The sequence below is a fragment of the Streptomyces sp. NPDC008139 genome (assembly GCF_042957025.1).
Lineage (GTDB): Bacteria > Actinomycetota > Actinomycetes > Streptomycetales > Streptomycetaceae > Actinacidiphila.
Genome location: NZ_JBIBHM010000020.1, coordinates 1 through 57,671 on the forward strand (window position 1 = coordinate 1; position 57,671 = coordinate 57,671).

Consider the following 57,671-nt stretch of genomic DNA (forward strand, 5'->3'; position numbering starts at 1 on the left):
GACGGACCTCTTCAACCGCCTCAACCGAGACAGTCACGTCGCTCATCAGGTGCTACTTCCATGATCGGGAGTTGCACCGAAGACCGTACAGACCCGCCGGAACCGGCGTCGTACGCTGCCTCCGTTTGCATCACTTGGTCTGTCCGTTTGGGGGTGCCCGCGTGAGTGGTGAGCCGGGGAAGCCGTTCTTGTATGTCGTGGTGTGTGCAGCCGGGGTGGCTTCCGGTGTCGGGACGCTGATTTCGGCTGCGCAGAGCCGGGGTTGGGACGTGGGGGTGGTGGCCACACCGCTGGGCCTTGGCTTTATCGACCAGGCTGCGGTCGAGGCGCAGACCGGTTATCCGGTCCGGTCGGCGTGGCGGAAGCCCGGTGACATACGACCCTTGCCCCCGGCGGACGCCGTCGCGGTGGCACCGGCCACGTTCAATACGGTCAATAAGTGGGCGGCCGGGATCGCGGACACGCTGGCGCTGGGCATCTTGTGCGAGGCGTACGGTCTGGGCATTCCGACGGCGGTGCTGCCGTATGTGAACAGCGCGATGGCCGCGCATCCGGCATACGAGGAGAGCCTGGCTCGGCTGCGCGGCATGGGTGTCCAGGTCAGCGGCCAGGAGCCGCATCCGCCGAAGTCGGGCGGTGGGGCCACTGCTTTCCGCTGGGAGGAGGCGCTGGAATTGCTCGCGCCGGGAATCGGAGCCCGTAATTGAAGGCCGAGAATGAGATAAGCCCCAGGTATTCAACCTGAGGCTAATCAATGGAGCGGATGACGGGAATCGAACCCGCGCTTTGAGCTTGGGAAACACAGCAGCCGCCGTGAAGCAGGTGCTGGTCAGCGCGGTTTCGGGCTGACCAGCGGGTGTGCCGCAGCCTCCAGCACCGGCCGAGGTTGACCGCCATGTACCGCTGCGAGTGGTGCGGTTGTGGTGCAAACCGTGTAGGGCGGATCCGTCAGACGGCAACGACGGTCAGGGAGCCGTCCAGCCCCTTGAAATCGTCGGCGTTGCGGGTGAAGAGGGGAAGGCCCTGGACGGAGGCGATGGCGGCGATCATGAGATCCCTCCGGGGACGTGGATCGCGGCCTGAGGCAATGGCAAGCGCTACGAGCGTGCCGTAGCGGGCGGCTGCGTCCCCGTTGAACGGGAGGGGTTCGAAATCGGCGACTGCCGCGCCCAGTTTTTCCATGCGGGCGGCTCGGATGGCAGCGTCCTTGGCCATGGCGACACCTTGCTGCAACTCGGCCATCGTGATGGCGGTGAGTTCGGGGACCGCTGGAAGGTCCGCCGGGTCGAGCATGTCCAGATCGATGTACGTGCAGGTGTCGAGCACGCCAGCCGGGTGACGCTCAGCCATTGCTGCGCTGCCAGGGGTCGTCGTCGCCGGCACGGTCTTCGGTTCCGAAGAACTCGTCCGCTTCGTGTCGCATGGCGGCGGCGTCGACGCGCGGCAGTCTGCGGTGCCGTTCCACCAGTTCTTCCGCACTCAGACGACGCCTGCGGTGAAGGGGGCGCAGCTCTGCGACCTCGGTGCCGTTACGGGTGATGTGGTAGGTCTCGCCGGCTTCGACGGCGTCCATGACGGCTGCGGATTTGTTGCGGAACTCGCGCTGGGTGATGGTTTTCATGAGCTGAGTGTAGCGCGTCGTGTCTCATGGTGCTACAAACGGGTAGGGGCGGGGGCGGTGGGCGACGAACGCTGTGATCATCGGGTGGCTGCCCTCATCGAGGTCCGGGGGCTGGGCCCACGACCAGGAGGACGCCGCCCGCTCAACTCCGCAAACGCGCCAAGATCCGCAGCGAACGCCAGCAATGCTGGGGCCCTCACGACCCAAAGCCACTGACCAATTCCGGCGCGCCTGCGCGGCCTGGACGTCCCAGTCGGCGGCGTGGAGACATCTGTGTGGCGAGGCCGCGGCTTTCCGGTGGGAAGAGGCGCTGGAATCGCTCGCACCGGAAATGAGAGCGGGAATTGGGGTTGGGAATAGGTAGAGCCCCAAGTCCATGACTTGGGGCTCATATATGGAGCGGATGACGGGAATCGAACCCGCGCTCTGAGCTTGGGAATCAGAGGGGCTCTTACCGCGTCTGTGCTGGTCAGTGGTGCGTGTGGTGGATGAGCGTCAACCGGGACCGCGCCGCGGGTGACCGTGGCTGTCCTTGCCGTACCGCTCGATCCGGCGCGGATGTGGTGCGGTGGCCCGCTCGGTCGGGGGCGGGCCACCGTGGGTGGGCGTTGGGCCCGGCGAGGGGTCAGCCGATGGCGATCACCGGGTGGTCGGTGGGGTTGATCCACTTCATGACCTGGGTCAGGAAGGCGGCGGGTACGGCGACGCAGCCGCCGGTGGGGCCGGCTTGGGGGCCGAGGTCGTGGAGGAAGATGCCGGCACCGCGGCCCTTGACGGCGGGGCTGGTGTTGAAGTTGACGACCAGGGCGTTGTGGTACTGGGTCGGGTAGTTGATGAGGTGCTCGCTGCCGTCGTCGCCGGCCTCGGTGAGGTGGAAGCCGCCCTTGGTGTCGGTGCGCATCTGGTTGTAGTACGCGGAGGTGGGGTCCTCGACCCACCAGTCGTGGGCGGTGACCTGGTGGTAGGGCATCTTCGTACCGGGGTTGGCACCGATGCCGAAGCCGCGCGTGATGGTGTAGGTGCCGGTGGGTGTGGTGTCGGTGCCCTGCTTGCGAGTCGCGCCATTGGTGATTCCGTGCGAGCCGATCCGGGCGCCTGTGGTGGACGTCTGCTTCTGCCAGCCTTTGCTGGTCTTCTGCCAGAGCGTGACCGTGGCGTGGGAGCCGGATGCCTTGACGGTGATCACCTGCGTGGCGTTGCCGACAGTGACAGGAACGGGGAAGGGGCTGGGCGTGGTGACGTAGGACCCGGCGGGCAGGGTGAGGTGTTGGCCCGGGCGGATGGTGTAGGGAGACGCGATGTGGTTGGCGGACGCGAGTTTGGTCCAGCCGCCGGGCACGTGCTCCTTGAGGGCGATGCCTGACAGGGTGTCACCCGACACGACGGTGTAGGTGGAGACCGGGGTCGTACCCGACGGAGTGGTCGCGGCTTGCGCGCTACTGGAGGCGGCGACCGCCGAGACCGCGGCGGCGGCGCTGAGTGCGGCGGTGACGGTGGCGCGGCGCGCGACGGGAGTCCGCGGCTTGGCGTGCCGTCCCGAGGGGGCGTTCATCGGAGTGGCTTTCCTTTGTCGGTCGGATGGCGGAGGAATGGGGAGACAGGACGAGGCGACGCCGTCACCAGCTCAGCCCGAGCTCGACGCGGGCTCCGTACGCTGTCCGGGTGCCTTTCCCCGGGTAGTCCCACAGGATGCTGCCGGGACCGCGGGTGATGATGTCGGGATTGCCGTCGCCGTTGAAGTCGGCGAGGCCCGCGACGGGGAAGCTGGTCCAGCCGGTGCCGAGCTGGACACGGGCGGTCGCGGTGTCGTGGGCGGCGTCGCCGGGGTATAGCCAGAGGATTCCGGTCGAGTCCATGGCGAGCATGTCCATGTGCCCGTCCTTGTCCCAGTCGGCAAGTCCCTCCAGGGTGTACGTGCTTATGCCGGTGCCGATCTGGACGCGGGTGCCCAGCGTGCTGGTGCCGTTGACGGCGCCGCTGCCGGGGTAGTTCCAGAGGTTTCCGCTGCCGTCCTCGGCGATGACGTCCGGGTGCCCGTCACCGTTCCAGTCCCGGACTCCGGCGAAGACGTAATTGGTCCAGCCGGTACCGAGTTCGACACGGGCGGTCGAGGTGTCGTGGTCCGCGTCACCGGGATACAGCCAGAGAAGGCCCGTGGCGTCCTTCGCCACGATGTCGGCGTAGCCGTCGCCGTTGAAGTCCGCGATGCCGGCCACGGTGTAGCCGGAGAATCCCCAGCCGACAAGGGTGCCGCTGGCGGTGTCGGGGCCGTGCGTGCCGTCGCCGGGGTACATCCACAGGTCGCCCGACGGCGTCTCGGCCACCAGGTCCGAGGTGCCGTCGCCGTTGAAGTCCACGGTGTCGGCGAAGGTGTACGGTCCACCACCCGCGACGCCCTGCTGGTACAGGGCTCCGGCCTGGTTGCCGGTGACGGCGTAGTCGTAGGCCTGGACGCCGCTGACGGAACCGGACAGGAAGTCGCCGGGGCTGCCGTTGTACAGGCCCCGGCCGACGGTGAAGGCATCGGGGGCGTTCCACGCCGTCACACCACTGGCCGAACCGGCGAGAGCGCCGTTGACGTAGAGCTGGGTCGTCTTCGTTGCCGCGTTGTACACGCCGACGAGGTGTGTCCACAGATTCGCCGACGGGCCGGTGGCGTACGCGTAGCTGAAGGCGGGACCGCTCACGTCTGCGCTGGTGGTCGCGAAGGCCCAGGTGGGGGCGCTGGTGTGGGAGTAGTTGTACTGAAGGTAGAAGGCGCTGTTCTGACTTCCCTCCTGGGCGGCGATGGTCATGTTGTGCGTGGGCAGAGAGCTGGGTTTGACCCAGGCCGAGACGCTGAAGCTGCCGCTGGTGTCCAGCACGGGTGAGGCGCTCGAAGCGGTGCCGTCGGTTCCGTCGAGGTTCAGGACGGTGCCGCGCATCGCGTCGTCACCCCAGGCGGCGCCGGTGCCTGACAAGGTGAGCGTGGCGTTGCCGGTATTGGGGTTCAGGACGGTGCCCGGAGTCTGCGCTGTGTCGGTGGCCGCGGTGTCCGTCACCACCGGCATGCCGTTGCCGTCGTCCATCGCCCACGTGTCCTGCGGTGTCAGCAGGGCATTGGCGATGGAGCCGTAGGCCCGCAGGCTCAGGTTGACGTGATCACCGCTGTCCGCGAAGGGCGCCAGCCGCTCCTCGCCGTGGTAAGCACCGGATACCGCGACCGCGGAGTCGAGATCCGCGAAATACGTCGCAGGCGTCGACCACGGGTTGCCCAGGTTCATTCCGCCGAGGAAGGCGTTGACGTCGGTGCGGTTGTCGTCGACCGTCGAGGTGCAGGGGTCGTTGGCGGTGGCTCCGTCCCCGTTGTAGCCCTGGCAGGGCGTCAGGGAGGTCAGGACGACGTTGATCCCCCAGGCCTGCAACTGCTGGATCAGGGCGGTGTACCCATTGGTCTCCAGGTCGGTGCTGGACGACGTGCCTCCCAGGAGGTCTTCCAGACCCTCGTCGACGACGACTGTGTTGATGCCCGGCTGGTCCAGGACGTCGCGGTCGATCCTCGACAGCGCCGACGGTCCGCCGATCGGACTGCCCTGGTACGTCTCGGGGTTGTCGGTCATGAGCTGGTTCGACTCGATGCCTTCGGCCAGCACGCCGAAGGGCGCGGCGGTCGTGGGCTCGGCCGAGGCCAGCGCGTCCGACACCCGGTAGCCGTTGGAGTTCGGCGGCGTGGTGTTGGGCTGGAACGGGTCCACCAGATGGTCACCCAGTACGGCCTCGGTCGGCACACCCGCCGTCTGCACGTCCAGCCCGGTCACCAGTTGGGTGAAGTTGCCGTAGGCCGCCGCGGTCGTGGTGAAGGGAGTGGCGATGGTGCTCGCGGTGAGGTCCCCCGACCCCACGGCGGTGACGTAGGAGTACGAGCCGTTGGCGTACGAATGCGTCACCACGTACGGCACGGAGTTGGTGAGTTGGAAGGAGAGCAGGAGGTTGTGTCCGGCGGTGACGGCGAAGTTGATCGGGTCGCTGTACACCATGCCGCCGACCGGTACGGTCACCGACTGGGCGCCGCCGAAGGTGAGGGACGTCGGAGTGCCCGAGGGCACTGGCGTGAAGGCCGTGGCGCTGGAGCTGAGCGCGAACGTGGCATGGCCGATGCTCAGCTTGCTCGTGCCCTCGCCGTTGTCGAGCTTGACGCGGACGGTGCCACCGGAGATCGAGGGTTGCAGGACCGCGTCCGGCACGCGCTACTACGAGCTCGGCGGCGACACCGTCGCCGAGCGGTCCAGCACCGGCGACGTGCAGTATCTGATCCCGGACCGGCAGGGCACCGACACCCTCGCTGTCGACTACCAGACGCTCGCCCCGACGCGCCGTTCCTATCTGCCCTTCGGCCAGGAGCGCACCGCGCCGTCGGTGTGGCCGGGCGGCGACGACGGATACGTGGGCGGCACACCGGACCCGGCGACGGGACTGGAGAACCTGGGAGCGCGCCAGTACGACCCGTCCAGCGGCCGGTTCATGTCACCGGACCCGGTCTTCGAGGCCAACGATCCGACGCAGCTCGGCGGCTACGACTACGCGGGCAACGACCCGGTCACCGGTTCCGATCCGACCGGCACGATGCTCTACGACGACGTGACCGGGCTCGGCTTCGGAAACGTCCATGTGATGCACGACTGGTACCACGACCAGGGCTACACCGACAGCCACGGCCACGCGACCCAGAAGTACGCCAACCTCGTCTACCGCCAGGCCATCTCCTACCTCATCGGCCAGTACGAGCTGACCCATCCGCAGCCGAAGCCGAAGGCCAAACCGAAGAAGCCGTGGTGGAAGAAGGCCACGGGGATCGCGGAGAACGCCGGAAAGTTCGTCTACCACGCCTCAGGCGCGGCCGATGTCGTCGGATGTGTCTCCGATCCGTCCGTCGGCGGTTGTATCAAGGCCGGTGCCCTGGTCGCGGGCTTCCTCGCCACGGGCGGTGAGGACGAGTTGGAGATCGCCGCCCTGGAGGCCGGGGAGGACCTGGCGGACAAGGAGGCCGGTGACCTGGCCGAGGACGCCGCGTCCTGCCTCGTCCCGCACAGCTTCACCGGCAACACCCCCGTCCTCGAAGCGGGCGGTGCCACGGTCCGGATCGCCAAGGTCCGAGTCGGCGACGTGGTGATGTCCACCGACCCCCAGACCGGCGAGACCTCCGCGCACGTCGTCCAGCGCGTGATCCGCACGACCACGGACCACGACTTCACGGCACTGACGATCGCGCCGTCGAAGCCGGCGTCCGCGGCCGCGGCGAAGTCCGCAGCGGGGGCGCCCCGGAAGATCACGGCGGCCGTCCTCACCACCACCTGGCACCACCCCTTCTGGAACGTCACCACCTCCCAGTGGACCGACGCCTCCCACCTCACCCCGGGGACTCGTCTCCGCGAAGCCGACGGCACCACCGCCGTCGTCACCGCGGTCCGCAACTACCACACGACGGCAGTGACGTACGACCTCACGGTCGCGAACCTGCACTCGTACTATGTGCTGGCGGGGGCCACACCAGTCCTGGTCCACAACTGCGACGGGTCCGTCTTTTACCATGGAACGGACGGCGCTTCGGCCCGAGACATCTGGGAGAACGGACTGAAGGCGAGTGCGGCGGCCTCCAAGCACATGGACGGCGTCGGAGGATTCTTCCTGGCCACGGAGCGTGATGACGCTGTCTACTACGCACTCCGCCGACAGCCCGGCGCCCTGATCAAAGCCACAATCTCCTCCGACGCCATGGCGACGCTCCGGAACGCGGGAGCGGAGTTGCGAGACATTCCCTACGGTGGCCCGGGTACTGTTTCCCACGTCGGTCAAGAATTTCACATTCCCGAGTCGGCGTTCGATGTCTACAATTCACTGAGGGATTCGGGAGGTATTCAGTATGGCCCAGGGTGATGAGTTCAGAAATCCACAGGATTTCATTCGACGGCAGCAGGGCAGGTTTTTCCGCAAGGGGTTGTACGCTCCGCGAGACATGGCGAGCCAGATCGCCGCCGAGGCGGTTCTGGGCGGCGCCGACAGTGTAAGCATCACAATCGATGACGAATGGATCGTCGTCGAGGCCGACGTCGACTGGCTGGCGGGAGTCGAGGGTGATCCATTTACCCACCTGACTGTTTTCCCTGCGGGAGGGCCCACGGATACGACTCGAGAGATTCTTGCGGTAACTTTTTCTTCCGGGGTAGTAACCGCTACCGAAGCAGGAGCCCTCATCATCAAGGGAGACACTGCCGGCCCTGTGCGGGCTGGTTCTGTGCGGGGGCGCCTTGTCGCTTTCAAGGTGGAAGTCGACGCGGACTGATCGCCATTGTTTTCGGCAGCGTCAATATAGATATTCTCAGCTGCGGACAAGTCTCTTTCACGGGCCAGGAGCCGCACGGATCGAAGACCCTGCTTTCGACCACATGGGAATCGCTCCCATGGGCCTCAACGACTGGTTCAAGCTCTTCAACGACGAACGCTTCGTCCACGTCTACGCGGCGGACGACGGCAGCGACCCTAGTGGCGAGTCACAGGCCCAGGGGTGACGGCTATGGCACGCCCCTCCGGGCTCGTTGTCAGAGGGCGTGAAGCCGTCGCCATACGGGATTTCAGCGTTGCAATGTGGGAATATTGCGGAACCAACTGGGGCACTCTTCGTAAAATCACGTGACCCACCTCGCCGAAAAGGCGTCTCGCGATTCGAGAAAGCCTCGGTGTTCACCGGTTAGTCACGGTTAACCCGGGCATTCACGTGCGGAATTCTCAGCCCAGTGGCACGCGTATGGCACGCGACCTTCGAATTGGTCTGGACAACGATAAAGCCCCAAGTTCATGACCTGGGGCTTCACTTTGGAGCGGATGACGGGAATCGAACCCGCGCTCTGAGCTTGGGAATCACAGGGGCCTTGCTGGGGTCCGTGCTGGTCAGGGGGCCGGTGGGTCGGAGAGGGTCCATTGAGTTGCTGTCGGTACTGACCGTGGCAGCCCGTGGCGTACCGCTGGATCTGGTGCGGAAGTGGTGCGGCGGGGGCAAGGGAGCCCTTCAGTGGCGCTGGTAGCTTCGTGCGGGGTTCTGGTAACCGCGAGAGGCTCGGGGGTGGTTGGGGTGGGGCGGCCGACGGATTGGGATGTGCTGGATCTGGACCGGGATCCGGTGCCGGGTGATCCGTTTGAGGTGAAGGAGCTCGCCCGGAAGTTGGGGGACTTCGCCGATGACGTCGCCTCCGCGCTGAGGTCGGTCAAAGGTCTGAACGGCGACTCCGCGGTGCAGGAGTGGGCGGGGTTGTCGGGTGATGCGTACCGCCAGCAGTTCGGGGATCTGCCGGGTGAGCTGGACAAGCTGGAGCGGTCGTATCGGCTGGCGTCCGGGGCTCTGGATGACTACTGGCCGAAGCTGGAGACCGCCCAGGGCGACGCCGACCGCGCCCTGGCCCAAGGCCGCACCGCCCGGCAGGAGTTGGACTCCGCCAAGAACCAGCTCACCAACGCTGATGCGTGGGTGAAGCGGGCGCAGGACAAGTCCAAGTCCTACCAGGACGACCCCAAACCGAATGTGCCGCCGCCGTCAGCCGAAGAGGTCCGGGCGGCGTCCCGTAACGCCACGGACGCCAACTCCGCCCACAGCACCGCCTCCACGGCCGTCCACAACGCCCAGGCGAAGCTCGACGCGGCCAAGCAACTGGCCGACGACGCCGCCCAACTCCGCGACGACGCCGCCTCGACCGCGCAGCACGCCCTCCACGAGGCGAGCGACGCTGGCATCAAGAACAAGCACTGGTGGGAGAAGGCGGTCGACTGGGTCGCCGACCACTGGGACGACATCATCGCGGTCTGCAAGGTCATCGTCGCCGTCCTGGGCATCGTCGTCCTGATCATCGGCGGCCCCCTGGCCTGGCTCGTCCTGGCCGCCGCCGTCCTCGTCCTCGCCGACACCGTCATGAAATACCTCAAAGGCCAAGCCAGCCTCTGGGACGTCCTCTTCGCAGCCCTCGACTGCATCCCCATGTTCAAAGGCCTCACCACCGCCGGCGGCCTCCTCAAAATGGCCCGCGAACTCCCCACCCTCCTCAAATCCGGCAAAGCCCTGGAGAACATCGCCAACAGCGTCCGTAAAGGGGCGAGCGGCATACGGCAGCTCGGCCGTGAGATGAAGAGCCTGTTCACCTGCGGTGACCCGATCGACATGGCCACAGGCGAGATGGTGATGTCCGCGACGGACGTGGATCTCCCTGGTGTACTGCCGCTGCTCGTGGAGCGGCACCACCGCTCGATGAGTCGAACGGGCCGCCTGCTGGGCAAGGAGTGGACATCCACGTTCGACCAGCGGATACGGATCGACGACCAGGGCGTCGGCTACACCGCGGAAGACGGCATGGTGCTGTACTACCCCGTGCCACAACACGGCGTGCCGATCATGCCCGTGGTTGGGCCGCGGTGGCCGCTTTTCTGGGACGGTACTCCCGGAGGCGCTCTGTGTGTGGAGCGTCCGGAGAGCGGTCTGACCTACCGGTTCGCTTCGATGGCGGCTGCCCCGTCCACCACACTCGTGCTGTCCGAGATCACCGACCGTAACGGCAACACCCTGACGTTCGAGTATGAAGACGGCCTTGTGCGGCAAGTCGTCCACAGCGGCGGATACCGTGTTGGCGTCGAGTACGCCGCGGGGCGGATTTCGGCGCTGCGGCTGCTGAGCGACCCGGATCTTCCCGAACTGGTCCGGTACGGCTACGACGAAGCGGGGCGGCTCGCGGAAATCTTCAATTCCTCGGGCAGGCCGCTGCACCTCGACTACGACGAGGCCGGCCGGATTGTCTCCTGGCAGGACAGGCTCGGTTCCCGCTACGCGTACACGTACGACGACGCAGGTCGCTGTGTGCACAGCACCGGTACCGACGGAATCCTTGAATACGGGTACGCCTACGACGCCGACGCCCGTTCCGTCGTGGCGACGAACGCCTTCGGCCACAGCCGGACGTACGAGTTCGACGAGGACCTGAACCTGGTCCGTGAAACGGACTTCCTTGGCCGGCTCACCTTGCGTGCGTGGGACGGCCACAGCCGTCTCCTCTCCCTGACCGACCCCTTGGGTCGCACCACCAGGCACGACTACGACCACGCCGGTCGTCTGACGCGGACGACGGGCCCCGACGGTACGACCGCCGTGTACACCTACGACGAGCACATGGGTCTGCCGGTCAGTGCGCGGGGGCCGGACGGTGCGGAGTGGCGGTACGACTACGACGAGCGCGGAAACGTGCTGGCCGCAACCGATCCGCTCGGCGCGGTAACCGCATATACATATGACGAACGTGGGGCTGTCGCTTCGGTGACCGATCCGCTGGGAACCAGCACATCAATAGCCGCCAACCCGGCCGGGATCCCCGTGGAGGTGGCGACTTCCGCCAGTGTCACCCGCTTCACAGTGGACGCCTTCGGCCGGACAACGGAGGTCAGGGAACCGGGAGCGGGCACCACACGCCTGCGCTGGACCCGTGAGGGGCTGCCGCTTTCTCGCACCGCGCCGGACGGCTCCGTGGAGCGCTGGTCGTATGACGCGGAGGGCAACCCGGTGTCGTACACCGACGTCCGAGAAGCCACGACCCGTTACGAGATTACGCATTTCGATCAGATCGCGGCGCAGATTCTGCCGGACGGTACGCGCGTCACGTTCGAGTACGACGCCGAACTGCGTCCGGTACGTGTGGCGTTCCCCGGTGGGCTCAACTGGACCTACGCGTACGACGCCGAGGGCAACCTCGCCGCGGAGACCGACCTCAACGGACGGGAGCTCGCCTATCGCTACGACGAGGCAGGAGAGTTGGCGGAGCGGGTCAACGGAGCCGGGCAGTGGATCCGTTACGTGCGCGACGCGCTCGGTAGAGTAGTGGAGCAGCGGACCGACGACGGTGTCACCACCTTCGCGTACGACCCGGCCGGTGGGCTGACAAAGGCCGTGAACGCTGATGCCGAGCTGGCGTTCGACCTCGATCCGCTTGGCCGGGTGCTTTCCGAGACGTGCAATGGGCGCACTCTGAGCAGTCGGTACGACCTCGCAGGCCGTCGTGTGCGGCGCCGCACACCGAGCGGCCACACCAGCGTCTGGACATACGACGCCACGCACCATCCGGTGGGTCTGCTGGCAGCCGGGCGCACCGTCACCTTCGGCTATGACAGGTCCGGGCGTGAGACCCAGCAGCAGGTCGGCCCCATGGTCACGATCAGGCAGAGCTGGGATGAGCTCCATCGGCTCACCGGACAGTGGCTGGGCTCCGGATCGGGCAACACCGTCGGCCGGAGCCTGCGTCGGTACGACTACCGTACCGATGGACTCGTGGCGGCCGTCGAGGACGCGGCGCTCGGCAGGAGGATGTACGAGCACGACGCTGCCGGGCGGATCACCGCAGTCCACGACGAGCAGCGCGTTGAACGATACGCGTACGACCCGGTGGGCAACCTCGTGTACGCCGAGACCGGGGACCAGCGGAATCGGGACATGCAGGGCCCACGCGGTTTCCAGGGCACCCTGATCGAGTCTGCGGGGCGGTCACGCTACGAGCACGACGCGCAAGGCCGTGTCGTGCGCCACACCCGCAGACTCTTGTCCGGCGGAGCGCGGGTGTGGACGTACACGTGGAACGCGGAAGACCGGCTGTGCGAGATGGTGACGCCGGACGGAAAGCGGTGGCGCTATCGCTACGACCCGCTGGGCCGGAGGATCGCGAAACAGCTGATCGCGTCTGACGGCATGACGGTTCTCGAGCAGACCGACTTCGTCTGGGACGGCACCAGGCTGGCAGAGCAGAGTGTCACTCGGCCGGGAACGTCTGCCGCACACACGACATGGGACTGGGAGCCCGGAGCCGACCGCCCCGTCACACAGGTGCATCGGACCGTCGTCGACGAAGATCCCGAGTCCGTCGACGAGACGTTCTACGCCATCGTCTCCGACCTCGTCGGCACACCCACAGAACTCGTCGACGACGGGGGGAACGTCGTATGGCGATCCCGCGCCTCCCTGTGGGGAGAGCGGTCAGCGGACACCGTCGACACCGCTGACTGCCCGTTGCGGTTCCCGGGCCAATACCACGATGCCGAATCCGGGCTCCACTACAACTACTTCCGCTATTACGATCCCGCCGCGGCCCGCTACATCAGCCCCGATCCGCTGGGCCTGGAACCAGCGCCCAACCACCACGCCTACGTCAGCAATCCGTTGGAATGGATTGATCCGCTCGGACTCGCTCCGGCCTGCAAGGCGATCATCCGCCACTACACCACCAAGAGCGGCTACAACAAGATCATGGGCGGTGGGGGGAAGGACGCCATCACCCTCAAGGCCGGGCAGACGGCGAAGGGCAATCCCACGGCTGTCTACGTGACCCCTATGAGCCCGGTCGATGTGGCGAAGAAACCGGGAGGATTCAAGTCCTACCTCGGTCTGACCCGTGAGAAGTCCGAGTACATGATCGAGTTCGAGGCCGACAAGGCCAAGTTCGCCGGGCGTCTTCCCGGTGGCCGCAGCCACATATGGTTCAGTCCGAAGGACGTGCGGATTCCCCGCGGGTCGATCAAATACCACGGCCCCACGTCCAACTGGAAGCCCTGAGCCGGCGTAGAGAGACGAGGACCAGCGCGATGGACATCAGCGGACACTCCAGTGACTTCGTCACGGACTCGGCCTTCTACGGCGCCCTGACCCGCTTTGCCGACAGCCGGCTTCGCCGCTGGCCAGGCCTTCACATCGACGGCCGGCCGGTCGAACCGGGATCGCTCCCGCGCTGGGACCCGCCGGCGGCGACGGCTGAGGAGCCGCCGGGCGTCGAGACCGGGCCGGAGATCGTGACGTTCTCCAGAGGCCCGGAGATGGAGGAGTTCTGGGAAGAACAGGGCTACGCCTTGGACGCCGCCGGAGAGGGTCCTTTCTCGGTGCTGTACTCCGCCTCGCCTCATCCCTTGCATGCCCGCAGGATCACCGAGGTCGTGCGGGCGGGCGCGGGAGAAGAAGACCTCCAGACCGTCGAGGGCATCGGGCTCCTCCTCAGCCACTATCTGGCGGTCAGTCTGATCACTCCGGACGACCCGGCAACCGACGCGTTCTCGGCTTCCGTCCGCGACGACTTCCTCGCGGCGTTCGGCGTGTGACGCGCGCCGCCGCAGAACACGACACGGGTCTCGGCTGAGTGGATTTCACACAAGGCTGTTGACCCTGAGGTCCGGCAGGGCGAACCGCCGGAAGCCGATGACGGCCGCACCGGACACATCGTCAGTGGCAACCCGCAGAACGCAAGACCGTCAGGCTATGAGCACAACGTGTCTCGGGTGAGCACGCCATTTGACCGCCAGAGGTGGTGCGGAAGGGCTGCGGGTTCCTCAATCGGTCTGGACAACAACAAAGCCCCAGGCTGCTGACCTGGGGCTCTTCTATGGGGCGGATGACGGGAATCGACCCCGCGCTCTGTTGGTGCGAATGTGGTGCGACCGCGCAGATCCGGGAGCCGTTGCCCGCCTCTGCGGGGCAACGGGCACCGCCCGAAATGCAGAGACGAGGCTGCCCGAGGTTCGAGCGTAGCCTCTACCGTCGGCCGCAACCCGCCTCCTTCTTCTACCGCGCCTCGTTCGCCAAGATCGGCTGTCAGAGCCGGGCGCCAAGGTCGGTCGGATGACGAGCTTCCGATCTGGCCTGACGCTCCATCACACGGTTGAGGAGGCACGCGAACTCACTGAAAACGCGCGAGTGCGGTACTGGGCATCATGAATGGGGAATCCCGCAGGATGCATGGCGAGGGCAAGCCACTGGTGAGAGTCGTGGACGAGATGCCGATCCGGTCGAGGCAATCTCCGCCACACCGGCCGCAGCCGGGGGCCGCCTGAGCCTGCCCGGAGGTGGTGCGGCGAACAGCACCACCAGCCAGCCGCCGGGTGTTCAGCGAGGCCATGTGGCGACGCCGAAAGCAATGGCGGCCCTTCTTGGTGCTGTCCTACGATTGCGTTCGCCGTCGGCCGCTCTCCCGCCCGGGACCGGGCGGCCGGTGGGGTTTTCGGGAGGGGATCTTGAAGATGAGAACGTCCTTTGGCGTGCCCGCGCGCGCCGCATTCCTGATTGCCGGGGCCACGGCCCTGGCAATCGCCGGAGGACCGCCCGCCGTCGCGGCGGGCGGATCGCCCATCACGCCCACGCACCTGTTCAATGACTTGCACGCCTGTTCCGCCCAGGCCGACGCCCCCGCCTTCGTTTCGGCCAGGGGCGGACTGGTACTGGAGGGCGTACCGGGCAATGCCGACAGCGGCAGCGGTCTGAAGCTCACCGCCCAGTACCGCTACTGGCCGGTGGCAGATCCCACGCAGACCAGCACGCTCACGGACACCTACGCCGTCGAGAACTCCGAGTCGCCGGTCAAGGTGCCTGAGAGCGACCTCACTGACGGGCAGACGTACGCTTGGCAGGCGCAGACGGTCATCGGCGACAGTGCGTCCGACTGGTCGGCGCCGTGCTACTTCACCGTCGACGACACCGCGCCCTCGGCGCCGTCGGTCACCTCGCCCAACTATCCACAGGGACAGTGGAACGACGGGGGTGATCCGGTCCGGTTCGTCTTCGACGCGACGAGTGCCGCCGACGTGCAGGGCTTTGAGTTCTCCTGGCAGCCGGATCTGCCCGTGATCGGGGTGGACATCGGTGACTACGGGATACCGCAGCCGAAAGATCCCTTCGACGACACCCGCTACTTCGCGCGCGCCGACACGCTCGGCGGTGCGACGACCGTGGACTTGGTGCCGCCGATGTCCGGGCCGGTGACGCTTTACGTCGCGAGCCTGGACCGAAGCCTCAACCGGTCGGCGATCTCGACGTACAGCTTTCTGCTGAACTCGCCCCCGCCCACTGTCACGCCGGTCAAGCAGCCCAAGTTCGGTCGGCCGGTGACCTTCGACCTGGCACCCGACCCCGGGCTCCAGGCCAAGAGCCCGATCACCGGCTACACCGTGACGACTTCCGGCGGAAGGACCGATCAGACCATACAGGTCAAGGCACACAAGGACGGCACTGCGCGGGTCCGGCTCACCCTCGACGGCATCTACGGCGAGAACCTCACCGTGAAAAGCACCAGTGCCAACGGCTGGGTGAGCAGCTATGCCTGGTATGGCATCAGTTTCGACACGAGTCCGACCGTCAGCTCCGACGTGTACGCCGAGAACGCCTCCTCGGGGGGTGTGGGCGTGCCCGGCACCTTCACCTTCGCACCGAAGGTCAAGGGTGTGGCGAAATACACCTACTCGGTCAATGGTGGCGACTCGGTGACGGTGAAGGCCGGCCGTGACCATGAGGCTCACGTCATGTGGACCCCGAGCGACAGCGGCTACACCAATATCGACGTCACCGCGACCACGAAGGACGGCATAGTTCTCGCGTCCTACGACTACGGGTTCACCGTGAACTGACTCGATCCGACCGCGGACAGCCCCAGGTTCTTGACCTGGGGCTGTCCGCGGAGTTGATGACAGGAATCGAATCGCCTGGAAGGCGTCGAGTCGCGCCGCGATCCGGCGCGGGGCTTGGGCCAGGCACTGATCACGGCGGTGCGGACTCTGCCGTAGATGCGGGCGGTTTCGGTGGAGGACGGCGCTGATCGCTACCTGGGCAGGGGGCACCGCGGGGCGAGGCCCCGCCCCTGGTGGGGGCGGGGCCTCTGGTGGCCTGGCGGGTCCGGTGCTCGGGGACGCGGGCGAAGGCGCTACTTCACGCGGACGTCTGGATGACCTGGCTGAGCTGAAGAACCGCGGCGTGCAGGATGTCCTGATCGCTTGCTGCGACGGGCTCAAGGGCCTGCCGGAGTCGATCACCAGCACCTGGCCGCTGGCGGACATGCAGCTGTGCGTGGTCCACATGGTCCGCGCCAGGCTGAAATACGCCTCGACCAAGCACTGGCAGGCCATCGCCAAGGAACTGCGTCAGGTCTACACCGCCGCCACCGCGGGCGCCGCCGAGGCCCGCTTCGCGGAGTTCGAAGCCGAGTGGGGCGCCAAGTATCCGGCCCTGGTGGCCGTTTGGCGGCGCAGTTGGGAGCACTTCGTGGTCTTCCTGCGGTTCCCGCCCGAGATCCGCAAGGTCGTCTACACCACCAACATGATCGAGTCCCTGAACTCCCGGTTCCGGCAGGCTACCCGGCGGCGAGGACACTTCCCCGACGAGAACGCCGCCCTCAAGGTCCTCTACCTGGTGATCCGCGACTGCCAGCCCAACCGGCCCAACGTCACCGGCCGCACCCGCAACTGGAAGGAAACTATCAACACCCTCGCCGGCCACTACGGCGACCGCATCACCGACCAGTAATCACAACACCGGGCATACACAAAGAAAATGACACACCCGGTTATCACACTGAAACTGGCGAGATGGCGGTTGCTTCATCCGGTCCGGACGTCATGGGCTGCGAAGCCACCTATTGTGCGGAAGGGAATGTAGTCCGCGCACTGGGCGGGGACTGGACGAAGGTGCGCCTCGGCATCGCCTATACAACGAAGGCGGTGACAGGGTCGGATCCAAGAGAATATGAGCCGGCTGCAAAGCTTGTCTGTAAAAAGTGTCAGCTTGATTATCCACCCAGCGCCTTCGGTCCGGGCGTCGAGGGCGAGCCGGGCGGAGTATGGTGATGTGGTCTTGAATAAATGGTGAAGCAGACGGGCAAGCAAGTCGATTACTCCAGTACGGCTTGATCTCATCCTAGTTCGAGGAGTTGAATTAATTGAGTCTTGCGCGAAGGGAACTAGGTCGGCAGGACTTGGATGCGGTGGAGTGCGGTTGCGGAGAGTCGGCGAGACATCTGATCGGGTTGCTGGAATCCGCAATCGACGGGAACCCGGGTGTGCTGCGCGCTTTGGATGGGCATGTGTTCATTCAGTCGATCCTGATGCCTCCTGCGCCTGCGGTGTGCACGGTCGTCATGGCGATGTTCGCCGACGGGCTGCCGCCAGCTCAGGTAGAGGGAGCCACCTGGGCTGTTCTCGGGTTTGCTGCCGGAGAGGAGGATGGTGATTCGATCGAGTCGGGCTACTATTGGCGCTGCTTTGAGATTATTCGCGATGGCCTTTTGTTGCTGTATAAGGAGTATTTGAGGGAGCACAGTTACGAAACCGGTGGGTATCTCGATGACATCCTTGAGATTGTAGAGTGGGACGCCTCGCGTCTTGCGCACTATCGAAGGCGTGCTTGAATATCTACGATCGGTCGTCCTTGGCGACACGTGCCCCGAATCGGCCTTGACAAAAAATAGGCCCCAGGCGGCTTGCCTGGGGCCTATCAATGGAGCGGATGACGGGAATCGAACCCGCGCTCTGAGCTTGGGAAGCTCATGTTCTACCATTAAACTACATCCGCGTGAAGGCCCTGGTGGGGGTGGCTTCGTGGGGGAGTCTACCGCATGTGGGGGGTGGGGTGGGGCGTAGGTTGGGGGCGGAGTGGTGAGTGGGTGCGCGGTGGGTTGATCCCCTAATGTGTGGGTTTGTCGTCCACGCCGGTTGGTTGGGGAAGGGACTTGATGGAGCGCACCGTTGTTCGTTGTGCCGAGGGGCATGTGTTCAGCACAGCTTCGTTCCCGATGCAGCATTTGGGGGCCGAGCGGTTGGGGCCCGGGCGGTTGTTGAGGTGTCCCAAGTGCGCGCGGCTGAGGCACGCGGTGCCGGTGGCCGGGGGCGGGGAGAAGCGGTAGTCGGGGGCCGGTGAGGTGGCGGCTCCGGGCCGGAGGATTGGGTCGGGGCCGCTCCGGACGCGTAACCTTCGGGGCGTGCTTCTCTCTGACAAGGACATTCGAGCCGAAATCGACAACGGACGCGTGCGCGTGGATCCGTTCGAGCCGTCGATGGTGCAGCCGTCGAGTATTGATGTGCGGCTGGACCGGTTCTTCCGGGTGTTCGAGAACCACCGGTATCCGCACATCGACCCGGCGGTGGAACAGCCGGATCTGACGCGGCTGGTGGAGCCGGAGGGTGACGAGCCGTTCATCCTGCATCCGGGAGAATTCGTGCTCGGGTCGACGTACGAGGTCATCTCGTTGCCCGACGACATGGCGTCGCGGCTGGAGGGGAAGTCGAGTCTGGGGCGGCTGGGGCTGCTGACGCACTCGACGGCGGGGTTCATCGACCCCGGTTTCTCCGGGCATGTGACGCTGGAGCTGTCGAATGTCGCGACGCTCCCGATCAAGCTCTGGCCCGGAATGAAGATCGGGCAGCTCTGCCTCTTCCGGTTGACCTCGCCCGCCGAATTCCCTTACGGATCGCAGCAGTACGGCTCCCGTTACCAGGGGCAGCGCGGGCCGACGCCTTCACGGTCCTTCATGAACTTCCACCGCACCAAGGTCTGAGACCCCGGGGCGGGTCAGATCAGCGGCAGCTTGAACAGGCAGAGCAGCGCGATCAGTTGGATCGACGCCGCCCCGAGCGCCTTCGGCCACGGCAGGTCGTGCGATTTGCTGACCATCGAGGTGAGCAGCGCCGCGCAGCCCAGCCAGGTGAGCCAGCCCAGGAGTTGGACGAAGCTGTTGGCGCCGCCGAGGAAGAGCGCGAAGAAGAGACGCGGGGCGTCGGTGAGCGTCGTGATCAGGAGCGAGAGCCCGATCGTCGGCGCCCAGGCGCCGTCGCCGCCGAACTGCCGCGCGAGGGTGTTGGTGACCGCGCCGAGCGTGACCGCGCAGATGACGACGGCGACGGCCGTGGTGAGCACCCACGGGATGCTGGTGGTGAGCGTCGCGTCCAGGACGTCGCTGCGGGCGGCGTCGAAGCCGAAGACGGCGAGCAGCCCGTAGAGGAAGGTCACGGTCAGGGCCGGGCCCCAGACCGTGTGGTCGCGCATCTGCCAGAAGGTACGGCCGGGGCGCAACACGACGCCGCTCAGCAACTGCTTCCAGTGCAGCCGCGGACCGACCGGCGGCGTGGCGGACTGACCCGCGCGGTACGTCGCCACGTTGTCGCCCGAGTACGGGGGCTGGGTGTACGGGGCCTGTGCGTGCGAAGGCTGCGTGTGCGGCTGCTGCCCGGCGTACGGATCGACGTACGGCTCCTGGCCCGCGAACCCGGCGCCCAGCGTGAACGCCTTCGTCTGGCCGGGCGACTCGTCGTACCCGCCGGGCTGCCCCGCCGCGGGCGCGTAGTACTCCGGCTCGCCGGGAGGCGTTCCGTACGAGCCCTGCCCGTAACCCGAGCCCTGCCCGTGACCCGAGCCCTGCCCGTAACCGGCACCCTGCCCGTGATCGGCGCCGCCTCCGTAACCCGCGCCGTGTCCCTGAGCCGCGCCCTGCCCGTGACCCGCGCCGTATCCCGGCCCCTGGCCGGGACGGCCGCCCCGGCCACCGCCCTCACCGTGTCGATTCCTGAATCCAGCCACGTCATCGAACGTACCCGGTAAGCCGCCGCACCGCTCCTGTCGTCCGGTCCGCCGCCGCCCATTGCTGCCAACCTGTGACACGCGGCGGCGAACCCGTCGACGGACCCCGGGGCAAACCCCTAGGGGAACCCGTAAGGGCTGGTGAGGCCCCGGATCAGGCCGTCCCGGCCGGCGCTTCCTCGCTCAGCTCGGCCGCGTCCGCCGGCGCCTTCACCGACTGGAGGAGAAGCTGCGAGACGTCCACGACCTGGAGGGCCTCCTTCGCCTGGCCGTCGTTCTTCTTGCCGTTGACGGAGTCGGAGAGCATGACCAGGCAGAACGGGCACGCGGTGGAGATGATGTCCGGGTTGAGGGAAAGCGCCTCGTCGACGCGCTCGTTGTTGACGCGCTTGCCGATCCGCTCCTCCATCCACATCCGGGCGCCGCCCGCGCCGCAGCAGAAGCCGCGCTCCTTGTGGCGGTGCATCTCCTCGTTCCGCAGACCGGGCACGGACGCGATGATCTCGCGCGGCGGTGTGTAGACCTTGTTGTGCCGCCCGAGGTAGCAGGGGTCGTGGTACGTGATCAGGCCCTCGACCGGCGTGACCGGCACCAGCTTGCCCTCGTCCACGAGGTGCTGGAGGAGCTGGGTGTGGTGGACGACCTCGTACTCGCCGCCGAGCTGCGGATACTCGTTGGCGATGGTGTTGAAGCAGTGCGGGCAGGTGGCGACGATCTTCTTCGAGGCGCGCGGCTTGCGGGTCGAGGGGTCCACCACGCCGTCCTCGTCGAGGGACTCGCCGAAGGCCATGTTGAGCATGGCCACGTTCTCCTGGCCGAGCTGCTGGAAGAGGAATTCGTTGCCCAGGCGGCGGGCGGAGTCACCGGTGCAGTTCTCGTCGCCGCCCATGATCGCGAACTTGACGCCCGCGATGTGCAGGAGCTCGGCGAAAGCCTTGGTGGTCTTCTTCGCGCGGTCCTCCAGGGAGCCCGCGCAGCCGACCCAGTACAGGTACTCGACCTCGGTCAGGTCCTCGATGTCCTCGCCGACGACCGGCACCTCGAAGTCGACTTCCTTGACCCAGGCCAGGCGCTGCTTCTTCGGCAGGCCCCACGGGTTGCCCTTCTTTTCCAGGTTCTTGAGCATCGTGCCCGCCTCGCTCGGGAACGACGACTCGATCATCACCTGGTAGCGGCGCATGTCCACGATGTGGTCGATGTGCTCGATGTCGACCGGGCACTGCTCGACGCAGGCGCCGCAGGTGGTGCAGGACCACAGCACGTCGGGGTCGATGACCCCGTTCTCCTCAGCCGTGCCGATCAGCGGGCGCTCGGCCTCGGCGAGCGCGGCGGCGGGGACGCCCGCGAGCTGCTCGGGCGTACCGGTCTCCTCGCCCTCGGCGTTCTTGCCGCCGCCGGCCAGCAGATACGGCGCCTTGGCGTGCGCGTGGTCGCGCAGCGACATGATCAGCAGCTTGGGGGAGAGCGGCTTGCCGGTGTTCCAGGCGGGGCACTGCGACTGGCAGCGCCCGCACTCGGTGCAGGTGGAGAAGTCGAGGATGCCCTTCCAGGAGAAGTGCTCGATCTGGGAGACGCCGAACTGGTCGTCCTCGCCCGGGTCCTCGAAGTCGATGGGCTTGCCCGCGGAGACCATCGGCTGGAGCGCGCCGAGCGCGACCGGACCGTCCGCGTTCCGCTTGAACCAGATGTTGGGGAAGGCCAGGAAACGGTGCCAGGCCACGCTCATGTTGGTGTGCAGGCCGAGCACGATCGCCCAGATCATCGTGACGCCCAGCTTGACCATGGCGACGGCGTAGACCGTGTTCTGGAGGCTGCCGGTGCTCATCTTCCGGAAGGCGGCGACCAGCGGGTACGAGACGAAGTACGCGGCCTCGTAGTGGTCGACGCCGTGCAGGGCGCCCTCCAGGCCGCGCAGCGTCAGGATCGCCAGGCCGATGATCAGGACGACGTACTCCACGAAGTACGCCTGCCAGGCCGTCGAACCGGTGAAGCGGGACTTGCGGCCGGCGCGCGAGGGCAGATTCAGCAGCCGGATCACGATCAGGGTGAGGATGCCGAGGGTGGTGAGCGCCGCGATGAACTCGGTGTACACCTCGTACGGCAGCCAGGTGCCGATCCACGGCAGGATCCAGTCGGCCTTGAAGAGCTGGCCGTACGCGTTGACGATCGTCAGGCCGAGGGTGAGGAAGCCGACCGCCACGAACCAGTGCGCGACGCCGACGACGCCCCACTTGTTCATCCGGGTGTGGCCGACGAATTCCCTGGCCAGGGTCGTGGACCTGGCCACCCAGTCGTTCGTGCGGGAGCCCGCGGGCACGGGCTGGCCGAGCGTGACGAACCGGAAGATCTGCGCGACGGCGAGGCTGATCAGGGCGACGCCGACCGCGGTGAGGACCAGCGACACGATGATCGCGGCGAGTTGCATGTGGGCTCCTCGGGCCTGCGCGGCGGTTCAGTAGGAGGGGGCCGTGGGTTCAGGGTCGGGCTGGAAAGCTTCGTGCTGGCAAGGTCTCGTGCTGGCAAGGTCTCGTGCTGGCAAGGTCGTACGGCAACGCTTGTGCGGGGTCGTACGGGTCGTACGGGTCGGACGGGTCGTACGAGCAAGGTCGTACTAAGCGGTAACTTAATCCGGTCTCCGCTGAGATTACCCGCGATCCGCGGGCGCATACAGCCGTGCAACTCGTGATCTGTGTCGCGGTACGCCCTGTCGCGCCCTGCCGCGACCGGCTCAGAGCCGCTCCACGCTCTCACCCCGGCACCGGTTCCGCGTGTCGAAGACGTACGTCGCCGCCCGCGCGACCATCGTGTAGTCGAAGACGTCGTGGTCGGTCGCGACGACCACCACGTCCGCCGCCGCGGCCTCCTCCTCGGTCAGTTCCACGCACAGCAGATCGGCGGGCAGCCGGGCCGGGTCCGCGTACGGCTCGACCGCGCGCACCTGGGCGCCGAGCGCCGTCAGCCCGGCCGCGATGGCGAGCGCGGGCGATTCGCGAAGGTCGCCGCTGTCGCGTTTGTAAGCGAGACCCAGCAGAAGGACGCGGCTTCCGTCGACCGGCCGCTGCCTGGCGTCGAGGCCCGCCGCGATCCTGTCCACCACCTGGGTGGGCATCAGCCCGTTGATCTCCTCGGCGAGCGCCGCGAAACGCAGCAGACCGCGGGGGACCGGCAGCCGGTGACCGCCGACGCCGGGGCCGGGGTGGAAGGGCAGGAAGCCGTACGGCTTGGTGGCCGCCGCGTCGATCGCCTCGCGGATGTCGGTGCCCATCGGCCCGGTGACGGTGGCCAGTTCATTGACCAGCGCGATGTTCACCTGGCGGAAGGCGTCCTCGATGAGCTTGGTCAGCTCGGCGGTGCGCGGCGACGAAACCGGCACCGTATTGCGCACGATTCGGGAGTAGAAGCCGTCGACGGCGAGGAGCGATCGTACGTTCACACCGGAGACGACCTTGGGGGTGTTCTCCAGCCCCCACCGGGGGTTGCCGGGGTCGGTGCGCCCGGGGCTGTAGCCCAGGTGGAAGGCGCTGCCCGCGGTCAGGCCGCTGATCTCCTCCAAGACCGGCCGCAGCAGCTCCTCGGTGGTGCCGGGGGCGGTCGTGGACTCCAGGACGACGGTGGCGCGCGGGCGCAGGTGCGGGGCCACGGCCCGGCCCGCGTCCACGATCGCGCCGCGGTCGGGGACGCCGTCGTGGACCGGTACGGGGACGGTGATCACGCAGACGTCGAAGTCGTGTGCGTCGGCGTAGTCCGTACTGGCCCGGTAGCGGCCGGAGGCGAGGGCCTCGGCCAACCGCTCCGCGGGGACGTCGCCGACGCAGGAGTCCCCGGCCGTCAGCCGTTTGACCCGCTGTTCGTCGATGTCGATCCCGGTGACCGTGAAACCGGCCTCCGCCGCCCGCAGTGCCAGCGGCAGCCCGACATGGCCCTGGCCTACGACGACGACGTGCCGGCTCTCTTCGGTGGGTTCCATGACGCTTAAATTAGCCCTAATCGTGACAAGTATGGCAAAGGCGACATTAAGTTCATCGGATGTCGGGCCACCGCGCGAGCGGGCCATGACGAACGAGGCGCCACGATCACGCGGGAGGAGGCGGACATGCGGGCCGTGCTGCGCTGGGTCGCGATCGGCGCCGGGCTCCTCCTTGTGGTGACGGCGGGTCTGGGCTGGGCGTCCTACCGGAAGTTCAGCGGCAATATCCACACCGACCGGGCCGCGGAGAAGGTGCTCGCCCGGTACGCGAAGGAGCGGCCCCGCGCGCTGGTGCCGCAAGCGCGCAACATCCTGATGCTGGGCTCCGAAAGCGGCCAGAGCGGCCGGGGCGGCCGGGGCGTGCAGGGCGTGCAGGGCGTGCATGGCGGCCAGGGCGCCGCGGGCGGCCCGGGCTCCGGCGTGTCCCCGGGTGAGGATACCTCCGACGCCGCCGTCCTGCTGCACCTGTCCGCCGACCGCCGCCACGCCGCCGCCGTCGGCGTACCGCGCGCCCTGAAGGTCGGCGTGCCGAGCTGTCCCCGCCCGGACGGCGGTACGAGCCCCGCCGCGTACGAACCCTTCGGCCGCGCCTTCAGCGGCGGCGGGGCGGCCTGCTCGATCCGCGCCTTCGAACGGCTCAGCGGCATCCGCGTCGACCACCACATGGTGGTGGACCTCGCCGGGTTCGACCGGATCGAGGCCGCGGTCGGCGCCCACACCGGTGAGCGCCGCCGCGAGCTGCTGCGTACGCTGACCCGTGAGGCGCGCGGCGCGGACACGCTGCACCATCCGGCCCGGTTCTTCGGCCTGGTCGACACGGCCACGTCGTCCATCACGGCCGATCCCGGACTCAGTACGCTGCCCGCGCTGTACGAGCTGGCGGGAAGCCTGCGCAAGGTGCCGGACGGCGCCCTCGCCTTCCGTACGCTGTCGGCCCGGCCGGCCGAGTCCGGTCCGCTGCTGGCGGCGCTGCGCGCGGACCGCCCGGTGCCGCCATCTCCAAGCCACTGACGCAGCACCTCGCCGCACCCCGTCCGACCTGCGAGAACACCCGCCCTGCGCACATAAAGCAGAGGTAAGTTGAGCGTGGTCGACTCATGTCTGTTGACAGAAGATCCTGGATCGTGCAGTCTTGAGTCAGTTCCACTCAAGTCAGCAGGAGGATTTCACCATGGCACGTGCGGTCGGCATCGACCTGGGCACGACTAATTCCGTCGTCAGCGTTCTCGAAGGCGGCGAGCCCACCGTCATCACCAACGCAGAGGGCGCCAGGACCACGCCGTCCGTCGTCGCCTTCGCCAAGAACGGCGAGGTGCTCGTCGGCGAGGTCGCCAAGCGCCAGGCTGTCACCAACGTCGACAGGACCGTCCGGTCGGTCAAGCGCCACATGGGCACCGACTGGAAGATCAACCTGGACGGCAAGGACTTCAACCCGCAGCAGATGAGCGCCTTCATCCTGCAGAAGCTCAAGCGGGACGCGGAGTCGTACCTGGGCGAGAAGGTCACCGACGCGGTGATCACCGTCCCCGCGTACTTCAACGACTCCGAGCGCCAGGCCACCAAGGAGGCCGGTGAGATCGCGGGCCTCAACGTGCTGCGCATCGTCAACGAGCCGACCGCCGCCGCCCTGGCCTACGGCCTCGACAAGGACGACCAGACCATCCTGGTCTTCGACCTCGGTGGCGGCACCTTCGACGTCTCGCTGCTGGAGATCGGCGACGGCGTCGTCGAGGTGAAGGCCACCAACGGCGACAACCACCTCGGTGGTGACGACTGGGACCAGCGCGTCGTCGACTACCTGGTGAAGCAGTTCCAGTCCGGCCACGGCGTGGACCTGGGCAAGGACAAGATGGCCCTCCAGCGCCTGCGCGAGGCGGCGGAGAAGGCGAAGATCGAGCTGTCCTCGTCCACCGAGACCTCGATCAACCTGCCGTACATCACGGCGTCCGCCGAGGGCCCGCTGCACCTGGACGAGAAGCTCACCCGCGCCCAGTTCCAGCAGCTCACCACCGACCTGCTGGAGCGCTGCAAGACGCCGTTCCACAACGTCATCAAGGACGCCGGGATCCAGCTCTCGGAGATCGACCACGTCGTCCTGGTCGGCGGCTCGACGCGTATGCCCGCCGTCGCGGAGCTGGTGCGCGAGCTGACCGGCGGCAAGGACGCCAACAAGGGCGTCAACCCGGACGAGGTCGTCGCCATCGGCGCGTCCCTCCAGGCCGGTGTGCTCAAGGGCGAGGTCAAGGACGTCCTGCTGCTCGACGTCACCCCGCTGTCCCTCGGTATCGAGACCAAGGGCGGCATCATGACCAAGCTGATCGAGCGCAACACGACCATCCCGACCAAGCGCTCCGAGATCTTCACCACGGCCGAGGACAACCAGCCGTCGGTCCAGATCCAGGTCTACCAGGGCGAGCGCGAGATCGCGGCGTACAACAAGAAGCTCGGCATGTTCGAGCTGACCGGCCTGCCGCCCGCCCCCCGCGGGATGCCGCAGATCGAGGTCACCTTCGACATCGACGCCAACGGCATCATGCACGTCGGCGCGAAGGACCTCGGCACCGGCAAGGAGCAGCGGATGACCGTCACCGGCGGCTCCTCGCTGCCCAAGGACGAGGTCGACCGCATGCGCCAGGAGGCCGAGCAGTACGCGGACGAGGACCACAAGCGCCGCGAGTCCGCCGAGACCCGCAACCAGGGTGAGCAGCTCGTCTACCAGACCGAGAAGTTCATCGCGGACAACAAGGACAAGCTCCCCGAGGACGTCAGGTCCGAGGTCGAGACCGCGGTCGCGGACCTCAAGGAGAAGCTGAAGAACGAGTCGACGGACGACGGCAACACCGCCGCGATCCGCGAGGCCACCGAGAAGGTCGCGGCCACCAGCCAGAAGCTGGGCCAGGCGCTGTACGCGCAGACCGACGGCGCCTCCGGCAGCGCGACCGCCGACGCCCCCTCCGACGGTCAGGCCGACGCCGCCGCGGACGACGACGTGGTCGACGCCGAGATCGTCGACGACGAGAACGCCAACAAGAGGGACGGTGCCGCGTGACGGAGGAGCCGAAGGGCTTCGAGTCGGAGCCCGACGTCCCTTCAGAGGCCGGCGAGGAGCAGCCGGACGCCGCCGCGAAGGCCGCCGGGTCCGCCGATGAGGCGGGCCCGGCGGCCCCGGCCCCGGACGGGGACGCGAAGGAGCTGACGGCCCTGCGGGCGCAGCTGGACCAGGTGCGCACCGCGCTCAACGAGCGCACCGCGGACCTCCAGCGGCTCCAGGCCGAGTATCAGAACTACCGCCGCAGGGTGGAGCGGGACCGGGTCGCCGTCAAGGAGGTCGCGGTCGCCAATCTGCTCACCGAACTGCTCCCGGTGCTCGACGACATCGGCCGGGCGCGGGAACACGGCGAGCTGGTCGGCGGCTTCAAGTCGGTCGCCGAGTCGCTGGAGACGGTGGCGGCGAAGCTGGGGCTGCAACAGTTCGGCAAGGAGGGCGAGCCCTTCGACCCGCTGGTGCACGAGGCCCTGATGCACAGCTATTCGCCGGATGTCACGCAGACCACATGCGTGCAGATCCTCCAGCCCGGGTACCGCATCGGGGAGCGCAATCTGCGGCCCGCCAGGGTCGCGGTCGCCGAACCGCAGCCGGGCAGCCACGGCAAGGACGAGTCGGCGGCGGAGCAGAAGGCCGACGAAGAGGAGACCGGTGGCCCGGACGAGGGCTGACGGCGTAGAAGGAAGTGGGCGTAGGAGTGTGCCGGTCACCGGCGGCGCGCCTGGAAGTGGTGGAGAGGAGGGACGTCGGGGATGAGCGTCAGTAGGGACCTGTTGGAGAAGGACCTGTACAAGGTCCTCGGCGTGCCCAAGGACGCCACGGACGCCGAGATCAAGAAGGCGTACCGGAAGCTCGCCCGCGAGTTCCACCCGGACGCCAACAAGGGCGACGCGAAGGCCGAGGAGCGCTTCAAGGAGATCTCCGAGGCCAACGACGTGCTGTCGGACGCCAAGCGTCGCAAGGAGTACGACGAGGGCCGCGCGCTGTTCGGGAACGGCGGCTTCCGCCCCGGTCCCGGCGCGGGCGGCACCGGCGGCTTCAACTTCGACCTCGGCGACCTGTTCGGCGGCACGGGCGGCCAGCCCGGCGGGCAGACCACCGGCGGGCAGGGCGGCGGCTTCGGCGGCGGCCTGGGCGACGTCTTCGGCGGTCTGTTCAACCGGGGCGGCGCGGGCACGCGGGTGCAGCCGCGCCGCGGCCAGGACATCGAGTCCGAGGTGACGCTCAGCTTCACCGAGGCGGTCGACGGGGCCACGGTCCCGCTGCGGATGTCCTCGCAGGCGCCCTGCAAGGCGTGCTCCGGCACCGGCGACAAGAACGGCACGCCCCGGGTGTGCCCGACCTGCGTCGGCACCGGGCAGGTCTCGCGCGGCGGCGGTGGCGGCTTCTCGCTCACCGACCCGTGCGTGGACTGCAAGGGCCGCGGCCTGATCGCCGAGACCCCTTGCGACGTCTGCAAGGGCAGTGGGCGGGCCCGTTCCTCGCGCACCATGCAGGTCCGTATCCCGGCCGGTGTCACCGACGGGCAGCGGATCCGGCTGCGCGGCAAGGGCGCGCCCGGCGAGCGCGGCGGCCCCGGCGGCGACCTGTACGTGGTCGTGCACGTCGGAGCGCACCCGGTCTTCGGGCGCCGCGAGTCCAATCTCACGGTCACCGTGCCGGTGACCTTCGCCGAGGCGGCGCTCGGCGGCGAGATCAAGGTGCCCACCCTGGGCGGCCCGCCGGTCACCCTCAAGCTTCCGGCCGGTACGCCGAACGGCCGTACGCTGCGCGCCCGCGGCAAGGGCGCCATGCGCAAGGACGGTTCACGGGGCGATCTGCTCGTCACCATCGAGGTGGCGGTGCCGGAGAAGACCGAGGGCAAGGCGCTGGACGCGCTGGAGTCCTACCGGGAAGCGACCGCGGGGCACGACCCGCGGGCGGAGCTGTTCAAGGCCGCAAAGGGAGCGTGACCTGAATGAGCGTCGACGGAAGCGGTATGAGAGGCCCGCGCGGCCGTAATCCTTACCAACTGACCGAGGAGTCCCCGGTCTACGTCATCTCGGTGGCGGCCGAGCTGTCCGGGCTGCACCCGCAGACCCTGCGTCAGTACGACCGCCTCGGGCTGGTCTCGCCCGACCGTACCGCCGGGCGCGGCCGTCGCTACTCCACCCGTGACATCGAGCAGCTCCGCGAGGTGCAGCGGCTCTCGCAGGACGAGGGCATCAACCTCGCGGGCATCAAGCGGATCATCGAGCTGGAGAACCAGGTCGCCGCCCTCCAGGCGCGCGTGGCCGAGCTCTCCGCCGCCGTCGAGGGCGCCGCCGCCGTCATTCAGCAGCGCGAGGCCGCCGTGCACGCCTCGTACCGCCGCGACCTGGTTCCCTACCAGGACGTCCAGCACACCAGCGCGCTGGTGGTCTGGCGGCCCAAGCGCGACGGCTGACGCCCGCTCACCCGTACGGCCCATAGCTCCCTACGACGGACGGTCCGTCTCCCTCACGCGAGGGGGCGGACCGTCCGTCGTCGTGCGTCCGGTCGGCGGCGCCGGTCAGTGGAGCGCGGCCGGGACGACCTGGACCGAGTCGCCCACGGCGCGCTCGCCCGTCGCGTCCGAGGGGTTGTTGGCGAGGGTGCCGTCGACGGCGAAGGTGGTGGAGCCGCCGCCGTCGAGGTTGAGGGCCTGGACGGCGCCCAGGGAGCGCATGAAGGCGGCGGCCTCCATGAGCGTGAAGCCCTCGCTGCCGCCGCCGGTTCGGCGGCCGTCGACGGTGACCAGCAGCAGGCGCCCCCGGTCGTCGATCCCGGCCAGGGTGCGGGGCTGGCGGCCGTTGGCCCAGACGTAGCCGAAGGACAGGTCGAGCGGGTCGACGACGCCCTCGGCGGCGGCGTCCACGGCGATCCGGCCGTCCTGGACGAGGGTGGGGGCGGCGCTGACGACGCTGTCCTCGGGGCCGAGGGTGAGGACCTGGCCCGCGGTGTCCCGGATGGTCGTCCCGACCGATACGCGCTCACCCGTACGGGCGTACGTGGTCAGCCAGTCGGCGGCCGAGCCGATGCCCTGGAGCACCGAGCCGTCGGCGGGCACCCGGCCGCCGCGCGCGCCGACGGACACCACGTCGCCCTGGGCGTCGAGCACGGCCTGGACGCCGGTGCCGGTGGGCAGGGCGGCGCCGAAGGCGGGGGTGAACGCCACCAGGTCGTCCTTCTCGTAGCAGGTGACGTCCTGCCAGGGCAGCTCGCTCGGGGTGCCGCCGGGGCGCCCGCAGTCGCGGACCGTGCCGGGCAGCCGGTTGACGCCCTGCACGGCGAAGGACGAGCCGCCCGCGCGGGCGGTGGCCGTGCTGTTCAGGTCGGCGATACGGACGTGCCGCCCGCCGTCGGCGAGCACCAGGGCGGCGCGCGCGCCGGCCGACATCGACTCCAGCCGCCCGTCGTAGGCGCCGAGTCCCGACTGGGTGCCCTGGACGCCGCCGGCGTCGGTGATGACGAAGAAGCCGCCGTTGACGGCGACCAGGGAGCCCAGCTTCCTGGCGACCGACGACGGGGTCTCGCGGCGCGCGACGTCGCCGTCGTGGGTGCCCGCGACCGTGCCGCGGAACACGCGCGGGTCGACGGTCGCGATGTGGATGTTCTGCACGTCGGCGGGCTGGTCGGCGTCGTAGCCGGTCCACTCGACGGCGGTGAGGAAGCCCGCCGCGGTGACGGGCTGCGCGGCGGCCGTGGCGGCGGCCTGCGTGGCGTACCCGCCGATCCGTACCCGCAGTCCCATCGTGCCGTGCGGGGTGTCGCTGTAGGCGGGCCACTGGACGGTCTCGACGCGCGGCGCGAAGCCCGCCGCGCGCAGCCGCGCCGCCGTGTCGTCCGCCCACGCCCCGTCGCTCACTTCGAGCCCGGTCGGCGCGCCGGTCAGCCTGCTGGTGGCCGGCCGCTGGACGGTGACGGTCCAGGACGGCGCCGCGTCCGCGCGCCGGATCGTCCCGGTGCGGACCTGGAGGCCGGGCGCGAGGTCCCGCGTCGTCCACCGCGACGAGACGGGGTTGCGGTGGCCGGTGGCAGCCGAGGGGTCCGGCCCCTGACCGGGCACCGCGGCCTGGGCCGTCGAGTCGAGAGCGAGCGGTACGACGGCGGCGAGTACGGCGACGGCGGCCACGACGGTGCGGACGCGTACCCGCGCGGCACCCTTGGTGTGCTCCATGAAGACCCCTTCACGTACGACGGCTGACGGCTGCGGGCGGGCGGCTTCCGCGCCCGATGAGAGCCGTCCTACGCGAAGACCCCGCCTTGTGGGGGTGAGTTCCGGGCGAACAGCCGACGAATGCCGTCATCCGCCGTACGCCGTACGGGCGTTGTGGGTGTTACGCGTGATGTGGGCGTTACGCCGACGGCGTGCCGTGATACCCCCTCACGCGTTGCCCATCGCCCGGGTCAGGGCGATCTCGATCACGACGCGGTCCGGGTTGGGGGAGGGGGTGCGGCCGTAGCGCTCGGTGTAGCGGCGTACGGCCTCGGCGACGCGGTCCGGGTCGGCGGAGACGGTGGCCACGCCTTCGAGGGTGGCCCAGATCCGCCGCTCGACCTGGCAGACCGCGACCCGCGCGCCGCCGGGGCCCGCCGCCAGGACGTTCAGGGCCTTGGTGCTCCTGCCGTTGGCGATGACGCGGGCGAGCCCCGCCTCGGGGTCGTACGTGACGCCGACCGGGACGACGTGCGGGGAGCCGTCGGGGCGCGGGGTGGTGAGGGTGCACAGGTGCCGCTCGCGCCAGAAGGCGAGGTAACCGGGTGCGGGGGAGCGGGGATCGGATGCCATGGACGGGACGGTACGCGGAGGCGCGCGGGCGGGTGCGCAGGGGTCGGCCGCGGGCTCGTACGGGCCGGGCGCGGGCTCGTACGGGTCAGGTCAGGCGCACCGGGAGCGCGGCGGTGCTGTTGCCCACGAAGCCCGGCAGCGGCGGGAGTTCGGCGTCGGGGACGGCGAGGGTGAGGCCGGGGTGCGCGGCGTACAGGCTGCGCAGGGCGATCACCGCTTCGAGGCGGGCCAGCGGCGCGCCCAGGCAGTAGTGGCTGCCGTGGCCGAAGGCGAGGTGCCGGTTGGCGGGGCGGGTGATGTCGAAGCGGTCGGCGTCGGGGCCGTACTCGCGCGGGTCGCGTCCGGCGGCGGCGTATCCGGCGAGGACGGCTGTACCACGCGGCACAGAGGTGCCGTCAACCACCAGATCGGTGATCGGGTAGCGGAACGGGAAATTCGCCACCGGCCCGTCCCAGCGCAGCGTCTCCTCGACCACCGCGTCCCAGGACACCTCGCCCGCCAGCACGAGCGCGAGCTGGGCGGGGTGGCCGCACAGGGCGCGTACCGCGTTGACGATCAGATTGAGGGTCGTCTCGTGCCCGGCGACGATCATCAGCAGCAGGGTGCCGGTCAGCTCGGCGTCACTGAGGCGCCCGCCGGAGGCAGCGCGGGAGCCGTCGCGGGAGCCGCCCGAGCCGTCGCCGGAACCGTCACCGCTCTCCTCGCCGCGCGCCGCGATCAGCGCGCTCGTCAGGTCGTCGCCGGGCGCCGCGCGCCGCTCCGCGACGACCTGGCCGAGGATCGCGTACGTCTCGCGCTGTGCGGCCATCGCGTCGGCCGCGGAGCTGCTGGTGCTGACGATCAGGCGGCTGAGGGTGTGCAGCCGGTCCCGGTGGGCGGGGGCGATGCCCAGCAGCTCGCAGATCACGCCCATCGGCAGCGGATAGGCGTAGCCCTCGCGCAGGTCGACCACGCCGTCGGCGTCCGCGCGGCCGGGGAGCGCGGCCAGCAGGCCGGCGGCCTGCGCCTCGATCCGCGGCCGCATCGCGGCCACCCGGCGCGGGGTGAACGCCTTCGTGGCCAGGCCGCGCAGCCGCCTGTGGTCGTCGCCGTCCGCCGTCGTCATGCCGTTGACCAGCGCGAAGGCGTTGAGCTGCCACTGCTCGGGGACCTCGCCCCGCTGGAGGGCGGCGAAGTGCGCGGCGTTCTTGGCCACCTTGGGGTCGGCCAAGAAATCGCGCAGCTCCTGGTAACGAGAGACGATCATCCCGGGGACGCCGTCCGGCAGTGTCACGGGGCAGACGGCCCCCGCCTCGCGCAGTGCGGCGGCGTCCGCGTGCAGCGCGGCGCCGGTCGGATCCATGGAGTGCGCGTCGCTCATGGGAGTCCTCACGGACGGCGGGTATGGAGGAGTCAAGCGGGCATGCGGCCGTACGGACAAGCGGAGATGCGGCCAAAACGGCTGGAGCGGGCCCCAACTCCGCTGCCTCCCAGCGGAGTTGAAGCAGGCATTGTCGCACCGCCGCCGGGATTTATTCAACGTTCATACAAAAACACATCTGCTCGCCGCGGGGTCCGGCGCACGGACTCTCCGCCCCGTTCCCGACGTCTCCGTGTGACCGTTCCCGAAGTCGCCCCAAAGTCACCTTGAGTGGAATAGACTCAACTTGCCTTATGTTGCTCAAGGCAGGTTTACGCCGATCGCATCGGACACGTCGATCAAGAGGAGGAGCCGACGCCAGTGGACGCCGAGCTGACCAACAAGAGCCGGGAAGCGCTGAACGCCGCCAACACCCGGGCCGTCTCCGAGGGCAACCCGGACCTGACGCCCGCGCATCTGCTGCTCGCCCTGTTGAGCGGCACGGACAACGAGAACATCCTCGACCTGCTGGCCGCCACCGGCGCCGACCCCGATACGCTGCGGGCGGGCGCGGAGCGGCTGGTCGCGGCTCTGCCGAAGGTGCAGGGCTCCACCGTCGCGCCCCCGCAGGCCAACCGCGACCTGCTGGCCGTCATCGCGGACGCCTCGCAACGCGCCAAGGAGCTGGGCGACGCTTATTTGTCCACCGAGCACCTGCTGATCGGGACCGCCGTCAAGGGCGGACCTGCCGGTGAGCTGCTCGCCGCCCAGGGCGCCAAGGCCAAGAGCCTGCTCGACGCCTTCGAGACCGCCCGCGGAGGGCAGCGCGTGACCACCCAGGACCCCGAGGGCACGTACAAGGCCCTGGAGAAGTACGGCACCGACTTCACCGCCGCCGCCCGCGAGGGCAAGCTCGACCCGGTGATCGGCCGCGATCAGGAGATCCGCCGCGTCGTCCAGGTGCTGTCCCGCCGTACGAAGAACAATCCGGTGCTGATCGGCGAGCCCGGCGTCGGCAAGACCGCCGTCGTCGAGGGTCTGGCCCAGCGGATCGTCAAGGGCGACGTGCCCGAGTCGCTGCGCGACAAGCGGCTGGTCTCGCTCGACCTCGGCGCGATGGTCGCGGGCGCGAAGTACCGCGGCGAGTTCGAGGAACGGCTGAAGTCCGTCCTGGCCGAGATCAAGGACAGCGACGGCCAGGTCATCACCTTCATCGACGAGCTGCACACCGTCGTCGGCGCGGGCGCGGGCGGCGACTCCGCCATGGACGCGGGCAACATGCTCAAGCCGATGCTGGCCCGCGGTGAGCTGCGGATGGTCGGCGCGACGACGCTGGACGAGTACCGCGAGCGGATCGAGAAGGACCCGGCGCTGGAGCGCCGCTTCCAGCAGGTGCTGGTCGCCGAGCCGTCCGTCGAGGACACCGTCGCGATCCTGCGCGGCCTCAAGGGCCGCTACGAGGCGCACCACAAGGTGCAGATCGCCGACTCCGCGCTGGTCGCCGCCGCCACCCTCTCCGACCGCTACATCACCTCCCGCTTCCTGCCCGACAAGGCCATCGACCTGGTGGACGAGGCCGCGTCCCGGCTGCGCATGGAGATCGACTCCTCGCCCGTCGAGATCGACGAGCTCCAGCGGGCCGTGGACCGGCTGCGCATGGAGGAGATGGCGCTCAAGAACGAGACCGACCCCGGCTCCGTACAGCGGCTGGAGAAGCTCCGCAAGGACCTCGCCGACCGCGAGGAGGAGCTGCGCGGGCTCAATGCGCGCTGGGAGAAGGAGAAGCAGGGTCTCAACCGGGTCGGTGAGCTGAAGGAGCGGCTGGACGACATCGGTACGCGGATCGAACGCGCCCAGCGCGACGGCGACTTCGAGACCGCGTCCAAGCTGCTCTACGCCGAGAAGCCCAAGCTGGAGGCCGAGCTGGAGGAGGCCACCAGGGAGGAGGAAGAGGCCGCGGCCCAGGGTCCCTCGACGAACATGGTCAAGGAGGAGGTCGGCCCCGACGACATCGCCGATGTCGTCGCCGCCTGGACCGGCATCCCCGCGGGCCGCCTGCTGGAGGGCGAGACGCAGAAGCTGCTGCGCATGGAGGAGGAGCTGGGCAAGCGGCTGATCGGCCAGACCGAGGCCGTACGCGCCGTCTCCGACGCCGTACGCCGCTCGCGCTCCGGCATCGCCGACCCCGACCGCCCCACCGGCTCCTTCCTCTTCCTCGGCCCCACCGGCGTGGGCAAGACCGAGCTGGCCAAGGCGCTCGCGGACTTCCTCTTCGACGACGAGCGGGCCATGGTCCGGATCGACATGAGCGAGTACGGCGAGAAGCACTCCGTCGCCCGGCTGGTCGGCGCGCCTCCCGGCTACGTCGGGTACGAGGAGGGCGGCCAGCTCACCGAGGCGGTACGGCGCCGCCCGTACAGCGTCGTGCTGCTGGACGAGGTGGAGAAGGCGCACCCCGAGGTCTTCGACATCCTGCTCCAGGTGCTGGACGACGGGCGGCTGACCGACGGGCAGGGCCGTACGGTCGACTTCCGCAACGTCATCCTGATCCTCACCTCCAACCTGGGCAGCCACTACCTGGTCGACCCGGCGCTGGACCCGGCGCAGAAGAAGGAGCGGGTGCTGGAGACGGTCCGCGCGTCCTTCAAGCCGGAGTTCCTGAACCGGCTGGACGACACCGTGGTCTTCTCCGCGCTCGACCAGACCGAGCTGCGGCAGATCGCCCGGCTCCAGACCGACCGGCTCGCGGACCGGCTGCGCGACCGCCGCCTCACCCTCGAAGTCACCGACGGCGCCCTCGACTGGCTCGCCGAGGAGGGCAACGACCCGGCGTACGGCGCCCGGCCGCTGCGCCGCCTCGTGCAGACCGCGATCGGCGACCCGCTGGCCCGCGCGATCCTGTCGGGCGAGGTGATCGACGGGCAGAACGTACGGGTGGACCGGGCGGCCGACGGCCTGATCGTGGGGCCGACGACGGGGCCCGACCTCAGCAAATGAGGTGCCTGACGGGCAGGTGGTGACCCCCTCGACCGGCAGGCGGTGACGCCCTTCACCGGCGGGCCCCCGGCGGTACGCCCAACGCGTATCGCCGGGGGTTGCCACCGCCCGGCGGGAATGGGGGAGGATGGAGGAGAAACGTCTCGAAGGGAACCTTCACCGTGAGCATCGACCCGTCCTCGATCCCCAATTTCGGGGGCCAGGACCCCGAGCCGAACGGACCCGCCGGCAGCGTGGTCATCCCTGACCAGGAACTGGTCAAGCAGTTGCTCGAACAGATGGAGCTGAAGTACCTCGTCGACGAGGAGGGCGACCTCGCCGCGCCGTGGGAGGAATTCCGCACGTACTTCATGTTCCGCGGCGAGGGTGAGCAGGCGGTCTTCGCCGTCCGGACCTTCTACGACCACGCGTACTCGGTCGACGACAAGCCTCAGCTCCACGAGGTCATCGACGACTGGAACCGCCGCACCCTGTGGCCCAAGGTCTACACGCACACGCACGACGACGGCTCCGTCCGTCTGATCGGCGAGGCCCAGCTCCTGATCGGCCTCGGCGTCGGCCTGGAGCACTTCGTGTCCAGCACGGTGAGCTGGGTGCGCGCGTCCATCGAATTCGACAAGTGGGTCGGCGAGACGCTCGGCCTGGAGAAGGACGTCGAGGGCGGTACGGACGGCGGCGCCGAGGGCGACGGCGGCAGCGACGACTGACGCGGTCCCCTCGCTTCGGAGGGGCACGGGTCCGTCAGAGGGGCACGGGGACGACCGTCAGCAGGTACGTCCCGTAGCCGAGTGAGATCCCGGCCAGCGCCGCCACCGTCACGGCGGCGGTGCGCGGCCGGGCTTTCGCGAGCGCCGCGGCGCACGGCACCAGCAGCGGGAAGGCGGGCAGCAGGAAGCGCGGCTTGCAGGAGAAGAAGCCCGCGCCGCCCAGCGCGATCACCACCAGCACCGCCGCGTACACCAGCAGCGGCAGCGGCATCCGGTCCAGCAGCGCCAGGACGAACAGGACGGCCGCCGCCGCGCACACCGCCGTCGCCAGGTAGGCGGAGAGCGTCTCGGGTTCGAGCACCATGTGCTTGACGTAGTGCAGCGCGTAGCGGCCGAAGTCGAACCGCGAGCCCCAGCGGGTCTGCACGTCGAAGTAGCCGCGGACGGCTCCGGTCCGCAAGCCCACCCAGCCGAGGTAGCCGCACCAGCCGAGCGGCGCGGCGACGGCAGCGGCCCAGGCCCGCCAGTCGCGCGGGTCCCTGCGGCAGTGGGCGAGGGCCGCGATCGAGACGGCGGCGGCCACGGCGACGGCGTTCGGCCGGGTCAGCCCGGCGAGTACGGCCAGCAGCCCGGCGGTCAGCCAGCGGCGCGTGACGGCCGCGTACAGCGCCCAGGCGGCGAAGGCTGTCATCAGGGACTCGGTGTACGCCATCGACAGCACCACCGAGTGCGGCAGCAGCCCCCATACGAGGACCAGCGCGGTCGCCGTCCTGCGGCCGTAACAGCGCTCGGTCACCGCGTAGATCCCCCACGCGGCGGCCACCGCGCCCGCCCACGCCACGAGCAGCGCGCACGCCACCGAGCCGACCGGGAGCACCGCGTCGGCGGCGCGCACCGTCATCGGGTAGAGCGGGAAGAAGGCCAGATCGTCGTACCGCAGGCCCGGTGCCTCCCAGGCCGGGATGAAGGTGCCGTAGCCCCACTCCGCGATCCGGTGGTACCAGAGGCCGTCCCAGCTCAGGCCGAGCAGATCGCGCGGGTGGCGGTGGGTGCGGTGCGCCCACAACGTCAGCACCACCAGGCCCGCCATCCGGGCCACGACGAAGCCCGCCACGGCAGGGCCGGCCCCCGTCGCCGCCCGCACGGCCAGTGCTTTCGGCGACGACGTCACCGGTTCGATGACGACCAATGGACCCGGCTCCTCGGGGGTTCGCGAACTTCTCTTAATCAGACAAACCGACTATCGCGCCCCGCTCGCCGTGGTCCGGGTCTGACACGCCCGAGGAGGGTGCACGTTCACCCAGGACCGGGGGTGCCGGGGCTCGCTTTTGCGGTCGCCGGGCGGTGGCGGTGACCGGCGTAACGGTCCCGGGGCGGCGGCGGGTGACCGGCGTAACGGTCCCGGGGCGGCGGGTGACCGGCGTGACGGTTGCCGGGGCGGTGGCGGGCGACCGGCGTAACGGTCCCGGGGTGGTGGCGGGCGACCGGCGTAACGGTCCCGGGGTGTCGGCCTGACCGTCGCCGAGCGGTCGTGGGGCGACCGGTTCGGGCCGTTGCCGGGTGATCGTCGGGCCGTCCCGGCCCCCGGCTTAGGGTGCGGACATGACTTCCGCATCCGCCCGCAGCCTCACCCCGCACGAGCTCACCGCAGGTGACCTGCGGCTGCGCCCCTTCGCCGAGTCCGACGAGCCCGCCGTCGCCCGCGCCATGGAGGACCCGGAGATCCTGCGCTGGGCCGGTGGCCTGGCCGTCAACGCGGCGCCGGTCGCGGACCGCGCCGCTATATGGCTGGCGCCGCGGCTGGTCTCCTGGCAGAACGGTTCGGCCGCGCTCGCCGTCACCGACGCCGCCTCGGACGACCTGCTCGGCTACGTCACCATCCGCGACGTCCACCGCGTCCCCGGGCAGGCCGAGGCCGCGTACTGGGTCACCCCGGCCGCCCGTGGCCGCGCCGTCGCCGCCCGCGCCCTGCACGCCGCCGCCGGCTGGGCCTTCGCCGTCCCCGCCGCCGGCGGCCTCGGCGTGTACCGCATCAGCCTCGACCACTCCCTGGCCAACCCCGGCTCCTGCCGGGTCGCCGCCCGCGCGGGCTTCCGTGAGGAGGGCCTGATGCGGGCCTTCTTCCTCGACCCGGCGGGCGCGCGCCACGACTCCCATCTGCACGCGCGCCTCGCGACGGACGCGGTCGTGCCGCCCGCGTGAGGCCGTCGGGCCCTACGCGTCCTGCTCCAGCACGGACAGCACATTCCCGGCCGGGTCGGTGAACCACGCGATCAGCGGGCCGCCGCCGCGGAAGATCCCCTTCTCGTCCGTCGGCATCCCCTCGTACCGCTCGAACCGCACGCCCCGGCGGCCCAGTTCGTCCACGGCCGCGGCGATGTCCGGCACGGGGAAGTTGAGAATCGTGAACGTCGCGGGCCGGTGGTCCGCCCCCTTCGGGTACACCAGCACGTTGCGGTCCCCCGCGAGGTGCAGGGTCAGCAGCCCGTTCGCCTCGGACACCCGGATCCCGAGCGTCTCCCCGTAGAACTTCCTCGCCGCTTCCACGTCGTCCACCGAGAATCCGCTGAACGCCTGCGTCTGTCCGAACATGACCGCTCCCTGTTCCTCGTAGGTACACCTCCCCCTACGACCGCCGGGGCACGGAAAACTCATCGCTCCCGGGGGCTAGAGATCGTCGGGGAGCAGGCGGAAGCACTTGTGGCGGCCGAGCGGCCGTACGGCACGGAAGTCGCGCCGGTCGAGGGTGAGGACGGCGTCGGTGTCGTAGTCGGAGGCGAGGGCGACGTTCACGGCGTCGGCGAGGTCGAGGTCGAGGTCGAGCGCGCCGTACCGGACGCGTACGGACTGGGCCGTCGTCAGGTGGGTCTCGGTGATCTCCGGTACGACGATGCGGCTCATCCGCATCCAGCGGCGGATGTCGTCGACGGCGCTCATCGCCGCTTCGCGGCCCAGTTCGCGGGTGGCGACGTGGTCGATCTCGGCGAGCAGGAGCGGGGACATCACGAGAAGACCGGCGGTCAGCAGGGCTTCGCTGGCTCCCCGGTGTTCCGGGTGGGTGGAGTCGAGTGCGGCCAGCAGGCCGGAGGTGTCGGCGACGACGATGATCACGCGGCGGTTCCGGATCCGTTCTCACGTCGGACGGCGTCGGCCACGGCGTCGCGCACGTCTTCCTTGGTCGGCGTGCGGCCGGAGCCCTCGAAGGTGCGGGAGAACAGAGGCTCGTCCCAGACGCGGTTGGCCATGGCGGCGAGGTGGATGCCCTGGCGGATGATCTCGGCCTCGCTGATGCCGCGCCGGGCGGCGGCTTCCTTGATGATCGCCAGGTCTTCCGGGTCGGCGTAGACGTTGGTGCGCTTCATGGACATGTACCAAGGGTAGTCCATGTACCACTAATGGTGCATGTCGTAGGGCGGCACAGTGAAGCAGCGCTTGGCCGTGAAACGCGTCCCCTAGGCTCCGGGCCATGGATGACTGGGGGGCCGGGATGCCCTGGCACGTGCTGGAAGAGGTTCCACCGGGGCGGGAACTGATACCGGGGCTGCTGGACGGGCTGCTGGTGGCTGCGGAGCGGCGCACCTCGTGGGCACGGTTGGAGGAGCGTCTCGGCTGGTCGACCGGAAGTCCGTACTTCGCGCCGGCGGCCGCGCGTCTGTTCGAGCTCCTCCCGGAACTCGACCGGCATCACCGCCGCAGAGTTCTGGACTTCCTGGCCCGGCGCGCTCACCGGCTGACCACGAAGAGGTGGCGCGTGGATCAGCAGACGCTCGCCGCGTTCGTCGACGGCCGGCCTCGGGTGGTGTCGTTGCTCTCCGATCCGGACCCGGGGATACGGACCTGTGCGGCGTGGTTCTTGGGAGAGATGCCGGGTGACGACACCTCGTCGCCGGACGCACTACGTGGACAGGCCGCTGTGGAGACCGACTCGACGGCGCTGCAGTCCCAACTGCTGGCGCTGGGAACGCTGTCGGCGTCCGGTGCGGTGACCGAGGAGGGCTGGTTCCAGCCGTGGCGGGGGCACCCCGACGCCCTGGTTCGACTTGCCGCGGTGAAGGCCATGCTGCCGGTGGTCACAACGGCTGGCGTCGCAGGGCTGGGCCACGTGGCCGGGAATGTTTTCGCCGAGATCGGTATCACGACGTTGCCAGACGTGCCGTGGTGGCCACACGGCCGCGAACTGATCAATGGGATCGCGGATCCCCTGCAAGCGCACCCGCAGGAGGCGGTGGAGCTGGTCAGAGCGTTGTCCAGGGCTCCGAAAGCGGACCCGCGCCGCGCCGCTGTTGTGGCGGCACGCAGTCAACTGCGGTACTGGCGGCGCCCGGCCGCGGGACTGTGGGAGACGGTCGTCGCCGGGCTGGACGACGAGGACCAGGTGGCCTCCGCTGCGCTCGACGTCCTCGCCGAGGGCGGGTCGGCGGTGGCTCCCTATGCGGACCGGCTGATTCGCTTCGTCGAGGAGCGGGCCACGCCGGCCAACCGGGCGACGGCCGTCGACAAGGCGCTACAGGCGCTGGTCGGCGCGGCCGACGACCGTGCCCTGCCCGGGTGCCAGGAGCGGTCCGGCAGCCACTGGCTGAGAGTCGGAGCGTTGCTGGCGCAGTGGGCACCAGAGTTGCTGCCCGTCCTCCGCGAACGACTCGGTAGCGGCCCCGAGGCCCACGGAATCGCTGAGGTGCTGGACGCCATCGATCAGTGGGACCCGCCCGACGCACCGGGGGTGCCGGAGCTCATCGAACTGCTCGACACGTCGAACGCCCGGTACGCGGCCGAAGCCCTGGGGAGGATCGGCCCGCCGGCCGAAGCCGCGGCCGGGCCGCTGGCTCGACTCGCTCGCGGCGACCTGCGTCCACCACGCGACCTCAGGACGGACCGTGAGCCCCGCAGGTGGCACGGCGCGCAGACCGCCGCCTGGGCGCACTGGCGCGTCACCGGCGATCCGGAACTGGCCCTGGACGTGATCGGCTCGGCCGCGCGGACGGGCCTCGGCCGTCCGGTCCTGAGCCATCTCGCCGATCTCGGCCCTCTCGCCGCCTCTTACGCGGATGCCCTTCGGCCATTGCTCGGCTGCCCCGGCGAATGGAGCCGGGTTGGCGCGGCCGAGGCGTGGTGGCGGGTCACCGGCGACGCGGCCACCGCCGTTGACGTCCTGCTGCCCGAGTTGCAGCCGCTGGGCGAGCATCGGTCCACGCCTCTGGTCCTGCGGACGGTCCAGGCTCTGGGCGGGATCGGCCGACCGGCTGTGGCAGCTGTACCCCTGCTCAAGACAGTGATGGCTTCGGAGCGCCGGTACGGCGGGAACATTCTCATGGACGAGAGGCTGTGCCGGGCGGCTCAGGAGACGTTGGACCGGATCGACTGAGTTCGGGCGGTGCTCAGCCGTTGAAGGCCTTGCGCAGGCGGTCGGCGGCGTCGCGGAGGACTTCGGGGCGTTTGCAGAAGGCGAAGCGGACTTGGGTGCGGCCGGCGGTGGGGTGGTCGTAGAAGACGGAGTTGGGGACGGCGACGACGCCGCATTTCTCCGGTAGTGCGCGGCAGAAGGTCAAGGCGTCGGTGCCGGGGGCGAGTTCGGTGATGTCGGTGGTGATGAAGTACGTGCCCTGGGGCTCGTAGGTCCGGAAGCCGGCGTCGCGCAGGCCCGCAGCCAGCAGGTCGCGCTTGGCTTGGAGGTCGTCGCGGAAGTGGGCGTAGTACGTGTCGGGGAGGGCGAGGGCTTCCGCGATGGCGTATTGGAAGGGGCCCGAGGCGACGTACGTCAGGAATTGCTTCGTCGTGCGGACCGCCGCCACCAGCTCCCGCGACCCCGTGACCCAGCCGACCTTCCAGCCCGTGAAGGAGAAGGTCTTGCCGGCGGAGGAGATGGAGACGGTGCGGTCGCGCATGCCGGGGAGGGAGATCAGGGGGGTGTGGACGCCGTCGAAGACGAGGTGTTCGTAGACCTCGTCGGTGACCACGAGGAGGTCGTGGTCGACGGCGATGGCGGCGATCTCGGTGAGTTCGGCGGGGGTGAGGACCATGCCCGTCGGGTTGTGCGGGGAGTTGAGGAGGAGCAGCCGCGTACGGGGCGTGACGGCGGCGCGCAGGGCGGCGAGGTCGGGGCGGAAGTCGGGGGCGCGCAGGGTCAGGGGGACGTGGACGCCGCCCGCCATGGCGATGCAGGCGGCGTAGGAGTCGTAGAACGGCTCGAACGCGATGACCTCGTCGCCCGGTTCGAGCAGGGCGAGCATCGCGGCGGCGATGGCCTCGGTGGCGCCCGCGGTGACCAGGACCTCGGTGTCGGGGTCGAAGTCGAGCCCGTAGAAACGGCGTTGGTGGTCGGCGACGGCGCGCCGCAGCTCGGGGACGCCGGGTCCCGGCGGGTACTGGTTGCCGCGGCCGTCGCGCAGTGCGCGGACGGCCGCCTCCCGTACGGACTCGGGACCGTCGGTGTCGGGGAAGCCCTGGCCGAGGTTGATCGCGCCGGTCGAGAGGGCCAGCGCCGACATCTCGGCGAAGATCGTCGTACCGAGGCCGTCGAGGCCGCGGTTCAGCGGAGGCCTGTCCTGCATGCGCCCGTCCATTGTCGGCACCCACTCTCCGTCGCATCCGTCCCGGGTTCCGTACCGTATGTCGTCCGCCGCCGGGGGTGTGCGCCGGGCGCGCCCGGGAGCGGTGTGGGAACGACGTAGTGAACACGTGAGCCCTTAAGCGCTCCAAGGGATGGAAAGTACGCACAGATGGGTAAAAACGCTGAGGGCGGCGCGAGTTTCATGATTCCGTAGCTCTCGGATCTACCGGACCCCACGTGGGCACCGAGCCGCCGCGTCTCTCCGTCAGACGCGGGTCGGCCCATCATCCACTGCGTGCTTGCGGAGCCGACCCATGCTCACCACCATCCAGACCGCCTACACCGACACCCGTGCCGGAGACCTCGCGTGGTGTCTCGGGAAGGACCCGCTGCCCGCGCTCGCCGTGCTCGACCTCGAAGTCGGCGACACGCGCGGGCTGCGGGCCAAGGTCCAGATGCGGCTGCTCGGCGCGTCCCACCAGGTACTGGTCGACACCGGTCGTGACGGCGGGTGTTCGGAGACCGTCGCGTGCATGCCGGGCAGCCAGGCGCCGCTGCCGTTCGGCGTGGCGCGCAGGGTGGGCGGCTGGGACTACGAGTTCGCGGCCCGGATCGAGACGCTGTCGCAGGGCTCCTTCGCGGGCCGCGCCCAGGAATTGCTCGCGCTGGTCGCCGACCACCCCAACGGCCTCGCCGGCACCTTCCCCGGCGACCCGCACGCCTTCACCGCGATGCTCGTGCAGTGCGCGGAGGGCAGCGTGCGGTGGCGCACCTGGCACGCGTACCCGCAGGAGGGACGACTGGTGACCACCAGGACCCGGGTGAACGCCCTTCCTTGAAGGGGCGTTGGGGTGTACGGCGTCCGCCCGTGCGGAGCGGCGTACGGCGTCGGCCCGCCCGGAGCCGCGCCTCCCGACCCCTGCGGTACGGGCGTACGTCGGCGGCACCCGCACGCGGGCGGTCCGGCGCGCGAACCGTACGTCCGTACGCACCGATGGACGAACGCCCGTACGGTCGGCGGCACATACGTCCACACCGTGCGCCGCGCCTGTACCCCCGTGCGCCGGTGCGGTCCGCGAAAGCGCCGTCAACCGCCCCTGATTGCACCCCTGTGGGTGACTTGTGCCGCCGCCGGACTGACATAGCGTGCACTCATGATCGACCAGCCAGGCCGCACCGCGGCACCTCTCGACCTGCGGCTTCCCGTGGCCGCGGGCTCCGCACGCGCGCTGGTCCTGGCCGCCGTCTTCGTCTGCGCCGCCTGCGGTCTGGTCTACGAGCTCGAACTCGTCGCGCTCGCCTCCTACTTGGTCGGCGACTCCGTCACCCAGGCGTCGGTCATCCTCTCCGTGATGGTCTTCGCGATGGGCTGCGGCTCGCTGCTCGCCAAGCGGCTGCGGATACGGGCCGCGGCGGGTTTCGCCGCCGTCGAGACGGCGCTCGCGCTGGTCGGCGGGCTTTCGGTGATGGCGCTGTACGCCTGCTTCGCGTGGGCGGGACAGGCCCGACTGGCCATGATCGGCTGCGCGCTCGCGATCGGCGTGCTGATCGGCGCCGAGGTGCCGCTGCTCATGACGCTCGTCCAGCGGATCCGGCGGCAGGACGCGGGCGGCGCCGTCGCCGACCTCTTCGCCGCGGACTACGTGGGCGCGCTCGTCGGCGGCCTCGCCTTCCCCTTCCTTCTCCTGCCGCACTTCGGGCAGTTGACCGGCGCGCTGGCCACCGGCGTGGTCAACGCGGTGGCGGGCGGCGCGACCGTGCTGTGGCTCTTCCGCGGCGACCTGTCCGCCCGCACCCGCTGGTGGCTGCTGGCCGCGAACGTCTCCGTGCTCGTGGTGCTCGGCGCCGCCGCCGCTGCCGCCGGGCCCTTCGAAGCGGCGGCGCGGCACGCGGTGTACGGGGGACAGGTGCGCGTCGCGGAGCAGACCGCCGTGCAGGAGATCGTCCTCACCGGCGGCGGCAGGACAGGCACCCCGCTCCAACTCTTCCTGGACGGACGGCTACGGGTCTGCGGCACGGACGAATTCCGTTACCACCAGGCCCTGGTGCACCCCGCGATGAACGGCCCGCACGGCCGCGTCCTCATCCTCGGCGGCGGCGACGGCCTCGCCCTGCGCGAGACGCTGCGCTACAGCGGGGTCCGCGCCGTCACCGTCGTGGACCTCGACGACGAACTGGTCCGCCTCGGCCGTACCGACCCCGGCCTGTCCGCGCTCAACCGGCACGCGTACAACGACCCGCGCGTCACCGCCGTCACGGCCGACGCCTTCGACTGGCTGCGCGAGGAGCGGCGCGGACCGTTCGACGTGATCATTGCCGACCTGCCGGACCCGGGGATCTCACGCAGCGCGAAGCTGTACTCGGAGGAGTTCTACGGGCTCGCCGCGCGCACGCTGGCCCCCGGCGGGCGGCTCGCCGTCCACGCGGGCACCCCCAGCGCCTCCACGCACACCTTCTGGACCATCGAGGCCACCTTGCGGGCGGTGGGGCTGCGGACAGCGCCGTACTGGATCACCGGCCGCACGTGCGGGGCGCAGGCGGGGCCCGACCGCTGGTCGGGCTCGGTGCCGCCGTCCGCCACGAACTGGGGCTTCGTGCTGTCCGGCCTCACCACCCCCGCCATCGCCCTCCCGCCCCGCCACCCCCCTGACCTCTGGCTGACCCCCGCGCTGCTGCGCAAGGCCGCCGCCGCCCCGCTGGCCAGCCGCCCCGCCGAGTCCCTCCCGGCCTCGACGTTGCTGCGCCCGAGGGTGCGGTGAGACGGCCGGCCGGCGGGGACGCCGGGTGGCGTAAGGGGGCGGGACACCCGCGTACGGGGGCGGGGGCGGGTGTACGGCGGCGCGCGTGTCGACAAGGGGGGCGGGTGTACGGCGGCGATGTACGGCGGCGGGCGCGTCCGTACGGGCCCGGGCCGCGTGCCACGTATGCCCGTAAAAAGTTCCGCCCGCAAAGCCGCGTGGCACCGTCCCGGTGGGTAGGCTCCGCCGCATGGAGCACGAGGTCTTCGTCCCGGTCACCCCCACCCGCATCGGCCACGCCCTGCGCAGCCCCGCGCGCGTGACCGCGAGCCTGCCCGGCTGGCAGCCGGACGCGTCCGGCGCCGCGGACGGCGCCGACGGGGCTGACGGGTCCGCGCCGGAAGGCGGCGCCGCCGGCCGCCTCCGCCTGCGCGTGGGCGGCTCCACGATCACGTACCGCGGCACGGTCCGCGTCACCGGCACCTCGTCGCCTTTCGTGGCGGAGGCGAGCGGTACGGAGGTGCGCGGTACGGGCACGGTCAAGGCCGCGCTGGAGATCGTCGTGGCCGAGGCCACGCACCCGGAGCCGGGCGCCCTGCTGATCTTCCGCGGTGCGGCGCAGGCCGAGGGCCGCCTGGCGTCGTACGAGCCGGACGTCGTGGAAGCGGCGGTACGGCGGCTGCTGGACCGTTTCTCCGCGGACCTGGCGGCGCACGCGCCGGAGGAGGAGACGGCCCCGGACCCGGCGCCCTCGGACGTGACCGTCGAGGAAACGATCGTTCCGGTCGTGGAGGCAGGGGCGGCCTCGGAGCGGCCGGAATCGCTGAAGCAGGCGGAATCGCTGGAGCGGCCGGACGAGTCGGCCGCCGAGGCGGAGGCGGCGGACGTCGTGGCCGAGGAAGCCGCTGACGACGCTGGCGATACGGATGACACCGCTGCCGACACCGCGGAGGACGCCGCCGACACGCCCGCCGAGGACCCCCGGATCACCACGGATTCCGACACCTCCGCCGACACCTCCGCCGACTCCGACGAGGCCGACTCCGACGACGCCGACTCCGACGAGCCCGCCGAGCCCGAGGCGGACGTCGTGGACGACCTCGGCGAGCCCGCCCCGCCGTCCGACCTGGACGACTTCGACCTGGTCGAGGTCGAGGTGGAGGTCCCGGAGAGCGCCGCCGCGCTGGACGACCTGGTGCCGCCCGCCGAGGCCGCGCACGCCCGCCGCACGATGATCGGCCGCAGCGCCGAGGAGGTCGACCACGCGCCGCCGCGCGGACGCTACGCGCCCGTACCCGCGCCGGACGCCACCTCCGCGGCGGCGACCCTGCGCTGGGCGGCCCCCGCCGCCGCGGCTCTCGTCGCGTCCGCCGTGGTCGTCGGCCGGGTGCTGCGACGCCGCAGGTAACACGGCCCGGTTACTCTCGTTCCGTGTCGAACGAGACGAAGCTGACGGCGGGCGACGCCGAACTGATCCTGCGGCCCCACGACGGCTGCCGGATCGCCTCATTGAAGGTCGGCGGGACCGAACTCCTGCGCCAGGGAGACAAATTCGGCGCCTTCCTGATGGTGCCGTGGTGCGGCCGTACGGAGAACGGGGTGTTCCGCAACGGCGGCGTCACTCATCAACTCCCCGTCGACGCGCCCCCGCACGCCATCCACGGCACCGGGCGCCACACCGCCTGGCAGGAGGCCGCGCCCCCGACCGAGACCACCGCCGCGTACTACTTCGACCTCGCCGAGCCGTGGCCGTACCCCGGACGGGTGACGCACACCGTCGAGTTGGCCCCGCACTCGGTGAAGCTGACGCTCAGCGTCGAGGCCGACGCGTCCGGCGACTCCTTCCCCGCGCAGGCGGGCTGGCACCCGTGGTGGCTGCGCAACCTCGGCCAGGGCGGCCAGGACGTCGAACTGGCCTTCACCGCCGCCTGGCAGGAGGAACGCGGCGACAACCACCTGCCGAACGGCAACCGCATCGACCCCAAGCCCGGCCCCTGGGACGACTGCTTCGGCATGCCCGACGGCGTGGACATCACCCTCACCTGGCCCGGCGAGATGACGGTCCGGGTGACCAGCCCCTCCGAATGGGCGGTCGTCTACACCGAGCCGACCGAGGCGGTCTGCGTCGAGCCCCAGTCCGGCCCGCCGAACGGCCTCAACACCCTGCCCCGCCTGGTCACCCCGATCGACCCGCTGGAGATCAGCACGGAGTGGACCTGGCACCGGATCGGCTGAGCCCCCGGCCTGCCGGGATACTGGTCGGCATGAGTGACCAGACGCGAGACGCGCTGCTGCGGCAGATCAAGGACAAGGCCGTGGTGCACGGCAAGGTGACCCTCTCCTCGGGGCTCGAGGCCGACTTCTACGTCGACCTGCGCCGGATCACCCTGGACGGCGAGGCCGCGCCGCTCGCCGGACAGGTGATGCTCGACCTCACCGCCGAACTGGACTTCGACGCGGTGGGCGGGCTGACGCTCGGCGCCGACCCGGTGGCCACCTCGATGCTGCACGCCGCCGCGGCGCGCGGGCAGCGGCTCGACGCGTTCGTGGTCCGCAAGGCCAACAAGGCGCACGGCTTGCAGCGCCGTATCGAGGGCACCGAGGTCAAGGGCCGCCGCGTGCTGGTGGTCGAGGACACCTCGACCACGGGCGGTTCGCCGCTGACCGCGGTCGAGGCGGTACGGGAGGCGGGCGGCGAGGTGGTGGCCGTCGCCGTCATCGTGGACCGCGGCGCGGCCGGGGCGATCGCGGACGCGGGACTGCCGTACCTGGCCGCGTACTCGCTGGACGACCTGGGCCTCGCCTGAGCCGCGTGAGCCGCGCCGCCGTGTCGTGGTTCTGAGTCGGCGCTGAGCGGGCTCCGAACTTGCCCCGACCGGGGTCCTGAGTGCTTTCGACCGGCTCTGAGCTGCGTTTTTCCGGCCTCCGGAGTGTTTCACGTGAAACACTCCGGAGGCCGTCGTCCACTGGGTGTGCGCGGAGGTGGTGTATCCGTTCGAGTCTGGGAAGATGGGGGCGACAAAGACGTCGCCACGCCAGTAAGGCCACAGCAGGACCACCCGCAGATCATGAGGAGCGGACACGATGCCCATCGCAACCCCCGAGGTCTACAGCGAGATGCTCGACCGGGCGAAGGCAGGCAAGTTCGCCTACCCGGCCATCAACGTCACCTCGTCGCAGACCCTGCACGCCGCGCTGCGCGGCCTCGCCGAGGCGGAGAGCGACGGCATCATCCAGATCTCCACGGGCGGCGCGGAGTTCCTGGGCGGTCAGTACAACAAGGACATGGTGACCGGCTCGGTCGCGCTCGCCGAGTTCGCGCACATCGTGGCCGAGAAGTACCCGATCACGGTAGCGCTGCACACCGACCACTGTCCCAAGGACAAGCTCGACGCGTACGTGCGTCCGCTGCTGAAGGTCTCGCAGGAGCGCGTGGCCGCGGGCCGCGACCCGCTGTTCCAGTCCCACATGTGGGACGGCTCGGCGGAGAACCTGGACGACAACCTCGCCATCGCCAAGGAACTGCTGGCCGAGGCCGTCAAGGCCAAGATCATCCTGGAGATGGAGATCACCCCGACCGGCGGTGAGGAGGACGGCGTCTCGCACGAGATCAACGACAACCTCTACACCACCGTCGACGACGCCTACCGCACCGTCGAGGCCGTCGGCCTGGGCGAGCAGGGCCGCTACCTGCTGGCCGCCTCCTTCGGCAACGTCCACGGCGTCTACAAGCCGGGCAACGTCGTCCTGCGTCCGGGCATCCTCAAGGAGCTCCAGGACGCGGTCGCCCAGAAGTACGGCAAGGCCAACGCCTTCGACTTCGTCTTCCACGGCGGCTCGGGCTCCACGCTCGAGGAGATCAACGAGGCGCTGGAGAACGGCGTCGTCAAGATGAACATCGACACCGACCTCCAGTACGCCTTCACCCGGCCCGTCGCGGACCACATGTTCCGCAACTACGACGGCGTCCTGAAGGTCGACGGCGAGGTCGGCAACAAGAAGACGTACGACCCCCGCGTCTGGGGCAAGGCCGCCGAGGCCGGCATGGCGGCCCGCGTGGTCGTCGCGGCCGAGAACCTGCGGTCGGCGGGCAACAAGCGCAAGTAGTCCTCCGGACGGGGTCCGGGACGGCGTTCCGCACGGGTCCGGCCTCCGGACGGGTTCCGGGACTGACCGCTTTACGTTGGCGGCCGTCGTACGGGTGCATGTGCGGACGGCCTCCCGACCCCGGTTTCGGACTCGTCGCCGAAGGCCCCTGGCATCTGCCGGGGGCCTTTACGGTGGGGGCTCGGGCAGACTGGAACGCATGGCCATCAACGAGAACCTGCTCGGGGGACCCGCCCCGACCCATCTGCCCGAAGATCCGGAGCCGCGCGAACTGCTCGCCTCCGGCACCGCGCCCGCCGAGGTCGCGGCGAAATACCCGGCCTCCTCGCTGGTCTGGGCGCAGCTCGCCGACGACGCCTTCGAGGCCGGCAGCGTCGTGGAGTCGTACGCGTACGCCCGTACCGGCTACCACCGCGGCCTCGACTCGCTGCGCCGCGCCGGGTGGAAGGGCCACGGTCCCGTGCCCTTCGAGCACGAGCCGAACCGCGGCTTCCTCCGCGCCCTGCACGCGCTGGCCCGCGCCGCCCAGGCGATCGGCGAGCAGGACGAGTACGAGCGCTGCACGGTCTTCCTGCGGGACAGCTCTCCGACCGCCGCCGACACCCTGACCTGACGGCCGGCCCGCCCTTCTTTTCCTGTTTCCCTCGCGTTCCCCCTGGGTCCCACCAGGGGGAACGCGCTTTGTCGCAGTCGTGCCACAAGGGCGGACCGACGCCTCAGCCCCCGTATCAATGTGCGATTCTGATCCGTGTTGTCCACACGCAGCACGGGGTGCGACCGGCCGGGGGGCCGGGCCTCGACGACCGCTGCGCCAGCGCAGGGGGAGTCTTGGCACAGCGATGCCGTCAACCGGGCCGACGTCGGACGAAGGGCCGCGCCGCGATAGTCGGCTCCGCCCTGGCCGTGGGACTGATCATGGTGACCGCGGGCGTCGGGTACGCCACCTGGAACCACGGCAGGAACGCCGACTCGGCCGCCGCCATCGACCACGGCCTCGCCGCCACCACGGCACCGGCCCGCGACGGCAGCGACGGTGACGGTGACACCGGGGGCGGCACTCCGCCGTCCGCGAGGGACAAGGCGGAGCCGCCGAAGGTCCCCGTCTCCGGCACCGGCCGCTTCAGCACCGCCGACGCCAGCGGCAAGGCCACGGGACACGGCACCATCCGCCGCTACAAGGTCGAGGTCGAAGGCGGTATCGACCTGTCCGCCGCCGACGCCGCCCACGAGATCGCCGCCATCCTCGCCAACCCCCGCGGCTGGACCGCCGACGGCCACGACGGCTTCCAGCTCGTCTCCTCCGGCCGCGCCGACTTCGTCGTCAAGATCGCCACCCCCGACACCGTCGACGACATCTGCGGCGCCGCCGGCCTCCTCACCCGAGGCGAGGTCAACTGCGACGTCGGCTCCACCGTCGTCGTCAACCTCAAGCGCTGGCTGCTCGGCTCCCCCGAGTTCAACGGCCCCATCGAGGGCTACCGCGCCCTGATCATCAACCACGAGGTCGGCCACCGCATCGGCCACGGCCACGAAGGCTGCCCGGGCCCGGGGAAGCCGGCCCCGGTGATGATGCAGCAGATCAAGGGCCTGAACGGGTGCCGAGCGAACGAGTGGCCGTACGACCCGAAGGGGACGTACGTGGGAGGTCCGGGGGTGGGGTGAGGGGGTCCTGGGTGGGGTCTTGGGCGGGGGTGGCGTGCGGGGGAGCCGTCTTGGGTGAGGTCAGCGTGGCGGCGGAACGTGCGGGGGAGCCGTCTTGTGCAGGCGCACCGTCCTTCCCCTTTTTTGCCGCCCTTCCGCCTCCGGGCGCTTAGATCCGGTGTCGACGGTCTCCCCCGGACTTCGTCCGGGGGTGCCCCCACTTCGACGGTCGCTCGTTCCTCGCTCCCTGCTCATCGTCGCTTTCGACACCGGCGCGCCCTTCGGCTCCATGGCTACCGGCGAACCCACCTGCGCAGCGGTACCGGACGGGCGCAGCCCCTCACGCAAACGCACCCCGGGGGCGCAGCCCCTCGCGCAGGGGCACCCTGGGGGGAGCCGGGCCTTGCCGGATTGGGCCGCACCGCAGATGATCTCGGCGTAGCCCGGTGATCCCGGGTCCGCTTCTGGAGGTAAGACCATGTCCGACGCACCGACCGATGAGGCGGCGACCCCGAACCTCTCGTTCGAGGGCAGCACGCCGTACGAGGACTACGTGCAGGCGTCCGTACTGACCCACTTGCAGCACCCGTTGTCCGACGAGCCCGGCGAGATGGCCTTTCTGGTCACCACGCAGGTGATGGAGCTGTGGTTCACCTTGCTGGTCCACGAATGGACCACCGCGGCGGCGGCGCTCAGGGAGGACGACCTGCCCACGGCGATGGCGGCGCTCAAGCGCAGCCTGCCGGAGCTGGAGTCGCTGAACGCCTCGTGGAAACCGATCGCCAATCTCACCCCCGCGCAGTTCAACGCGTACCGGTCGGCCCTCGGCGAGGGCTCCGGGTTCCAGTCGGCGATGTACCGGCGGCTGGAGTTCCTGCTCGGGGACAAGTCCGCGTCGATGCTGGTGCCGCACCGTGGCACCCCCAGCGCGCACGCGGAGCTGGAGAAGGCGCTGACCGAGCCGAGCCTGTACGACGAGGTGCTGCGGCTGCTCAGCCGCCGCGGCTATCCGGTGCCCGCCGAGGTACTGGAGCGCGACCCGGCGCTGCGTTACGAGCCGCACGCGGAGGTCGAGCGGGCGTGGCAGAGCGTGTACGCGGACGCCGACCAGGACACCGAGCTGATCAGGCTCGGCGAGGCCCTGACGGATGTCGCCGAGCTGGTCTGGCGCTGGCGCAACGACCACCTGGTGGCCACGCGCAGGGCGATGGGTGCCAAGTCGGGCACGGGCGGCTCGGCGGGGGTGGCCTGGCTGGAGAAGCGGGCCACGAAGAACGTCTTTCCCGAGCTGTGGACGGCGCGCAGCCATGTCTGAGGCCGTCGTGGCAGGGGATGCCGCCCTTCAGGACCGTGCGGACGCGCTGGACGCCGCCGATCCGCTGGCCGACGTGCGGGACCGCTTCGTGCTGGACGACACCGTCTATCTGGACGGCAACTCGCTGGGCGCGCTGTCCACAGCCGTGCTGCCCCGGCTGAGCGACGTCGTCACCCGGCAGTGGGGCGAGCTGCGCATCCGGTCCTGGGAGGAGAGCGGCTGGTGGACGGCCCCCGAGCGGATCGGCGACCGGATCGCGCCGCTGGTGGGCGCCGCGCCGGGGCAGGTCGTGGTCGGGGACTCGACCAGCGTGAATGTCTTCAAGGCGCTGGTGGCCGCTGTGCGGATGGCGCCCGCCGACCGCACCGAGATCCTGGTGGACGCGGCGACCTTCCCCACGGACGGCTACATCGCCGCGTCGGCCGCCCGGCTGACCGGTCACACCGTGCGCGCGGTGGACGCGGCCGAGATCGCGGACGCGGCCGGCGACCGTACCGCCGTGGCGCTGGTCAACCACGTGGACTACCGCACCGGGCGGCTGCACGACCTGTCCGCTGTCACGGCGGCCCTGCACGCGGCGGGCGCCCTCGCGGTCTGGGACCTGTGCCACAGCGCGGGCGCGCTGCCCGTCGCGCTCGACGCGGACGGCGTGGACCTCGCGGTCGGCTGCACGTACAAGTACCTCAACGGCGGGCCCGGCGCGCCCGCGTACCTCTATGTGCGGCGTGAGCTTCAGCCGCGCTTCGACTCGCCGCTGCCGGGCTGGAACTCGCACGCCGACCCGTTCGGCATGGCCCCGGAGTACGCCCCGGCGGACGGCGTGCCCCGTGGGCGGGTCGGCACGCCGGAGATCCTGTCGCTGCTCGCGTTGGACGCGGCGCTCGACGTCTGGGACGGTGTCGCCGTCGCGGACGTGCGGGCCAAGAGCTTGGCGCTGACCGACTTCTTCCTGGACTGCGTGGCCGCGCTGGTGCCGTACGGGCGCGCCGAGCCGATCACACCCGCCGACCACGCGGAGCGCGGCAGCCAGGTCTCGCTGCGCTGCGCGGGGGCGGCCGAGGTGATGCGCGAGCTGACCGCGCGCGGCATCGTCGGCGACTACCGGCGCCCCGACGTGCTGCGCTTCGGCTTCACACCGCTCTACACCCGGTACGCCGACGCCTTGCGCGCCGCCCGCGTACTGGCCGACGTCCTGGCCGGCGGACGGGGCACGACCGTCGCGGCCCGACCCACCGCCGTACCGCAGGAAACCGACCCGCTCGACGTACCCGAAGGGACCACGTAACCGATGTCCGCTGCCGACCCCTCCACGTCCCCGCCCGCTGCCGATGCCGCCTCCGGGCGACGGGCGGCGGCCGAGGAGGCGTCGGCGTTCGGCCACGCTCCGGTGCCGCCGGACGCCACCGCGTCCTACGGCGACCACCCCGACCAGGTGGTCGACTTCTACCGGCCCGCCCCCGCCGAGGGCGCCCCCACCGGCCGTCCGGCCCCGCTGGTGGCCCTCTTCCACGGCGGTGCCTGGCGCGCCGCCTACGACCGCGCCCACGTCTCGCCGCTCGCGGCCCACCTCACCACCCACGGCTACGCCGTCGCGTCGGTCGAATACCGCCGCGGCCCGGCCCTTGAGGCGCCGCAGGAAGGCCGCGACGGCTCGGGCCCCGCGCCCGACGCGCTGCCACCGGCCGGGCGCTGGCCCGACACCTTCGACGACGTGGCCGCCGCCCTCGACGCGCTGCCCGCGCTCGCCGTGCGTGCGCTCGGCGCCGATGTGGTCGATCCCCGCCGCACCGTCCTGACCGGCCACAGCGCGGGCGGCCACCTCGCGCTGTGGGCCGCGGCCCGTCACGTCCTGCCCCCTGAATCCCCCTGGCACCGCCCCTCACCTCCCCCCGTACGCGGCGTCGTGGCCCTCGCCCCGATCGCCGACCTCACCTCGGCGATCCGGCTGGGTGTCTGCTCCGGCGCGGTCGTCGACCTGCTGGGCGGTCCCGACTACCTGACGGCACGTCTGCCCGACGCCGACCCCGCCGCGCTGCTGCCCACCGGTATCGCCACAACCATCGTGCACGGCACCACTGACAATGAGGTTCCGTCGCAGGTCAGCCAGGCTTTCGCCCGTGCCGCGGCGGTCGCGGGCGAGGAGGTCGTCGCCGCGTGGCTGCCCGGCACCGGCCACTTCCCGCTGATCGACCCGTCCACGGCGGCCTGCGCGGCCGTCGCGGACGAGATCGCCCAACTCGCCTGGTAGCCGGGGCTGCCCGGCAGCGCGAAGGCCCCCGCCCGGTTCGACCGGGCGGGGGCCTCGTGTGCGTGCGGTGCCGAGGGGGTCAGCGGGAGCGCTTGGCCAGCCGCTCGACGTCCAGGAGGATCACGGCGCGGGCCTCCAGGCGGAGCCAGCCGCGGCCCGCGAAGTCCGCGAGGGCTTTGTTGACGGTCTCGCGCGAGGCGCCGACGAGCTGGGCCAGCTCTTCCTGCGTGAGGTCGTGGACGACGTGGATGCCCTCTTCCGACTGCACGCCGAAGCGGCGGGAGAGGTCGAGCAGGGCCTTGGCGACGCGGCCGGGGACGTCGGAGAAGACCAGGTCGGACATGACGTCGTTGGTGCGGCGCAGACGGCGGGCGACGGCGCGCAGTAGGGCGGTGGAGACCTCGGGCCGTACGTTCAGCCAGGGCTGGAGGTCGCCGTGGCCCAGGCCGAGCAGCTTCAGCTCGGTCAGCGCGGTGGCGGTGGCGGTGCGCGGGCCGGGGTCGAAGAGCGACAGCTCGCCGATCAGCTCACCGGGGCCGACCACGGCGAGCATGTTCTCGCGGCCGTCGGGCGAGGTGCGGTGCAGCTTGACCTTGCCTTCGGTGACGACGTACAGCCGGTCCCCGGGGTCACCCTCGTGGAACAGCGAGTCGCCACGCGCGAGCGTGACCTCCGTCATGGAGGCGCGCAGTTCAGCGGCCTGCTCGTCGTCGAGCGCCGCGAAAAGCGGGGCACGGCGCAGAACGTCGTCCACGAGCTCTCTCCTTGTCGACATCGCTGGGATTTCCCCATGATGCATGACGTCTCAAACAGTGCGATCAATCACAAGGATGTCTTATCCAGGCCCGTAGCCGTGCTCCGGGGGTCCGATTGGGGGTCCGATCGGGGTCCGTAAACGGCTCAGGAAGGGCCGAACGGGTGGCCCCTGAGCCGGATTCCGCTATGAGCGAACAACATAGCGGCTGGGGCGTCGGAGTGGGCCCTTCGCGCACGGCCGTACGAATTTCGTACGAATTCCTGCGCGCCGGACGGCTCGAACGCCCGCGTCGGCGTGGGTTTACCGGACCGGGGACGCGGTGGGGTCGAGCGGCTGGATGCGCGAGGTCTGGACCGGATAGTCGGATCGGACCCGGGCCTTCAAAGACTCCGCACGGCGTTCGGCGCGGCGGTCGCGATGAACACCACCCTGGCGATCGAGTACGGCTACGGGCGCGCCACACACGCCGGCCCCCAGGGCACCCTCGTCGGCATGCTGCTGGGCACCGTCATGGCGATGATGGGCTCGATGGCGCTGGACGGCACCCAGGTGCTGCCGAAGATCCGCACGGCCGTGTTCTTCCCGGTCGCCATCGGCACCGGCATGGTCATCGGGGTCTCGGTGGCCGGGCACACCGACGCGATGCTCGCGGTCTTCGTCGCCGTCGTGTTCGTGGCCGTCTTCATCCGCCGCTTCGGACTGCCGTACTTCTTCTACGGCTTCATGATGTGGATGGGCTGCTTCTTCGGCCGCGAGCTGTCGGAGGCCCGCTGCTTCCGGGCGGTGATCGCCGCCTTCATCGCCTTCACCGGCACCGCCACCCGCTCGGAGACCTTCATCAAGGCGACCAACCGTGTCGTCGGCACCCTGCTCGGCCTCGGCGCGGGCATCGGCCTCGCGCACCTGACCGCAGGCCACACCCTGTGGGTGATCGCGGTCATCGTGCTCAGCATGTCCTGCGGCTTCTACCCGGTCAGCCTCTCCTACGCGGCCATGATCTTCTTCGTCACGATCATGGTGTCGCAGCTCTGCACCCAGCTCCACGAGTTCTCCGCCGGTCTGCTGATGCTGCGTCTCGAAGAGACCGCCATCGGCGCCGCCATCGGCATAGCGGTCGCCCTCGTCGTCCTGCCGACCAGCGCGCGCGACACCGTCAGCAGCGCGCGCGGCAGCTACTTCGCGGCTCTGGGCGAGCTGCTGGACGCCACCGCCGCGCGCCTGGAGCACGACGGCCGCGCCGACCGGGCGGACGGTGCCACAAGCCCCGACGGCGTCGACCTCGACGCCCTGGTGCGCGTGGTGGACCACCGCCTCCAGCAGCTCGCCCTGGTGGCGCGCCCGCTGACCCGCCCCCTGGTGTGGGGCAACGACCCGCGCCTCGTACGGCACCGGCTCACCCTCTACGCGGCCGTCACCCGGCAGACCAGGGCTCTGGCGCTCGCGCCCGCCCCGCAGGGCCGGCCCGCCGCCGAGGTCGCC

At 70.0% G+C, this 57,671-nt stretch carries 47 protein-coding genes and 1 tRNA gene (1 of these 48 running past the window's edge); 31 read left to right on the top strand and 17 right to left on the bottom strand.

The window, feature by feature from the left end; all coding sequences use genetic code 11:
- Nucleotides 1-161 precede the first annotated feature (161 nt).
- Entirely contained in the window at nt 162-707 is a 546-nt protein-coding gene (locus ACFZBB_RS31975; protein ID WP_391129861.1) for a flavoprotein, read from the top strand.
- Nucleotides 708-948: 241 nt separating this feature from the next.
- On the opposite strand, the gene ACFZBB_RS31980 is transcribed toward ACFZBB_RS31975, so the two are convergent.
- From ACFZBB_RS31980 to ACFZBB_RS31995, 4 genes are all read right to left on the bottom strand, one after another.
- Nucleotides 949-1,350, bottom strand: a complete 402-nt coding sequence (locus ACFZBB_RS31980; RefSeq protein ID WP_391129864.1) for a type II toxin-antitoxin system VapC family toxin — start codon at nt 1,348-1,350, stop codon at nt 949-951.
- Nucleotides 1,343-1,621 (bottom strand): type II toxin-antitoxin system prevent-host-death family antitoxin, encoded by a 279-nt coding sequence (locus ACFZBB_RS31985; protein ID WP_391129867.1) that lies wholly within the window; start codon nt 1,619-1,621, stop codon nt 1,343-1,345. Before ACFZBB_RS31985 ends, ACFZBB_RS31980 begins: the two co-directional genes overlap by 8 nt.
- 625 nt (nt 1,622-2,246) lie before the next feature.
- Nucleotides 2,247-3,173: a LysM peptidoglycan-binding domain-containing protein gene (locus tag ACFZBB_RS31990; protein WP_391129870.1), complete on the bottom strand. Its 927-nt coding sequence runs from the start codon at nt 3,171-3,173 to the stop codon at nt 2,247-2,249.
- A 64-nt stretch (nt 3,174-3,237) separates the two neighbouring features.
- A complete protein-coding gene (locus ACFZBB_RS31995; protein WP_391129873.1) occupies nt 3,238-5,844 on the bottom strand; it encodes a LamG-like jellyroll fold domain-containing protein in 2,607 nt (868 codons plus the stop codon).
- On the opposite strand from ACFZBB_RS31995, the gene ACFZBB_RS32000 reads away from it, so the two are divergent.
- The 8 genes from ACFZBB_RS32000 (at nt 5,804) to ACFZBB_RS32035 (ending at nt 17,829) form a co-directional block, all read left to right on the top strand.
- Nucleotides 5,804-7,534 (top strand): RHS repeat-associated core domain-containing protein, encoded by a 1,731-nt coding sequence (locus ACFZBB_RS32000; RefSeq protein ID WP_391129877.1) that lies wholly within the window; start codon nt 5,804-5,806, stop codon nt 7,532-7,534. The two genes, ACFZBB_RS31995 and ACFZBB_RS32000, sit on opposite strands and share 41 nt — an antisense overlap.
- A gap of 79 nt (nt 7,535-7,613) precedes the next feature.
- Nucleotides 7,614-7,940, top strand: a complete 327-nt coding sequence (locus ACFZBB_RS32005) for a hypothetical protein (RefSeq protein WP_391129880.1) — start codon at nt 7,614-7,616, stop codon at nt 7,938-7,940.
- 103 nt (nt 7,941-8,043) lie between these two features.
- Nucleotides 8,044-8,166 (top strand): hypothetical protein, encoded by a 123-nt coding sequence (locus ACFZBB_RS32010; protein WP_391129883.1) that lies wholly within the window; start codon nt 8,044-8,046, stop codon nt 8,164-8,166.
- Nucleotides 8,167-8,774: 608 nt separating this feature from the next.
- Nucleotides 8,775-13,226 carry an RHS repeat-associated core domain-containing protein gene (locus ACFZBB_RS32015; protein WP_391130066.1) on the top strand — a complete coding sequence of 1,484 codons (4,452 nt, stop codon included), beginning with the start codon at nt 8,775-8,777 and terminating at the stop codon, nt 13,224-13,226.
- Between the two features lie 29 nt (nt 13,227-13,255).
- Nucleotides 13,256-13,762 carry a hypothetical protein gene (locus ACFZBB_RS32020; protein WP_391129886.1) on the top strand — a complete coding sequence of 169 codons (507 nt, stop codon included), beginning with the start codon at nt 13,256-13,258 and terminating at the stop codon, nt 13,760-13,762.
- A gap of 828 nt (nt 13,763-14,590) precedes the next feature.
- Nucleotides 14,591-16,057: a hypothetical protein gene (locus ACFZBB_RS32025; protein ID WP_391130069.1), complete on the top strand. Its 1,467-nt coding sequence runs from the start codon at nt 14,591-14,593 to the stop codon at nt 16,055-16,057.
- A 268-nt stretch (nt 16,058-16,325) separates the two neighbouring features.
- Complete coding sequence (locus tag ACFZBB_RS32030; RefSeq protein ID WP_391129889.1) at nt 16,326-16,949, top strand: transposase; 624 nt, start codon at nt 16,326-16,328, stop codon at nt 16,947-16,949.
- Nucleotides 16,950-17,397: 448 nt separating this feature from the next.
- Nucleotides 17,398-17,829: a hypothetical protein gene (locus ACFZBB_RS32035; protein ID WP_391129892.1), complete on the top strand. Its 432-nt coding sequence runs from the start codon at nt 17,398-17,400 to the stop codon at nt 17,827-17,829.
- Between the two features lie 90 nt (nt 17,830-17,919).
- Here ACFZBB_RS32035 and ACFZBB_RS32040 read toward each other — a convergent pair.
- Nucleotides 17,920-17,993: transfer RNA gene (locus tag ACFZBB_RS32040), tRNA-Gly, on the bottom strand.
- A 406-nt stretch (nt 17,994-18,399) separates the two neighbouring features.
- Between ACFZBB_RS32040 and dcd the strand changes: the two genes are divergently transcribed.
- Nucleotides 18,400-18,975: a dCTP deaminase gene (gene dcd / locus ACFZBB_RS32045; RefSeq protein WP_355346279.1), complete on the top strand. Its 576-nt coding sequence runs from the start codon at nt 18,400-18,402 to the stop codon at nt 18,973-18,975.
- Between the two features lie 14 nt (nt 18,976-18,989).
- Here the strand turns inward: dcd and ACFZBB_RS32050 are convergent, their stop codons facing one another.
- The 3 genes from ACFZBB_RS32050 to ACFZBB_RS32060 form a co-directional block, all read right to left on the bottom strand.
- Nucleotides 18,990-19,994 (bottom strand): YIP1 family protein, encoded by a 1,005-nt coding sequence (locus ACFZBB_RS32050; RefSeq protein WP_391129895.1) that lies wholly within the window; start codon nt 19,992-19,994, stop codon nt 18,990-18,992.
- A 154-nt stretch (nt 19,995-20,148) separates the two neighbouring features.
- Nucleotides 20,149-22,419 carry a heterodisulfide reductase-related iron-sulfur binding cluster gene (locus ACFZBB_RS32055; protein WP_391129898.1) on the bottom strand — a complete coding sequence of 757 codons (2,271 nt, stop codon included), beginning with the start codon at nt 22,417-22,419 and terminating at the stop codon, nt 20,149-20,151.
- Nucleotides 22,420-22,722: 303 nt separating this feature from the next.
- Nucleotides 22,723-23,961: a nucleotide sugar dehydrogenase gene (locus ACFZBB_RS32060; protein WP_391129901.1), complete on the bottom strand. Its 1,239-nt coding sequence runs from the start codon at nt 23,959-23,961 to the stop codon at nt 22,723-22,725.
- 126 nt (nt 23,962-24,087) lie between these two features.
- On the opposite strand from ACFZBB_RS32060, the gene ACFZBB_RS32065 reads away from it, so the two are divergent.
- The 5 genes from ACFZBB_RS32065 to ACFZBB_RS32085 all read left to right on the top strand — a co-directional run bounded on the left by ACFZBB_RS32065 (nt 24,088) and on the right by ACFZBB_RS32085 (nt 29,432).
- Nucleotides 24,088-24,972: an LCP family protein gene (locus tag ACFZBB_RS32065; protein ID WP_391129904.1), complete on the top strand. Its 885-nt coding sequence runs from the start codon at nt 24,088-24,090 to the stop codon at nt 24,970-24,972.
- A gap of 160 nt (nt 24,973-25,132) precedes the next feature.
- Nucleotides 25,133-27,010: a molecular chaperone DnaK gene (dnaK, locus tag ACFZBB_RS32070; protein WP_355346264.1), complete on the top strand. Its 1,878-nt coding sequence runs from the start codon at nt 25,133-25,135 to the stop codon at nt 27,008-27,010.
- Complete coding sequence (gene grpE / locus ACFZBB_RS32075; RefSeq protein ID WP_391129907.1) at nt 27,007-27,678, top strand: nucleotide exchange factor GrpE; 672 nt, start codon at nt 27,007-27,009, stop codon at nt 27,676-27,678. Before dnaK ends, grpE begins: the two co-directional genes overlap by 4 nt.
- Before the next feature lie 81 nt (nt 27,679-27,759).
- Complete coding sequence (gene dnaJ, locus ACFZBB_RS32080; RefSeq protein WP_391129909.1) at nt 27,760-28,959, top strand: molecular chaperone DnaJ; 1,200 nt, start codon at nt 27,760-27,762, stop codon at nt 28,957-28,959.
- Between the two features lie 5 nt (nt 28,960-28,964).
- Nucleotides 28,965-29,432 (top strand): heat shock protein transcriptional repressor HspR, encoded by a 468-nt coding sequence (locus tag ACFZBB_RS32085; RefSeq protein ID WP_391041587.1) that lies wholly within the window; start codon nt 28,965-28,967, stop codon nt 29,430-29,432.
- A 105-nt stretch (nt 29,433-29,537) separates the two neighbouring features.
- On the opposite strand, the gene ACFZBB_RS32090 is transcribed toward ACFZBB_RS32085, so the two are convergent.
- The 3 genes from ACFZBB_RS32090 to ACFZBB_RS32100 all read right to left on the bottom strand — a co-directional run bounded on the left by ACFZBB_RS32090 (nt 29,538) and on the right by ACFZBB_RS32100 (nt 33,156).
- Nucleotides 29,538-31,184: a phosphodiester glycosidase family protein gene (locus tag ACFZBB_RS32090; RefSeq protein WP_391129912.1), complete on the bottom strand. Its 1,647-nt coding sequence runs from the start codon at nt 31,182-31,184 to the stop codon at nt 29,538-29,540.
- 207 nt (nt 31,185-31,391) lie between these two features.
- On the bottom strand, nt 31,392-31,796 hold the full coding sequence (locus tag ACFZBB_RS32095) for a TIGR03618 family F420-dependent PPOX class oxidoreductase (RefSeq protein WP_355346252.1): 405 nt from the start codon (nt 31,794-31,796) through the stop codon (nt 31,392-31,394).
- 85 nt (nt 31,797-31,881) lie between these two features.
- A complete protein-coding gene (locus ACFZBB_RS32100; protein ID WP_391129915.1) occupies nt 31,882-33,156 on the bottom strand; it encodes a cytochrome P450 in 1,275 nt (424 codons plus the stop codon).
- A gap of 360 nt (nt 33,157-33,516) precedes the next feature.
- Between ACFZBB_RS32100 and clpB the strand changes: the two genes are divergently transcribed.
- A complete protein-coding gene (gene clpB, locus ACFZBB_RS32105) occupies nt 33,517-36,132 on the top strand; it encodes an ATP-dependent chaperone ClpB (protein ID WP_391129918.1) in 2,616 nt (871 codons plus the stop codon).
- Between the two features lie 161 nt (nt 36,133-36,293).
- Nucleotides 36,294-36,839 (top strand): YbjN domain-containing protein, encoded by a 546-nt coding sequence (locus ACFZBB_RS32110; RefSeq protein WP_355346246.1) that lies wholly within the window; start codon nt 36,294-36,296, stop codon nt 36,837-36,839.
- A 34-nt stretch (nt 36,840-36,873) separates the two neighbouring features.
- On the opposite strand, the gene ACFZBB_RS32115 is transcribed toward ACFZBB_RS32110, so the two are convergent.
- A complete protein-coding gene (locus ACFZBB_RS32115; RefSeq protein WP_391129921.1) occupies nt 36,874-38,028 on the bottom strand; it encodes a hypothetical protein in 1,155 nt (384 codons plus the stop codon).
- Nucleotides 38,029-38,441: 413 nt separating this feature from the next.
- Here ACFZBB_RS32115 and ACFZBB_RS32120 point away from each other — a divergent pair, with 413 nt between their 5' ends.
- A complete protein-coding gene (locus ACFZBB_RS32120; RefSeq protein ID WP_391129924.1) occupies nt 38,442-39,041 on the top strand; it encodes a GNAT family N-acetyltransferase in 600 nt (199 codons plus the stop codon).
- 12 nt (nt 39,042-39,053) lie between these two features.
- Here ACFZBB_RS32120 and ACFZBB_RS32125 read toward each other — a convergent pair whose 3' ends face one another.
- From ACFZBB_RS32125 to ACFZBB_RS32135, 3 genes are all read right to left on the bottom strand, one after another.
- The gene (locus ACFZBB_RS32125) at nt 39,054-39,431 is read right to left on the bottom strand and encodes a VOC family protein (protein WP_391129927.1); all 378 of its coding nucleotides are present in this window, start codon (nt 39,429-39,431) and stop codon (nt 39,054-39,056) included.
- Nucleotides 39,432-39,506: 75 nt separating this feature from the next.
- Nucleotides 39,507-39,950 carry a PIN domain-containing protein gene (locus ACFZBB_RS32130; protein ID WP_391129930.1) on the bottom strand — a complete coding sequence of 148 codons (444 nt, stop codon included), beginning with the start codon at nt 39,948-39,950 and terminating at the stop codon, nt 39,507-39,509.
- Complete coding sequence (locus tag ACFZBB_RS32135; protein ID WP_391129933.1) at nt 39,947-40,207, bottom strand: ribbon-helix-helix protein, CopG family; 261 nt, start codon at nt 40,205-40,207, stop codon at nt 39,947-39,949. Before ACFZBB_RS32135 ends, ACFZBB_RS32130 begins: the two co-directional genes overlap by 4 nt.
- 98 nt (nt 40,208-40,305) lie before the next feature.
- On the opposite strand from ACFZBB_RS32135, the gene ACFZBB_RS32140 reads away from it, so the two are divergent.
- Nucleotides 40,306-42,201: a hypothetical protein gene (locus ACFZBB_RS32140; RefSeq protein ID WP_391129936.1), complete on the top strand. Its 1,896-nt coding sequence runs from the start codon at nt 40,306-40,308 to the stop codon at nt 42,199-42,201.
- Between the two features lie 13 nt (nt 42,202-42,214).
- Here ACFZBB_RS32140 and ACFZBB_RS32145 read toward each other — a convergent pair whose 3' ends face one another.
- The gene (locus tag ACFZBB_RS32145) at nt 42,215-43,387 is read right to left on the bottom strand and encodes a pyridoxal phosphate-dependent aminotransferase (RefSeq protein ID WP_391129939.1); all 1,173 of its coding nucleotides are present in this window, start codon (nt 43,385-43,387) and stop codon (nt 42,215-42,217) included.
- A gap of 313 nt (nt 43,388-43,700) precedes the next feature.
- On the opposite strand from ACFZBB_RS32145, the gene ACFZBB_RS32150 reads away from it, so the two are divergent.
- From ACFZBB_RS32150 to ACFZBB_RS32200, 11 genes are all read left to right on the top strand, one after another.
- Nucleotides 43,701-44,225 (top strand): DUF2617 family protein, encoded by a 525-nt coding sequence (locus ACFZBB_RS32150; protein ID WP_391129942.1) that lies wholly within the window; start codon nt 43,701-43,703, stop codon nt 44,223-44,225.
- Between the two features lie 315 nt (nt 44,226-44,540).
- Complete coding sequence (locus tag ACFZBB_RS32155) at nt 44,541-46,145, top strand: polyamine aminopropyltransferase (RefSeq protein ID WP_391129945.1); 1,605 nt, start codon at nt 44,541-44,543, stop codon at nt 46,143-46,145.
- Nucleotides 46,146-46,374: 229 nt separating this feature from the next.
- Nucleotides 46,375-47,532 (top strand): hypothetical protein, encoded by a 1,158-nt coding sequence (locus ACFZBB_RS32160; RefSeq protein ID WP_391129948.1) that lies wholly within the window; start codon nt 46,375-46,377, stop codon nt 47,530-47,532.
- Nucleotides 47,533-47,555: 23 nt separating this feature from the next.
- Nucleotides 47,556-48,359 carry an aldose 1-epimerase gene (locus tag ACFZBB_RS32165; RefSeq protein WP_391129951.1) on the top strand — a complete coding sequence of 268 codons (804 nt, stop codon included), beginning with the start codon at nt 47,556-47,558 and terminating at the stop codon, nt 48,357-48,359.
- 29 nt (nt 48,360-48,388) lie between these two features.
- Complete coding sequence (pyrE, locus tag ACFZBB_RS32170; protein ID WP_355346210.1) at nt 48,389-48,931, top strand: orotate phosphoribosyltransferase; 543 nt, start codon at nt 48,389-48,391, stop codon at nt 48,929-48,931.
- A 277-nt stretch (nt 48,932-49,208) separates the two neighbouring features.
- Nucleotides 49,209-50,231 carry a class II fructose-bisphosphate aldolase gene (fbaA, locus tag ACFZBB_RS32175; protein WP_355346207.1) on the top strand — a complete coding sequence of 341 codons (1,023 nt, stop codon included), beginning with the start codon at nt 49,209-49,211 and terminating at the stop codon, nt 50,229-50,231.
- Nucleotides 50,232-50,430: 199 nt separating this feature from the next.
- Complete coding sequence (locus tag ACFZBB_RS32180) at nt 50,431-50,844, top strand: DUF3151 domain-containing protein (protein WP_355346204.1); 414 nt, start codon at nt 50,431-50,433, stop codon at nt 50,842-50,844.
- A gap of 290 nt (nt 50,845-51,134) precedes the next feature.
- Nucleotides 51,135-51,893: a DUF3152 domain-containing protein gene (locus ACFZBB_RS32185; RefSeq protein ID WP_391129955.1), complete on the top strand. Its 759-nt coding sequence runs from the start codon at nt 51,135-51,137 to the stop codon at nt 51,891-51,893.
- Nucleotides 51,894-52,350: 457 nt separating this feature from the next.
- Nucleotides 52,351-53,187 (top strand): tryptophan 2,3-dioxygenase family protein, encoded by an 837-nt coding sequence (locus tag ACFZBB_RS32190; protein WP_391129958.1) that lies wholly within the window; start codon nt 52,351-52,353, stop codon nt 53,185-53,187.
- Entirely contained in the window at nt 53,180-54,472 is a 1,293-nt protein-coding gene (gene kynU / locus ACFZBB_RS32195; RefSeq protein ID WP_391129961.1) for a kynureninase, read from the top strand. Before ACFZBB_RS32190 ends, kynU begins: the two co-directional genes overlap by 8 nt.
- Before the next feature lie 3 nt (nt 54,473-54,475).
- The gene (locus tag ACFZBB_RS32200; protein ID WP_391129964.1) at nt 54,476-55,435 is read left to right on the top strand and encodes an alpha/beta hydrolase fold domain-containing protein; all 960 of its coding nucleotides are present in this window, start codon (nt 54,476-54,478) and stop codon (nt 55,433-55,435) included.
- A gap of 79 nt (nt 55,436-55,514) precedes the next feature.
- Here ACFZBB_RS32200 and ACFZBB_RS32205 read toward each other — a convergent pair whose 3' ends face one another.
- Complete coding sequence (locus tag ACFZBB_RS32205; RefSeq protein WP_033174884.1) at nt 55,515-56,189, bottom strand: Crp/Fnr family transcriptional regulator; 675 nt, start codon at nt 56,187-56,189, stop codon at nt 55,515-55,517.
- Between the two features lie 420 nt (nt 56,190-56,609).
- Between ACFZBB_RS32205 and ACFZBB_RS32210 the strand changes: the two genes are divergently transcribed.
- Nucleotides 56,610-57,671, top strand: partial view of an FUSC family protein gene (locus ACFZBB_RS32210; protein WP_391129967.1) — the 5' portion only. It continues 336 nt past the right edge of the window; 1,062 of the gene's 1,398 nt are visible here — the first part of the coding sequence; its start codon is at nt 56,610-56,612; the stop codon falls past the right edge of the window.

Excerpts from the sequence above, each read along its gene's own strand:
- ACFZBB_RS31980 (WP_391129864.1), bottom strand. The coding sequence starts at position 1,350 with ATGGCTGAGCGTCACCCGGCTGGCGTGCTCGACACCTGCACGTACATC.
- ACFZBB_RS31985 (WP_391129867.1), bottom strand. The coding sequence starts at position 1,621 with ATGAAAACCATCACCCAGCGCGAGTTCCGCAACAAATCCGCAGCCGTC.
- ACFZBB_RS31990 (WP_391129870.1), bottom strand. The coding sequence starts at position 3,173 with ATGAACGCCCCCTCGGGACGGCACGCCAAGCCGCGGACTCCCGTCGCG.
- ACFZBB_RS32005 (WP_391129880.1), top strand. The coding sequence starts at position 7,614 with ATGGCGAGCCAGATCGCCGCCGAGGCGGTTCTGGGCGGCGCCGACAGT.
- ACFZBB_RS32010 (WP_391129883.1), top strand. The coding sequence starts at position 8,044 with ATGGGAATCGCTCCCATGGGCCTCAACGACTGGTTCAAGCTCTTCAAC.
- ACFZBB_RS32020 (WP_391129886.1), top strand. The coding sequence starts at position 13,256 with ATGGACATCAGCGGACACTCCAGTGACTTCGTCACGGACTCGGCCTTC.
- ACFZBB_RS32055 (WP_391129898.1), bottom strand. The coding sequence starts at position 22,419 with ATGCAACTCGCCGCGATCATCGTGTCGCTGGTCCTCACCGCGGTCGGC.
- ACFZBB_RS32060 (WP_391129901.1), bottom strand. The coding sequence starts at position 23,961 with ATGGAACCCACCGAAGAGAGCCGGCACGTCGTCGTCGTAGGCCAGGGC.
- ACFZBB_RS32065 (WP_391129904.1), top strand. The coding sequence starts at position 24,088 with ATGCGGGCCGTGCTGCGCTGGGTCGCGATCGGCGCCGGGCTCCTCCTT.
- dnaK (WP_355346264.1), top strand. The coding sequence starts at position 25,133 with ATGGCACGTGCGGTCGGCATCGACCTGGGCACGACTAATTCCGTCGTC.
- dnaJ (WP_391129909.1), top strand. The coding sequence starts at position 27,760 with ATGAGCGTCAGTAGGGACCTGTTGGAGAAGGACCTGTACAAGGTCCTC.
- ACFZBB_RS32085 (WP_391041587.1), top strand. The coding sequence starts at position 28,965 with ATGAGCGTCGACGGAAGCGGTATGAGAGGCCCGCGCGGCCGTAATCCT.
- ACFZBB_RS32090 (WP_391129912.1), bottom strand. The coding sequence starts at position 31,184 with ATGGAGCACACCAAGGGTGCCGCGCGGGTACGCGTCCGCACCGTCGTG.
- ACFZBB_RS32095 (WP_355346252.1), bottom strand. The coding sequence starts at position 31,796 with ATGGCATCCGATCCCCGCTCCCCCGCACCCGGTTACCTCGCCTTCTGG.
- ACFZBB_RS32100 (WP_391129915.1), bottom strand. The coding sequence starts at position 33,156 with ATGAGCGACGCGCACTCCATGGATCCGACCGGCGCCGCGCTGCACGCG.
- ACFZBB_RS32120 (WP_391129924.1), top strand. The coding sequence starts at position 38,442 with ATGACTTCCGCATCCGCCCGCAGCCTCACCCCGCACGAGCTCACCGCA.
- ACFZBB_RS32125 (WP_391129927.1), bottom strand. The coding sequence starts at position 39,431 with ATGTTCGGACAGACGCAGGCGTTCAGCGGATTCTCGGTGGACGACGTG.
- ACFZBB_RS32135 (WP_391129933.1), bottom strand. The coding sequence starts at position 40,207 with ATGTCCATGAAGCGCACCAACGTCTACGCCGACCCGGAAGACCTGGCG.
- ACFZBB_RS32140 (WP_391129936.1), top strand. The coding sequence starts at position 40,306 with ATGGATGACTGGGGGGCCGGGATGCCCTGGCACGTGCTGGAAGAGGTT.
- ACFZBB_RS32145 (WP_391129939.1), bottom strand. The coding sequence starts at position 43,387 with ATGCAGGACAGGCCTCCGCTGAACCGCGGCCTCGACGGCCTCGGTACG.
- ACFZBB_RS32150 (WP_391129942.1), top strand. The coding sequence starts at position 43,701 with ATGCTCACCACCATCCAGACCGCCTACACCGACACCCGTGCCGGAGAC.
- ACFZBB_RS32155 (WP_391129945.1), top strand. The coding sequence starts at position 44,541 with ATGATCGACCAGCCAGGCCGCACCGCGGCACCTCTCGACCTGCGGCTT.
- ACFZBB_RS32160 (WP_391129948.1), top strand. The coding sequence starts at position 46,375 with ATGGAGCACGAGGTCTTCGTCCCGGTCACCCCCACCCGCATCGGCCAC.
- pyrE (WP_355346210.1), top strand. The coding sequence starts at position 48,389 with ATGAGTGACCAGACGCGAGACGCGCTGCTGCGGCAGATCAAGGACAAG.
- fbaA (WP_355346207.1), top strand. The coding sequence starts at position 49,209 with ATGCCCATCGCAACCCCCGAGGTCTACAGCGAGATGCTCGACCGGGCG.
- ACFZBB_RS32180 (WP_355346204.1), top strand. The coding sequence starts at position 50,431 with ATGGCCATCAACGAGAACCTGCTCGGGGGACCCGCCCCGACCCATCTG.
- ACFZBB_RS32190 (WP_391129958.1), top strand. The coding sequence starts at position 52,351 with ATGTCCGACGCACCGACCGATGAGGCGGCGACCCCGAACCTCTCGTTC.
- kynU (WP_391129961.1), top strand. The coding sequence starts at position 53,180 with ATGTCTGAGGCCGTCGTGGCAGGGGATGCCGCCCTTCAGGACCGTGCG.
- ACFZBB_RS32200 (WP_391129964.1), top strand. The coding sequence starts at position 54,476 with ATGTCCGCTGCCGACCCCTCCACGTCCCCGCCCGCTGCCGATGCCGCC.